Here is a 50,604-nt window from a genome sequence, read left to right on the forward strand (position 1 = left end):
CTGATTCCCACCACAATCCGCAGCGACTCACACCCGAAGACGATCACGCCCCGCGATCATCCAGCACCGGAATGCTCTAGGCGTGAATGCTTACCGATGATCCTGATGAGGGTTTCCGCTTACGGGCCCAGTACCTCCTGTGGTTGTTAGACCACCCTGAAGCGCCCAAGCCCAAAGTAAGCCAATGGAAGGCGTGGTTGAGAAGTCGGGAAGCCGATCCGATGTCCGAAAGAGCCGAACCTGTCGCCTGAGCACGGCAGCTACGAGGAGGACGGGGGAGAACCAGGCGACGGGCGGACTACTGCAACGCGTACTGCAACAGCCCCACACAACCGCTCACGATCACGACCGCCCTGCACCATCCCAGAGCAGGACACGAGCCTCTGATCACGTGTCGGGTGGTCCTGATAAGGAAGAGGTCCCAGGTTCAAGTCCTGGTAGCCCCACTCAAAGTCAAAGGCCAGATCCCTTCCCGGGACTGGCCTCTTTTTATGCCCGTACAGCAGTTGATGGCAACGAGCGGGGCACGTCATCCGCTCGCGGGGTCCTCGGCCTCCCAGCGCAGCAGGTCGCCCGGCTGGCACTTGAGTACGTCGCAGAGGGCGGCGAGCGTCGTGAAGCGCACTGCCTTGGCGCGGCCGTTCTTGAGTACCGCCAGGTTGGCGGGCGTGATCCCTATGCGGTCCGCGAGGTCGCCCACGGACATCTTCCGCCTGGCCAGCATCACGTCGATGTCGACGACGATCGGCATCAGATCATCTCGTCCAACTCGGCCTGCATCTGCGTCGCTTCGACGTCGCGCGCGACGGCCTGGGCGAGCAGCATCCGCAGCACGAGCACGATGAGCGCGACCCCCAGGATGGCCAGGCCGATCCCGCCCATGATGACGGTGACGCCCGGGTCGTCCCGCTGGCCCGGCGCGTTGAGGGCCGTGACCGCGAACCACAGGAGGGCAGCCGCCACGATCGCGCCGATCACGGCGTCCACGTACCGGAAGGCGGCGTGGGAGAACACGGTTCCGCGTCGCACCATCGTCACCAGCCGCCATACGCTGACCAGGGCGACCTGGACCGACACCATGCCCAGGACCGCGATCACGCGCAGCGGGGTCAGCGGGAGCGACCCGTCCTCCGGGTCGCTCCCGCTGATCAACACCCACACCATCAATGCCTGTACGAACACGGTGCCGGTGAGCACCACCACGAGCACGGCGCGAAGCGCACGCACTGTCAGCTTTCCCATGACCCATCCTTCCATCGAGTTGCGATGTGAATCTATTGAATTTCGATAGGTTAAGCAAGGGCTGGGGTGGAGGGCGGGCGGCGGTTTCGCACCGTGGCGGGACGCCGCCGCCCCTCCCATGGCATGGCGTTCGCGCGAACCGTCTTGATCTTGTCGAAGTCGACGGCAAAGGTCGGTTTGAACAGGGAGGGGGCCGACCACGCACACAAGGCGCGCATCCGGTGCGAGGCGCAGGTGTGATGCACCCCTCGGAGGGCCGCGGGCGGGGGCTTGGGGGGCGGACGGTCAAACGCAGGTCAGGCACGCATCGGACGTGATCCGAAACCCTGGTCATTTGGCTGATAAGGAAGAGGCGCTGCTCCGCAGCCGTCGCGTGCCGGTCCGGCTGTGACGTGTCGCCAGGTCAGGTGGATTCGCACAGCCTATTGAGCTCCGCGGCGTCTGTATTGATATCCGTGATCACCTGGTTGGGATCGCCGCCGGTCATGCCGGTCAAGCGGAAGTTCAGTTCCTGGAATTCGCCGGCCAGCCGACTGATCTTCGCCCCCACCACTCCTTCCGCGTCGAGGCCCGCGCCCATCAGGTCGCGGTACGTCTGCTGAGCCGCGGCCGCCTGGCTGCTGCGGACGGTCCCGGCGTTCCGGCGGTATGCGGCCAGCGCCGCCGCCGCCCCGTCGCAGCCGCCGGGGCGAATCGCCGGCAGCGGTTCGGAGGAAACCGGAACCGCTCGCGTGGGGCTTGGTCTTGGTGGCCGGGGCGTGCTGGACTCAGGCGATGGACTCGGGGTCGGAGGTTCGGGTCGGGTGGTGACCGGATCTGGTGACGATGACTGCGTGGCCGGGGTGGGGGCTACCGCGTCGGACTGGGGCTGCGGAGGTGGGGCCGGCGGCATCAGGTAGGCGATCAGCGCGACCACGGCGGCAACCGCACCTGCCAGAGCGCTCACAGCAGGCCAGTTCAGGCGCAAGCCTGCTCCTGCCCCCGCCGTCGGCGGCTGCGCTGATCCGTTGTGCGTCATGCCCTCATCGTGGCCGACCCGCCGATCTCGGTCCAGAATGCCTCCTGTTGATCTTCTTGAAGAGAACTCGCCTATAAAGGCGGGGGCGGTGAAGCGCCTTCGGTGGGAAAGACGGCGACGCCCTGGGAAACCGTCGTGGGTGGGCGTCCATGCGCACGAACGCCGGGGCTGTTCGACCCGTGGGCACCATGCCGACAGGCTGAATCAAACGAGTTTGATGGTTTCGAGGGTGGAGGTGGATGCGTTCCGCAGCCCCGAGGCCCGTCATGTCAGGCCTCGGGGCCGGCCGGTAAGTGGCTCGGCACGGCGCTGGCGCCGTGCATACCTACGGCCTCATTCCCACGTCAGCAGGCGTGCCAGTGTGATGAGGTGCGGGGCGTTCGTAGGGGTGAATGTCGTGTACTTGGTGGCGGTGAGGGTCCATACCTGTCTGTCGAACTCGGTGAGTTCCAGCCAGGAGTGCAGAAAGTAGTCGACGCCGTTGGGCGCTCCGGTGCCGTCGATGTAGAGGGAGAACACGGGAGCGGTGGCGGAGCCGTTCCACATCTTGGTTGTGAGGGTGTTCTTGAAGGCGCCCATATCCGCGGCCGTGAAGACCTGGCCGCGTCGGTAGAACTCCACGAAGGCGGACAGGTCTACGTTGCCGTGCGACAGGTCCTCTTTCTGAGTGGCGTAGGTGCTGTAGTTCCAGATGTAGGCGCCGGCGGAGTTGGTGAGCTTGCTTTTGGTCCATTGGGCGATTTTGGTGGCTCTGGCAAGGTAGGCGGGATTGCCGTTGACCTCGTGCAGGACCGTGAGCATGTTGGCGAATGCCAGGGACATGTTGAAGGGCAGGTCGTTGGAGACCCTGGTGTGACTGAAGGCGTCGACGTTGGGCGACTGCTGGTAGGAAGTGCCGTTCCAGGTGTTGCCGAGGTAGGCGCTCTGTTCCCAGCGGGGGATGATCTCGGTCTCCAGGAACGTCTGGTAGGCGGCAGCTTTAGCGCCATACCCTGATAAAGCAGGATTTTTCGCCACGAGTCTGATGAATTCTGCGATCGGTATGCCGATCATGCCGTCGTGCACGATGTAGGGGAAAATCCCGCTGAGCCGGATGTCGTCGAAGTAGGCGGAGCCGCTGACCGTGTACGAGGCATGCTCCAGCCAGACCTCCGGCGACCGCCCGGCCGGAATGTCGCAGGTGGTCTGCTTCAGCGTCCAGGTGCTGGTGGTGTACTCCAGCATGCACAGCGTCGTGGATGCGTCGCGCAGCACGACGCGCCCGACGACCGAGCCGGTGCGCTTGCCCCAGCCTCGCAGGACATATCTGGTGCCGCCCTCGTAACCTGCGCCGATCTTCTGCCGGAGCTTCTTCCACTTCGTCTGATCGGACACCACCCGCACGGACTGGGTGCCCGTGCTGCTTCCGGGAACATCCGTCGTCCGATAGATATGGCTCCCGGCGTCCTGGAACCTGCTCCAGTTGGCGGGCAGGGTGGCATCGCCGGAAGCCGCCGTCTCGAAGCCCGGATTGGCCAGTTCGGATGGCGAGTACTGGCTCGTGCTCCAGCCGCGGAAGCCGTCGCCGTCGACATCGTCGGCGTTCGCGATGATGGTGTCCGCATGTGTGACGATCTTGTCCAGCCAGGCGGTGTCCTGAGTCGCGGCGTAGACATCGAGGTAGCTACGCATGATGTAGCTCTCGCTCCATGCCAGGTTCGCGCTGTTCGGATCGGTGTAGGCGGTTTGGCCGATCTGCGCCTCGAGCGCCTTGTACTTGGTGAGCCACGCGCTCTCGGCGGAGACCGGAGCGGGCAGCACCAGCGCGGCGGCCACGATCAGGTTGCCGAACATCAGTGCCCCCTGCGGCGTGTCAGTTGAGGTACGCGACGCAGCTCAGGTAGGAGAAGCCCTGCTGCGGCTGCACGGCGCGTGCGTCGTACACCGAGCGGGAGTGGCTGAACACCGCGTCGTCCCACTGCGCCACTGCCATCCACCGGGGTGCCCGCAGGTATTGCCCGGCACTGGTGTGTGCTGCTGGAGCCGTTGACCCGCAGGTAGGCGGTTGGCTGCCCATCGGCGCCGACAGGCGCGATCAGGTTCCTGCTGTCGGTGTGTGCGAACCTGACCATGTCCTTGCCCCTGTAGAACAATCGACACCACGTCCTTAGTGACGGCCAAAGTGCCTATAAAGGCTGGCCATAATTTGGACGCAGCGTATATTTGGTGATCGATCCGGTCAAGTCCCTGCTTTTGACCGTGATCGCCGCAGGGCGTCATTGTTCCGAAAGCTTTGATAAGGACGGCCGTATTCTGCATAGAGGTTTCGCGGTGATGACCCGGAGTGTCTTATCGCAGACGCGCACGCGCCCGAGCCCCGCGTACCAGGATGAGGGACAGCACGGCGAGGCCGAAGACGGTCAGCATGATGACGGCCATGGAGACCGTGCCGTCGCCGAAGAGACCCGACAGGGGTGAGGCGGCCGCGCCGAGGCCGGTGACGGTGACGAACAGGCAGGCCCAGGTGGCGGCGAAGGAACCGCCGGTCGTGACCAGCGACGCGACCAGGGCCGCCGTACCTGCGCCGGCCGGTGCGCTTCTGACCGGTGGCCGGAGCCTGGTTTTGGGACATGGGTGAGCTGCTTTCCGGCCTGCGGCCGCTGGCTCCGCTCCGGTACGCCGATGATCAACGGCGGTGAAGATTATGCATGGTTCGTGCGAAGAATGACACCACTAGTCATGGATAATTCATTCGATTAGCATCGGCCCGACCGCTCACGGATACTTCTGTCACGTTCAGGTTGCGAGGGCCTGCCGTACGTATCGCCGGTCTGTGCTTGGCAACCCGACAGCTTTTCCAGCAGGCTCGTTTTTCCCTAGCAGTGGGTTATTCGTTCCACCACGCCCCGTGCCGCGGCATGCCCGGCGCATCAGCAAGGAGGACGGTTGCACACACCCGACGTTTACCTGCGCAGTATCGGGGTCCATCTGCCGCCGGTGGTCAGCATCGAGACGGCTGTCGCCGAGGGCCGCTATCCGGCCGACGAGGTGGAGTACTTCCGCCTCGGCGGCGCGGCGGTGGCGGGCGACGTCCCGGCTCCGGAGCTCGCGCTGCGGGCGGCTCGGCACGCGTTCGAGCGCTCGGGCGGGATGTCGCCGCGTGATCTGGATCTCATGCTGTACGCCGATGTCTGGCATCAGGGGCCGGAGGGCTGGCAGCCGCAGTACTACCTGCAGCAGCATCTGGTCGGCGGCGATGTCCTGGGCGTTGAGGTGCGGCAGGGGTGCTGCGGGCTGTTCAGCGCGCTGCAGCTCGCTTCCGGGTATCTGCGGCCGGGTGGCACGGCGCTGCTGGTCGGCGCCGACAATCACGGCACCCCGCTGGTCGATCGGTGGCGCATGATCGAGGGCAACGTGGTAGGTGACGCCGGGTGCGCGCTGCTGGTCACCACGGATACGGGGTTCGCGCAGTTGCGGTCGGTAAACGTTATCGTGCTGCCGGAGGCCGAGTCGGTGAACGACGGCGGCGTGCCGATGTTCCCGCCGGACGCGACCGTGGGCCGGCCGCTCGACTTCGCCGCCCGTCACGGTGAGTTCCGCAAGCGACTCTTCGCCGGCGACGGAGCCGGCGTCATGCTGGCGATCCAGTCGACGCTGATGGGGTTGGTCGAGCGCACGCTCAAGGAGGCGGGGATCACGCTCGACGAGGTGGCGCGCGTAGCGTTTCCGCACGGGCGCTGGGACAACTTGGAGGAGCGGGCGAGTTGGTTCGGGCTGACCTTGGCCGACACCACCTGGGAGTACGGCGCCGGTATCGGACATCTCGGGGTCAGTGACCAGTTCGTCGCCCTCGACCATCTGCTGGCCGGCGGGGCGCTCGCCCGCGGCGACTACGTGCTGCTCATCGGGGTGGGTGCCGGTAAGACCTTGGCCTGCGCCGTCCTGCGGATCCTCGACATCCCCGGGGAGTACGCCTCCGATCTGTCCGGATTTAGCGTCACCGGTTAGAGCGGTGATGACCATTGCACGCGTCATAGTCACCCGTCAAACTGGTGATGTGAGACATGTTTTCCTGTGTGGCAACCCCGCGCTCGACCTGGCCTGCACGCTCCGCGCCCGTCGCACGGCGCCCTTCGAGACGCTCGACGGGCCTGCTCGGCTCGACGCCTGGTACGTGGAGTCCGGCGTCGTCGACACCGTCACCGCCTGCCAGGAGGGCGACGTCGTCCAGGCGGTGGCGGTGCGGGAGGCGATCTACGCGCTGGTGACCGCCCGGCTCGCGGGCGACGGGTACGACGGCGGGGCGCTCGCGCTGGTGAACGAGGCGGCGCGTACTCCGTGCGCGATCCCGCAGCTCGCCGCCGAGGGGCGGTGGACCGAGGCGACCCCGGCGCAGGCGCTGTCCACCGTGGCGAGGCACGCCATCGAACTGCTCACCGGGCCGGACGTGCCGCTCATGAAGGAGTGCGCCAACCCCGAATGCACCAAGATCTTCATCGATCGGTCCCGTGGGGGACGCCGCGAGTGGTGCGGCATGGAGTCGTGTGGCAACAAGATCAAGGCGGCGGCCTACCGCGCCCGTAAGAAGCAGACGCGGACGGCCACCGCGCGATAGCCGAGCCCCCTGTCGCGCCGGGGTTAAATGCTGTGTGGACGCTGGGCGCCGTCTGCATGGTCGCCGGTCTTCTCGTTGTCGCGTTCTTCAAGGATCCGGGCATCGGGGCCGCCGAGAAGCAGCTCGCCGACCTCGCGAGTGAGGACCGGCCGAAGACGAGGGTCACCGTCGGCTCGGTCATCGGGCTGTTCCGCATCCCCAGCTACGCCGTGATGATGGTGAGCCGGCTTCTGTCAGGACATCTGCTGATCGCCATCTTCGGGGTCCAGTTCCTCGTCACGGAGCGGGGCATCGACAACTCCACCGCCATCGTGCTGCCCGAGCTGCGCGGTCAGGCGTACGCGATCTGGCTGACGGTGTTCGAGACGATCGCGTGGGCGGCGTTCTCGCTGCTGGCCGGCACGCTCGCGGCGACGCTCGGCATCCAGGGCGTGTTCCTCTGGCTGCTGGTCGTGCTGATGCTGGTCAACGGCCTGCTGCTGTCGATCCTGTACGTCGCCTATCCGCGAGACGCGGCCCGGGTCACCGAGACGCTCGACATCCGCCGACGGCAGGCGCTCGCGGACTGATCGGCTGAGCCTACCTCCGGCGTATATACTCTCAGGGTATAGTCGTCTGGCATGAGTGTCCCCCTCGCACTACTCGGCCTGCTGGAACGGGAGCCGAGCCACGGATACGACCTGAAACGCGACTACGACGCCTTCTTCAGCCGGGGCAAGCCTCTGCCCTTCGGCCAGGTCTATTCCACGCTCGGCCGCCTGGCCAGAGACGGCAAGGTCACCGCCGGGCAGAGCGAGCCGGGCGACGGGCCCGACCGCAAGCGCTACGCCATCACCCCCGTGGGCAAGGACGAGGTCGAGGCGTGGCTGGCCGAGCCGGTCGCGGCCGAGCCGTACCTGCACACGGTGCTGTTCACCAAGGTCGTGCTGGCGCTGATGCTGGGGCGCGACGCGGCGGGTTACCTCGATGCCCAGCGTGCGACGCATCTAGGACGCATGCGGGAGCTCACCGAGGTCAAGCGCGCGGGCAACCTGGTTGACACGCTCCTGGCCGATCACGGCCTGTTCCGCCTTGAGGCCGACCTGCGGTGGATCGATGTCACCCAGGCTCGGCTGGGGGCGCTGGCGGAGGCGGTGCGCGAGCGATGATCGTCAACGCGCTGCTGCGGGCCGAGGCGGTCAGCCGCTCCTATGGCAACACGCCCGCGCTGCGGGAGGCGAGCCTGTCGGTGACCGCGGGCGAGGTGCTGGCCGTCATGGGACCCAGCGGTTCGGGTAAGTCGACGCTGCTGCACTGCCTGGCCGGGATCTTCACCCCGGACAGCGGCGAGGTGTGGTTCGACGGGCGGCGGCTGGACACGCTGAACGACCGCCGCCGCAGCGAGCTGCGGCGCACCGCCTTCGGCTTCGTCTTCCAGTTCGGCCAGCTCGTGCCGGAGCTGACCGTGGCCGACAACGTGGCGTTGCCGCTGCTGCTCGGCCGTACCAGGCGCAAGCGTGCCTACGCGCGGGCCGCCTCCTGGCTGGAGCGGCTGGAGCTGGCCGACTTCGGCGGCCGGCGTACCGGGGAGCTGTCCGGCGGGCAGGCGCAGCGGGTGGCCATCGCCAGAGCGCTGGTGACCGGGCCGCGGGTCGTTTTCGCCGACGAGCCGACCGGCGCGCTCGACTCGCTCACCGGTGAGCTCGTGATGGAGCTGCTGGTGGGCCTGGCCCGCGAGGAAGGCACCACTGTGATCGTGGTGACCCACGATGCCCGGGTGGCCGCCTGCGCCGACCGGGAGGTCGTCGTGCGTGACGGCCGGGTCACCGACCCGTACGCGAGCGGGATCGTCCGATGATCCCGCTGGGCCTGCGGTTGTCGCTGCGCGGCGGCAGGGAGGTGGCGGCCAGGCTGGCGCTGATCGTCGCCGGGGTGGCCGTCGGCGTCGCGGTGCTGCTGGCCACGCTGTCGCTCTTCAACGCCTTCCAGGCCACCAATGACCGCCTGTGCTGGGAGTGCACGCGCGGTTCCGCACCCAATGGCTGGGCGCTGGATGCCACCAATGACGGCGCGCTGTGGAACCGCCACGAGGACTACTACGCGGGCCGGCTGATCAAAAGGCTGGACGCCGCCGCGCTCGGCACCCGGGCACCGATCATCCCCGGCCTGTCCCGCATGCCCGGCCCCGGCCAGTACTACGCCTCGCCCGCGCTGGCCAGGCTGCTGGACTCGGCGCCGCGCGAGCAGCTCGCCGACCGCTTCCCCGGCACTCGCGCCGGGTTGATCGGCCAGGCCGCGTTGTCCGGGCCCGACGAGCTGGCCATCGTGGTGGGGCTGACGCCGCCGCAGGTCGCTGCGATGCCCGGCGCCCAGCAGGTCGACACGGTGTCCACCGAGCTCGCGGTCAACGACAACGCCGACATCTACCAGTTCGGGTTCGTCGTCGCCGCCATCGGGCTGGTCGTCCCGCTGCTGGTGCTGGTGGGCACCGCCACCCGGCTGGCGGCCGCGCGGCGTGAGACGCGCCTGGCGGCGATCCGGCTGGTGGGGGCCACCTCCCGGCAGGTCAACGTGCTCGCCGCGGTGGACGCCGCCCTTGGCGCGCTGCTCGGCGCGCTGGCCGGCCTCGCGCTCTTCCAGGTGGTACGGCCCGCGCTGGCCGGGGCGCGGATCACCGGTGCCCGCTTCTTCCCTGACCTGATCGCCCCGCAGCCCTGGCAGTACGTGGCCGTGCTCGTCTGCGTGCCGGTCGTCGCGGCGTTCGCCGCGCTGTGGTCGCTGCGCCGGGTGCGGATCTCACCGCTCGGCGTGGCCAGGAAGGCCGTGCCGCCCCCGCCGCGGGCGTGGCGGGTGATCCCGCTGCTGGCCGGGCTGGGGCTGTTCGCGGGCCCGGTGTTCCGGAACGTCAAGGAGCCCGACGCCTTGCTGGCCGGTGCGGGCCTTGCTCTGATCATGGTCGGGCTGGTCCTGGCCGGGCCCTGGCTGACGATGCGGGTCGCGCGCCTGGCCGCCGGGCGGACCCGCTGCGCGGCGACGCTGCTGGCCGCGCAGCGGATGGCCGCGGACCCCAAGGCCGCCTTCCGCGCGGTGAGCGGGCTCGTACTGGCGGTGTTCATCGGCACGACGATGGCGGGTCTCGTGCCCGCGGTGCTGGCCGGCCAGCAGGCCGTGGCCGACGGCGCGCTGAACCACGTGCTGCGCGCCCAGTTCGCCCGGCCCGGCGTCACGGGCCTGTCCCAGCGGGTGCAGGCGGACCTGCTCGCCCGCCTGCACCGCTTCCCGGGCGTGGACGTGCTGCCCATCTACGCCAGGGCGGACCAGGAGAGCATCCCCATGCCCGCTGACGACTCACCGCCCGCGGTGACCGTCGTCGAATGCGCGAGCCTGGCCCGCTTCCCCGTGCTCGGGAGGTGCCCGTCGACCGCGCACGCCGTGGCCGGAACCTTCTACCGCGTGGTCAACGTCGACAACCCGCTCACCATCGACAAGATCCTTCCCCTCGCGGGGCCCGCCAGCGAATCCGTCTCCGTCACTACCGGCCTCGACCTGGAGTCGATTCTGATCAGCACGACCGACACGGCGACGGTGGAGCGGATCCGCACGCTGCTGGCGGCCCACACCGCCGAAGCCCCGATGACCTTCGCCGAGGTCGCCCAGGCCAGAGCGACCCTGTACACCCAGGGCGAGAACATCGCGCTGGCCATCGTCGCGCTGACCCTGATCGTCGGCGGCTGCAGCCTCGTGGTGGCGGTCGGCGGCGGGCTGGTGGAGCGCAGGCAGCCGTTCACCCTGCTGCGACTGGCCGGTACGCCCACCCGCACCCTTGCCGGGGTGGTGCTGCTGGAGTCCGCGCTGCCGCTCGTCCTGTCCGCCGTGCTCGCCGCCGGCGCCGGGTTCGGCGTGGCCGAGCCGCTCATCGACCAGCTCGCGATGAAGGGCGCCTCCCTGGCGATGCCCGGGCCTGTCTACTTCGCGACCGTCGGCGGCGGTCTCGCCGCGTCCCTGCTGGTGATTCTCATGGGCATGCCGCTGCTCAGGCAGTTGACCGCGCCGGACAACGCCCGTTTCGAATAGGAGCCCCATGAAGCTCAGACCGCGACTGGTCGTGCTGATCGCGCTGGTCCTGCTCGCCTCCGCCGTGGTGGTCGTACGCACGAGCGCGCCCGCCGCGGCCGGCGACGCGCGCTACTCCGCCACGATCCGGCGCACCGAGTACGGCATCCCGCACATCTCCGCCAAGGACTACGGCGGCCTCGGATTCGGGTACGGCTACGCCTTCGCGCAGGACAACCTGTGCGTACTGGCCTCGTGGGCGGTGACGCTGCGGGGTGAGCGATCCCGGTACTTCGGCGCCGCGGCCATGTCCGACGACCCGGTCAGCCCGGTCGGCAACCTCGCCAGCGACGTCTACTACAAGAGCGTCGCGGGCTCGGGCGTCGTACGGCGGTTGCTGGCCCGGCCCGCACCGGTGGGGCCGAGCGACGAGCTGCGCCGCCTGGTCGACGGCTATGTCGCGGGATACAACCGCTACCTCCAGGACACCGGCGTGGCGAACCTGCCCGATCCCACCTGCCGGGGCAAGGCCTGGGTCGGTCCCGTCACCGCCATGGACATCTGGAACAACCTGCTCGACCTCAACCGCATGGTCGGAAGCTCCGCGCTCAAGGAGGCCATCACCGGGATCGCCGAGCCCGAGCCCGAGGCCGACGGCCCGGCCAAGAGGCCCACCGCGGGCAGCAACGGCTGGGCGCTGGGCCGCCAGGCGACGCGCGACGGCCATGGCATGGTGCTGGCCGACCCGCACTTCCCGTGGAACGGGATCCGCCGCTTCTACCAGGTGCAGCTCACCATCCCCGGCGTGCTCGACGTCTCCGGCGGCAGCCTGTACGGCACGCCGGTCATCCAGATCGGCCACAACGCGAACGTGGCCTGGACCCACACCGTCTCCCACGCCCAGCGCTTCACCGTCTACCAGCTGAAGCTCGCGGGCGACCGGACCAGCTACCTGGTGGACGGCCACGCGGAGCCGGTGGGCCGCCAGGAGGTGGAGGTCGCCCTGCCGGACGGCACCACGAGCAGCCACACGCTCTACACCTCGCGCTACGGCCCGGTGCTCGCCGCCGGGCACACCGACAAGCTCGCCTACGCGCTGGCCGACGCCAACGCCGCCAACCTGCGCGCGGCCGACGAGTGGCTGGCGATGGGCAGAGCGGGGAACCTCACCCAGCTACGCGCGGCCCAGAGCACCTATCAGGGCCTGGCATTCGTCCACACGCTCGCCACCGACATCGGCGGCACCGCCTACTTCGCCGACGCCTCGGTCGTCCCCCACGTCACCGACGCGAAGGCGCGCCGCTGCGAAAAACCCTCGCCCATTCCGGGGCTGGACGCGTACGTCCTGGACGGCTCGACCTCCGCGTGCCTGTGGGGCAAGGACCCCGACGCCGTCGTGCCCGGCATCTTCGGTCCGGGCAGCCAGCCCAGGCTGACCCGGGCCGACTACGTGGCCAACTCCAACAACACCTTCTGGATGACGAACCCGTCGCAGCCGCTGACCGGCTACCAGCACGCGTGGGGCGAGGCGCGCACCGACGTGGAGCCGCGCCCCCGGGTCAGCCTGGACATGATCGCCCAGCGGCTGTCCGGCGCCGACGGGCTCGGCGCGCCCGGCTTCACCCTGAAAACGCTGCAGGCCACCGCGCACACCAAGCGCAACTACAGCTTCGAGCTCATGCGTTCGGACCTGCTGACGCTGTGCCGTACCCACCCCGAGTTGACCTCGTCCGACGGTAAGCGGGTGAACGTGCGCGAGGCCTGCGCGACGCTGCGGAAGTGGGACGGGCGCGCCACCCTGGACGGCCAGGGGGCGATCTTGTGGCGGGAGTTCTTCACCCGGCTGATGGGTCCCCACAAGGCGGGAGAGCCCGTTTTCAGTCCGTGGCGGGTGCCGTTCGATTCCGCACATCCGCTGACCACCCCTCGGGGACTCAAGCACGACGCCCCGGAGGTGTGGCAGTCCCTGGCCGATGCCGTGCTCTACTTCCAGACCAACCGCATCGCCCTGACGCTCACCCCGGGCCAGGCGCAGCGCTACTCCTCGATCCCGCTTCCCGGCTGCACCGAGGGGGAGGGCTGCTTCGACAGGGTGCGCATGCGCGGCGAGCTCGGCACGGACGGGCGCTACCCGGAGGTGGACACCGGGTCCAGCTTCATGATGGCCGTCGAGCTCACTCCGGACGGCCCCCGTACCCGCACCATCCTGACCTACTCCCTCTCCGCCAACCCCGCCTCGCCCCACCACACCGACCAGACGGTCCTGTTCTCGCGCGGCCAGTGGGTCACCGAGCGCTTCACCGAAGCCGAGATCGCCGCCGACCCGCAACTGAGGACCACCGCGGTTCATCTGGGGTAGAGACCGGAAGGGCGGTGATCATGAGGAGATCCGGCGATGACCCACTCCCGGACACGCAGCCCGCTCAGCGCCGAGGAGCAGGAAGATAGGGCGCCACGACGTCGCGGGTGTCCGCGCTGAAGAGCATGGTGGTGATCTACCCCCTGCGATCAGGGCCGGGGCCTCCTGGGGTGACCAGTCCGGACTCGTAGGCGTGGACGACCAACTGCGCGCGGTCGCGAGCGCCCAGTTTGGTCATCGTCCTGCTCACGTGGGTCTTGGCCGTGGCGTGGCTGATCGTCAGGTGGCCGGCGATCTCCTCATTGGACATCCCGGTCGCGACCAGGGACAGGACCTCGCGCTCCCGGTCGGTCAGCCGGTCCAGGCCAGGTCCCGGCACCGGTCTGGGCGGGGTGGAGACGTACTCTTCGATCAGCCGTCTGGTGATCGCGGGGGAGAGCAGCGCATCGCCCTGGGCCACCACGCGTACCGACTGCAGGAGGTCGGCCGGTTCGATGTCCTTGACCAGGAAGCCGCTGGCCCCCGCGCGCAACGCGGCGAAGACGTACTCGTCGAGGGCGTAGTTGGTCAGGATCACCACGCGCACCGCATCGAGTTCGGTGTCGGCGCCGATCCTTCTGGTGGCCTGGATGCCGTCGAGCAGCGGCATCCTGACGTCCAGCAGCACCACGTCCGGCAGCAGAGCGCGGCACAGCTCGACGGCCTCGCCGCCGTTGCCGGCCTCGCCGACGACGGAGATGTCGTCGGTCATCTCCAGCAGCGCCTTGAAACCGGCGCGGATCAGCGGCTGGTCGTCGGCCAGGAGCACGCGGATCACGGCAGGATCCCCGTCGGTAGCTCGGCTCGTACGGTGAAGCCGCCCCGCGCGCCCGGCCCGGCGGTGAGGGAGCCGCCGAGGGCGACCGCGCGCTCGCGCATGCCGATCAACCCCATGCCGTGCTCGGCCGTGCTCGCATCCGTCTCCCCGTTGTCCTCGACGCTGAGCACGATCTTCTCAGCCCCGTATTCGATCGTCAGCATGATGGAAGCGGCCCCGGCGTGCCGAAGGACGTTGGTGAAGGCCTCCTGCGCGATGCGGTAGGCGGCCCTGTCGACCTCAGGGGCCAGCTCCCCGCGCGGGCCGATGACGACGGTCTTCACCGGCAGCCCGGCCGCTTCGGCCCTGTCCACCAGCCGGGGCAGCCTGGCCAGCCCCACCTCTGGGCCATCGAGGTCGGCCTGGCGCAACACGCCCAGCGTGGCGCGCAACTCCCGCATCGCTTCGTGCCCTGACTCTTTGACCGCGACCAGTGCGCGGCGGGTCAGCGCCGGGTCGCGTTCCAGCGCCTGTAAGGCGACCGAGGTCTGGACATTGATGACGGAGATGGTGTGGGTGAGCGTGTCATGGAGTTCTTGGGCGATCCACAACCGTTCCTCGCCGGCCCTGCGCAGGGCCGCCTCCTCCTTGGTGCGTTCGGCCTCGATCGCCCGTCGCTCGACCTCGCTCAGGTAGGCGCGGCGGTTCTTCATCACCTCGCCCACCACCACCATCGCCACCAGCCAGCCACTGAGCAGGCTGAGGCCACCGGGCTCGGGATCCTTGTCGGCCAGCGCGACGAAGATGCCCACACCCACCGCCAACGCTGTTGCCAGCACGATGGCCAGATGCCGCCGTCCGAGCGCGGCGGCCGTGTAGATCGTGATCAGAGAGGGGGCGGCGGCGAAGACTCCCGGATAGAGCGCACCGTAATAGGCGATGCCACACCCGACCGCGAGCATCCCGACCGGGACGGGAGCGCTGCGCCGCCAGGCGAGTGCCAGCGACGACACCGTGATCAGCGTGAGGCCGAACGGGTCCAGGTCTCGCTCCGTCAGACCCGAGCTGGACAGTCTCGCGTAGGTGCCGACGACGCCCAGACACAGGATGGCCATGGCGAGCAGCGCGTCGGTCCTCCTGGGGGTCACGCCTGAAACGTTAGGCCACGGGATCGGCCGTGCCGACCTGCCAGGGTATGAGTTCTCGCGTGCGTCCCCGGTCTGACTCGCGCCCTGTTTTCGCCGTGTCGTACGTCCTGGGATGTACGGCGAAGCGTAGACCCTGGTCTGACGATTCTCCGGTCCTGGCGCGTCAGCATGGCGGCCATGAACGTCTCACCTGGTCCGGCGGAAGCCGGCCGTAGTCGTGCGCCCGCCTGGATCGTCTGGTCGCTGCGGTCGGCCGCCGTGCTGCACCTGCTCGGTGTGCTCGGGCAGGCGACCCTGGCCGGGCTGTTCGTCACCGGCGATGTGGACATGCTCGGCCTGCACCGCGACAACGCCGGGTTCACCCACGTCGTGCTCTACCTTCAGTTGGTGGCCTCGATCCTCCTGTGGCGGCCGGGTCGTGGACCGGCCTGGCCCTCCTGGGCCGCCGTCGTGCTCGTGGCCGCCGAGACACTCCAGGTCGCGATGGGGCAGGACCGCGTTCTTGCGGTGCACTTTCCGCTCGGCATGGCCGTCTTCGGCGCGACGACCGTACTGACCGTCCTGGTGTGGCGGGTGACGCGGTGACCTCCCGCCGTGGCTTCCTCGGGCTGCTGGGTGGCGCCGGGCTCGTGGTCGCCGGGTGCGGCACGCGGATGGCGGAGGTCGCCGGTGAGGGCCTGACGAGCGCGAGGCCGCTGCCCGCGCGGTTCGCCGTGCCGCTGCCGATCCCGAAGACGGCCGTTCCGGTACGACCGGGGCACTACGAGGTCGTCCAGCGGGCGGCCAAGGTGGAGATCATCCCCGGCACGACGACGGAGGTGTGGGGATATGACGGGATATTTCCCGGGCCGACCTTCGAGCTGCGGCGCGGTGACCGTACCGTCATCCGGGTCCGCAACGAGCTGCCCGTGCCCACCTCGACGCACCTGCACGGAGGGGTCAACCCGCCGGACTCCGACGGCTACCCCACCGACCTGGTGGTGGCGGCAGAGCGGGCATTTCGCCCGGCGCACAGTGCGCATCATGACCTGTCGCGGTGGACCCTTCACCGAGGGGCCAAGGACTACGTATATCCGCTGGAGCAGCGGGCGGCCACGCTCTGGTACCACGACCACCGGATGGACTTCACCGCACCGCAGGTATGGCGTGGCCTGGCCGGCTTCCTGCTGGTCCGTGACGACGAGGACGACGCGCTGCCGCTGCCGAAGGGGGGACGGGATGTCCCGGTGATGATCTGCGATCGAGCCTTCGAGGAGGACGGCTCATTCCGTTATCCGTCACTGGATCCGAGCCTGCTGGCGCGTCCTGGGGTGGAGGACGACTTCATGGAAGGAGTCGAGGGCGATGTCATCCTGGTCAACGGCGCCCCCTGGCCTTTCCTCGACGTCGACGCGGCCAGATACCGGCTGCGACTGCTCAACGCCTCCAACGCCCGCCGCTACCGGTTGCGGTTGACGCCCGGTGGCCGGTTCGTCCAGGTCGGCAGCGATCAGGGGCTGCTGGCCGCTCCCATCGCCCACGACGCGATCACGATCGCTCCGGGGGAACGCTTCGACGTGATCGTGGACTTCTCCGCCTACCCCATCGGCACCGAGGTGACCATGGTCAACACCCTGGGCGTGGGCGCCGCGGGCGACGTGATGCGGTTCCGCGTGCGGCGTAGGGCGGCTGACGACAGTGCGATCCCGAAACGACTGTCCCGCGTGGAACCGGTCGCGGCGGCCGTCGCCACGCGCGCCTTCGACTTCCGCCGCACGGGTCAGGGCGGAGCGGGCTCCTGGACGATCAACGGGCAGCCGTTCCGGCCCGGCCGCCCGCTGGCCAGGCCGCGCCTGGGCACCACCGAGGTCTGGCGGCTCACCAGCGACTTCCATCATCCGGTGCATCTCCACCTGGCCGCCTTCCAGGTGCTCTCGCGCAACGGCAGGCCACCCGCGCTGACCGACGCGGGTTTGAAGGACACCGTGGACGTGCGCCCGTACGAGGTGGTGGACGTCCTGGTCCGTTTCGAGGGCTACCGAGGGCGCTACCTGATGCACTGCCACAACCTCGAGCACGAGGACATGGCGATGATGACCGAGTTCGAGATGATTTAAGTGCACCCTGACTCTGCCGGTAATGGGGTAAATTACGCGATCACTGATCGGCCGTTCGCACGGGTGCCGCCGCACCGGCTGGTGCCCGCGAGCCGCTGGGCTGGAGGTCGAAAAGGCGTGACCGCGGACCGAACCGCGTGGGAGCAGCGCAGCGTGGCACGGGTGGTTCCCCCCGTTCGCCCGCGCAAGCTGGCGAAGGTCCCCTTCGTCGAGATGGCCGACGGGCGGCTGCAGGGAGTCGTGTCGAGCGGCTCGGACATCGAGCGGGTGTACGTCTCGTCGATCACCGCCGGGACCCATACGTACAACTGCAGCACGAACAACAACCGGCCGTGCGGCGGGCTGTCCAGCTACATGTGCAACCACTTGCGGGCCCTTGTCGATCAGGCCGTGCTGCAGTACGGCGTCGACCAGGTCGCCGGCTACCTGCGGGTGGAGCTCGCCGAGGGCGACGACCTGGCGAACAGCCTGCGGGGTGGTGTCGAGCGCACGCAGGGAGCCGCGGTGTTCAGCCGGTTCCTGCGCCACCTGGCCTACCTGGAGTTGCCTGTGACCACCGAGCCCATCGCCGAGCTGCACTGGTTCCCCGCCACAGGGGCGGTGGGCTGATGCTGAGCGTTCGACTTGCCGCGCTTCTCGACGAGCCCCTGCCGGGCGTCGGCGAGGCGCTCGACCTGGTGACGGGCTTCGACGAGGCGCTGACGAACGGCTTCGCCCGGCTCGGCGAGGATCGCGCCTCGGCGCTGACCGCCCTGGCCGGCGCGGTGGCGGCCACGCCGCTCGGTGACCGGGTGGGGGAGGCGGCGGGGAAGGTCGCCGCGGGCTCGGTCTCGGAAGAGCACGTCATCGCGCTGGCCGGCGGGCGCACCGCGCTGCTCGGCGCGGTACACGACGCCCTGATGGAACGGCTCGACTCGGCGCTGGGCCGGGAGCGGGCCTCCTGGGCGGAGCCGTCGGCGGCGGCCAGGACCGACAATCTGCTCAGCGGGTGCCGTTCCTGGCTCAACGAACTGGCGATCACCGGCTGGCGGGGCGTCGACCACGACCTCGTCTCCGCCGTCGACCAGACGATGGAGGCGCTGCTGGCGGAGCCGCGGCTGCGCCGGCTGGCCGTGCTGCTCGACGGCTTGGCGGCGGAGCTGCGCGCGTCGTGCCCGGTCGCGACGATGGAGACCGTGCCCGCACGGCGCTGGGCCGACCTGTGGGCGCGGGCACTGGTGCTCACACAGGCGGGTGGCCTGCCCGCGGGCTCCGGCGAGCCGGTCTCCGGGCGGCTGCTGGTGCTCGGCGTGGACGTGCACGAGCACGCCACCGCCGTGCAGGCGCAGGTCCACGCGATCCTGGAGCCCGCCGACGGCGGTCAGTGCCGCCTGGTGCGTACGAGCGTCGCCGCCACGAAGGTGGACACGATCGTCGGCACGGCCGTGTGGCGGCTGCTGACGGGGGTCCCGGTGTTGCTCAACGCACTGGCGGAGCGCCGCAGCCTGGACATCAAGGACATGCCGCTGCTCGGCAGCGGCGACCTGGTGTGGCACGACGACCGGGCCACGGCGGGCGAGCCCGCGGACCCGTTCACCACGGCGAGGGTCCAGTTGGGGAGCGCGCTGGCCCCCGCGGTGCCGCCGCTGGACCGCCACCCGGTGCGCGTCGCCGAGCCGGTGCTGGTCGAGGGCTACGCCGTGCCCAAGGGCGATGAGATGGTGTTCGACCTCGACGGCACGACGATCACGGTGGACACCGGCCGGCTGCCGTCGTGCGGCCCGCTCACCCCCGAGATCGTGCGCGGCTCCGAGTCGTGCATCGGGCTGGTGCGCTGGGACGCCGGCCGGTGGCTGCTCCAGCCGCTCGCGGTCCAGGGGACGGTCAAGAAGAAGCCGGTCACCACGCACACCGGCGACTGGGCGCAGGGTCCCACGGATCCCAAGATCGCCAAGGCCGAGGCCAGGAACGGCGACGCGGTGGCCGTACTGCGCGAGCGGGCGGGACGGTTGCTCCGGAAATGACCGATCACGAGAACAGACGCCAGGTGCTGTACTGGCGCCTGCTGGCCCGGGTGTTCAACACCGAGGAGCAGCCCGCCCTGGAGTCGGCCAGCGTGGCCATCGTCGACGACCTCGGCCTGCCGACCGCCCTGCTGGACCCGTCGGTGTCGGTGGACAACCTCGTCCAGCGCTTCCCCGATCTGGGCGCCGAGTTCGACGGCCTGCTCGACCCTGACAACGAGGACTCCGGCGAGCAGGTGCGCAGGGCCGCCCTGATCTCCAAGCTCCTGCTCAGCGTCTTCGCCACCGGGACGGGCGACGTCTCGGCCGCTCAGCTCGCCGCCTGGCAGAAGGACGCCGGGTGGTTCAAGAAGGCGTGCGCGGGTGGCGGCAACGGGCAGGGCGAGGGAGAGCAGGGCGAGGGATCCGGCGGCGGCCGCGGGCTCGGCACCGGCGGTGGCGGTCGCGGAATCGACGACGCCGAGCTGAACAAGGTCTTGGCCGAGTTGGAAGGCGACCTGGTCCGCCGCATGCGGCTGCGTGAGGTGCTGTCCAACTCCTCCCTGGCCGCCCAGCTCACCCCCAGCATGTCGCTCATCGAGCAGCTCCTGCGCGACAAGGACAACCTGTCCGGGGTCGCGCTGGCCAACGCCAAGGCGCTGATCCGCCGGTTCGTCGACGAGGTCGCCGAGGTGCTGCGTACGCAGGTCGAGAAGACCAGCGTCGGCAAGATCGACCGGTCGGTGCCGCCGAAGCGGGTGTTCCGCAACCTCGACATCGAACGGACGATCTGGAAGAACCTCACCAACTGGAGCCCGGAGGACGAGCGGCTGTACGTGGACCGCCTGTTCTACAAGCACACGGCCAGGCGGACCACTCCGGCTCGGCTGATCGTGGTGGTGGACCAGTCCGGCTCGATGGTCGACGCGATGGTGAACTGCACCATCCTGGCCTCGATCTTCGCCGGGCTGCCCAAGGTGGACGTGCACCTGGTCGCCTACGACACCCGCGCGCTCGACCTGACACCGTGGGTGAAGGACCCGTTCGAGGTGCTGCTGCGGACGACGCTCGGCGGCGGCACGGACGGTACCGTCGCGATGGCCCTGGCCCGGCCGAAGATCGTCGACCCGCGCAACACCGTGATGGTGTGGATCTCCGACTTCTACGACAACCGGTCGCTGATCGACGACTTCACGTCGCTGCACCGCTCAGGGGTGAAGTTCATCCCGGTCGGCTCCGTGAACAGCTCGGGGTACGCCAGCGTGGACCAGTGGTTCCGCGAAAAGCTGAAGGACCTGGGCACCCCCGTGATCTCTGGCCACATCCGCAAACTCGTGCTCGAGCTCAAGAACTTCCTCACCTAGGAGACCCGCGAATGACCGAGATACTGCGTGCCCCCGCCGAGGTCAAGTACGCCGAAGAGCTCGACTGGCTGGAGTCCGTGGACGACGGCCCCAAGCCGTTCTCGTGGCGGCTCAGCCCCCGGATGGTCCGCCTGTTCGTGCTCGGCTCCGAGCGCTCGGACGGGCTCGACCGCGAGATCCCGCAGAAGTGGTTCGGTGACCGCAGCTTCGTCGAGCGCAGCATCGTGACGCTGGCCTCCGACCGCGGCCTGCTGCTGATCGGCGACCCGGGCACCGGCAAGAGCTGGCTCGCCGAGCTGCTCTCGGCCGCGATCAGCCGCAACTCCACCCTGGTCGTCCAGGGGACGGCCGGCACCACGGAAGACCACATCAAGTACTCGTGGAACGTCTCCATGGTGATCGCCAAGGGGCAGTCGCGGCAGTCGATGATCCCGTCGCCCATCATGACGGCGATGGAGCGGGGCGTGATCGGCCGCTTCGAGGAGCTGACCAGGTCGACCAGTGACGTCCAGGACGCCCTGATCTCCATCCTGTCCGAGAAGTACGTCTCCATCCCCGAGCTCGAAGACGACAACATCGTGTTCGCCCAGCCCGGGTTCTCGATCATCGCCACGGCCAACAGCCGGGACCGGGGCGTCAACGACCTGTCGTCGGCGCTGAAGCGGCGCTTCAACTTCGTCCGCATCCCGGTGGTGACGAGCAAGACCAGCGAGGCGGAGATCGTCCGGTTCCGTACCACGGAGCTGCTGCGCCGGCACCGCATAGAGCTGGAGCTGCCGCCCACGCTGCTCGACATCCTGCTGCAGAGCTTCGCCGACCTGCGGACCGCGGCGGCGTCGGCCAAGAGCGACGACGACAAGCTCGAATCGGCGCTGTCCACGGCCGAGCAGATCGGCGTGCTCGAAGACGCCATCCTGCACAGCCAGTTCTTCGGCGACCGCACGCTGCGGGCGGAGACGCTCGGCGGCTCGCTGGTGGGCTCGCTGGCCCGCCGTCAACCGGAGGACCTGGCCATCCTGAACAAGTACTGGCACGGCATCGTCGAACCCCGCAGCAAGAAGGACGGCGGGCCGTGGACGGACTTCCTCGAAGGTGGCCGCCAGGCCATCAAGACGCTCTCATGAGCCCGTTCGGCGCACTCCGCGAGCAGTTGCTGGACGCCGCCACCGCGTTCGCCGGCGAGCCGGACACCCTGGCCGGGATCCTGTCGGGCCTGGTCGACGACGTCGACCGGGCGCTGAGCGAGGAACTCGAGATCTTCCCGGTGTGCCACCACTCGCCGGCCTCGGCGCTGGCCATGGTGCGGCGCCTGCGCGAGAAGCAGCCCAAGGTCGTCTATCTGGAGCTGTGCGAGGACCTGCGGCCGCTGCTCGACGAGCTGCGCAACTGCCGCCTGCCGGTGGCGTTGCAGGCGTTCGCCACGGACGTCGACGGCTTCCCGCCGAACTGGGAGCCGCTCAGCGTGGTGGCGCCCATCACGGAGGCGTCGGCTGAATACCAGGCCATCTCGTACGCGCTGGAGACGCCGGGCGTCGAGCTGGTGCTGGTGGACCGCTCGTCGGACCACGTCTTCCAGTGGCTGCCCCGCGAACCGGCCGAGGCCAAGCAGGGCGGAGAAGAGGACGCGGGCCTGCACGGCGACGCCGTGGGCGTCGAGATCGGCGACCTGCGGCCCCGCTTCGCCGAGCTGGAAGAGCACCTGCTGCACCACGGCAAGGTCCGCCACTGGTCGGAGTGGTGGGACCAGTACGTCGAGCAGCCGCTGTCCGGCGCGGACTACGAGTCGTACCGGCAGGTCATGGTCCTGATCGGCAGCCTGTTCCGGCGCCTGCGCCCCGAGGGGGACCAGCGGACGGACCGTGACGAGGACCGCGAGCGCCACATGTGGACGCGGATGCGCGAACACCTCGCCGCGACGGGCGCCGACCCGGCCGAGTGCCTGTACGTCTGCGGCGCGTTCCACGCGGCCAGCCGGGTGGAGCAGTTCGGGCTGGCGTCGGACGCGCCCTTCGAGATCAGCCCCCGCACGGCCACGCACTGGCTGTACGGGCTCATCCCGTCGAGCCACTCCGCCATCGAGGCCCAGTTCGGCCTGGCCTCCGGCTCGGTCTCGATCGCCGCGGCCACCTGGGACAAGGCGTTGCAGCGCGGCGGCGTCAAGCCGTACCAGCTCGCGGGCCAGAAGGCCGGCAAGAAGACGAGCAGGAAGCCGCCGAAGCCGGTGGTGCCCGCCGCGCCGGAACCGGTCACCGACCGGCTGTCCGGGTTCCTGGGCAAGCCGCCGGTCCTGGACGGCCTCGACGAAGCCGAGCTGCTCGGCTGGTCCGTCGACATCGTCCGGCTGGCCCGGCGCAACGGCTACCAGTCCAGCACGGCCGACGCCATCGCCGTGTTCGAGACGGCCATCCTGCTCGCGAACCTGCGCAACCGGGGCCGTCCCACGCCGTACGACTTCCAGGACGCCGCGGTCACGTGCATCGAGAAGGACACCGTGCCGGGCCGCCGGGACGTGCGCCGCCTGTGCGAGATCCTGCTCGGCGGCGACCGGATCGGCCAGGTGGGCTACCACGCCATGCCGCCGCTGGCCAAGGACGTGTTCGACCGGCTGGAGCCGCTGGGACTCGACCTGAGCAAGCGCACGGTGCAGCGGGCGCTCATGGACCTCAAGGCCGACCCGGACCTGGTGCCCTGCTCCGACCTGCTGTGGATCCTGCGCCACCTGCTGCCCGACGACGCCGTCCGGCCCATCATGGGCGCGCGGCGGCTGGGCGAGCGGGCGATCCAGGAGAGCTGGGACCTGACGATCGGCAAGCACCAGCGCTCGATCATCGAGCTGGGCTATGAGGGCGTCACGGTCGAGCAGGTGCTCGAACAGCGGCTGCGGCGCAGCGTGTACGAGCCCACGGCGACCGCGGCCGTCGCGCTCGCCGCCGTCGAGGACTCGATCCTCTACCTGCGCAGCCGCCGGTTCACCGACGAGCTCGGCGCCCGGGCCGTGGAGCTGCTGGCCGCCGAGCGGTCCGTGGACGACGCGCCGGAGGTGCTGCGCCGGATCAGGCGGCTGCTGGCCCACTACCGCGCGACCGAGCCGGAGCTGCCGGCCTGGTGCGGGGCGTTCGTCACGGCGGGGTTCGCGCATTACTGCACGCTGCTGCCGACCGCCTTCGTGGACGAGGCCACCGGGGTCCGTCAGGTGTCGGCCATGCTCGGGTTCCTGTTCTCCATGGAGAGCCTGGCGCTGGCGCTGGGCTGCGAGCGGGCTCAGCTGGAGATCGCGGTACGACAGTCGCACCCGGAGCAGCCCGCCAAGGTGGCCCTGCTGTGGGCCGCCCAGTACCTGCTCGGCACGCTGCCGCTGGCCGAGCTGCGGGAGCGCTGCGACGAGCTGCTGGCCAACCCGCTGGTCGTTCCGGCGTTTCCGCAGTACATGAGCGGGTTCGCGCAGGCGATGGAGCCGGCGCCCGCGCTGGCGTCGTTCGTGGTCGAGCTGATGTCGAAGGCTTTCGGCCGGTTGCCCGACTCCGTCCTGCTGCCGTGGCTGCCCGGTCTGATCACGACTCTGCGCGAGCAGGCCGGCGAGCTGGTGCCCGTACTGGTGCGGGAGGCAGGCCGTACGTTCCCCGGCGCTCTGTCCGCGCTGGACCAGTGGACGCCGCCCTGGTCGGCGAAGGCGGCGACGTCAGGCGCGGTGGTGCCGGCGCCGGCGGGGCCGGTGACCGACCTGCTGGCCGGACATCCGGCCGCGACCGACGCCGTGGCCGCGCTGCTCGGCTGCGACGGCGGCTGGCAGCAGGCCCCCGACAGCCCATCCACTGGCGAAGCGGGCGCCCTCCTGGCCCGCCACCCCGAGACGGCCGACGCTGTATCGGAGCTACTCGTCCACGCATGAGCCCGACCGGCCGCGCCGACCGGCCGGGTCGGCCGCGGCCGGTTATCGCGGTGGCAGTGGGACCGGGCCGAGTTCGGGGCGTTTGGCGACGCGGCCGTCGCCTGAGGAGCGGCCGCGCAGGCGCCGGTAGATCCACGGCCCGGCGAAGGTGGCGACCCAGCGCACCTCCGCCCCCGCCACCCGCCAGCCCGCACGTGGAGGCACCGGCGTGAGCGGGACCGACCAGGTGTCGTCGCTGCCGGGCAGCCCGATCGCGTGGGCGATGGCGGCGGCGATCCTGGCGTGGCCCAGCGGGCTGGCGTGCAGCCGGTCGCTGGTCCACATCCTGGAGTCGGTGGTGAAGGAGTGCGGAAAGGTGTCGACGACGAGGACACCGTGGCGGGCGCCGGCGGCCCGGATCCGGGCGTTGAGGTCGATCACGCGGGGGAGCAGCCGCCGGGCCAGCGGAGCGATCTTGCCGATGTCGGGGAAGGTCACGGTCACCACGCACGCGCCTGACGCGGTGAGCTGCTCGAACATCTCCTCCAGCGCCGAGGCGACCGAGGCGGCGTCGAAGCCGGGCCTGATGATGTCGTTCATCCCGGCCATCACCGTGGCCAGGTCGGGCCGCAGCCGCAGCGCCGGGCCGAGCTGCTCGTCGCGGATCTGCCCGGCCAGGCGCCCGCGTACGCCCAGATTGGCGTACTGGGCGTCGGGGTTCGCCGCGGCCAGGTGCTCGGCGAGCCGGTCGGCCCAGCCGCGGTGGCCCCGGACGTCGTCGCCATCACCGAGGCCCTCGGTCTGGCTGTCACCGAGGGCGACATATCGGGCATAGGTCATCCAGAGAGTAGAGCCCATAGGACCGCCGGGGTCAACGGCGTCTGGGTGATACGGCCGGCGATCTCCGGCAGGGCGGCGGCGATGGCGTTGCCGATGGCCGCCGGCGGGCCGATCGTCCCCGACTCCCCGGCGCCCTTCATGCCGCCCGGCGTACGCGGTGAGGGCACCTCCAGCATCGCGACCTGGATATCGGGGACCTCACGCGTGGTCGGCAGCAGGTACTCGGAGACCGGCTGTCCCTCCTCGGTGTAGACGATCTCCTCCGTCAGCGCCATGCCGATGCCCTGCGCGATCCCGCCGCGGACCTGGTCCTCCACGATCGCCGGGTTGACCAGCACCCCCGAGTCGTTGACGGCCCAGTAGCCCTCCACCTCGACCGCTCCGGTCTCCGGGTCGACCGCGACCGCCGCCGCGTGCGCCCCATAGGCGTACGTCATGTCGGCCGGATCGTAGGAGACCCGCTCCTCCAGCCCGGGTGTGGCCCCCTCGGGCAGGTCCCAGCCGCGCCATGCCGACGTGGCGATCTCCCGCAGCGTCAGTGACGCCTGCGGATCCCCCTTGACGCGTACGGCGGAGTCCACGATCTCCAGGTCGGCCGGCGCCGCTTCGAGCCGGTGGGCGGCGAGGGCCACGATCTTCTCCCGCAGCCGGTCCCCGGCCAGGGCCAGCGCGCCGCCGCCCACGGTGAGCGAACGGCTGGCGATCGACCCGATCGAGGAGTACGGCGTGGCCGAGGTGTCGCCCAGCACCACGCGTACCCGGTCGATCGGCACCCCCACCCGGTCCGCCGCGATCTGGGACAGCGCCGTCTCGATGCCCTGCCCGACCCCCGACACGCCCGCCGAGACGACGACCGAGCCGTCCTGCTCCATGCGCACGATCGAGGTCTCGAAGCCCCCGGCCAGCATGCCCATGGCCTTCATGCTCATCGACGGGCCGAGCCCGGTGCCCTCCACGTGGCAGGAGTAGCCCACGCCGCGCCGGCGCCCGTCGTCGCGGGCCGGGGGAGTGACCAGGTCGCGCAGGGTACGCAGGGCGAGGGGGTAGTCGCCGGAGTCGTACGACTGCCCGAGCCGCGACGTACAGGGGAGCTCGCCGGGTCCGAGCATGTTGCGCAGCCGCAGCTCCACCGGGTCGGCGCCGAGCCGCCGGGCCGCCTCGTCGATCAGCCGCTCCCTGGTCCAGGCGGCCTCGGGCTGGCCGAAGCCGCGGTAGGAGCCGGTCGGGGTGGTCGTCGTGACGACGGCGCGCAGCCGTACCCCGGCCCGGTCGAAGCGGTAGGGGCCGGGCAGCATGGTGGCGGTCACCGCGAACGGTGAGATGCCGACGTTCGACGGGTGGCCGCCGAGGTCGCCGACGACGTCGGCGTGCAGCGCGACGAAGCGTCCGTCCGCGTCGAGCGCCAGGCGGGCGCGGTGCACGGCGGCCCGCGACGGCAGGGTCGAGGCGAGTCGGTCGGTGGGCGACTCCGTCCAGCTCACCGGGCGGCCCAGGCGCATGGCGGCGAGGCAGATGAGCGCCTCGTCCGGATACAGGTGCTCCTTCCCGCCGAAACCGCCGCCCGCGTCGCCGGTCACGACGCGTACCCGGTCGTGCGTGAGCCCGAGCGCGTCGGCGGCCTGCTCGCGTACGTGGTGCGGGGCCTGCGTCGAGGTACGCACGGTCAGCTCGCCGTCGGCGTAGTCGGCGACGATCCCGCGCGGCTCCAGCGGGTACGGCGTGGCCCGGCCGAACGCGAACGTCATCTCGACCACGTGCGCGGCCCCCGCGATGGCCGCCTCGCAGTCCTGGTCGCCGAGGGTGAAGTCGGTCAGCACGTTGCCGCCCCAGTCGGGGTACAGCAGCGGGGCGTCTTCGGCCAGCGCCCGGTCGATCCCGATCACCGGGGGCAGTGGTTCGTAGTCGAGGTCGATCAGGTCGGCCGCGTCCCTGGCGGCCTCCGGCGTCCGCGCGACCACCACGGCGAGCGGCTGGCCCACGTAGCGGATCGTCTCGTCGAGCGCCGGGTAGGAGGTGATGGGCTGGCCCGGGCTCATGGTCACGCAGGGCAGCCGGATCGCGGCCGCGTCGTCCGGCGTGATGACGTCGAGCACCCCGTCGACCGTCCACGCCTCCTTGGCGCCGCAGCTCACCAGCCGTCCGTGGGCGATGGGGCTGCGGACGACGACCGCGTACGCCATCCCGGGCAGCCGGACGTTCGCGACGTATCGGGCGCGCCCGGTCAGCAGCCGGGCATCCTCGCGGCGGGGAGTCCTGGCACCCACGTAACCATCAGCCATAGCCCGATTGTGAGCGAGGCCATGCGCCCGGTCCATCAGCATCGGGGCGCGTCACAGGGCGGCCTCCCAGATGGTCCGGATATGGCGCTGCTTTGGCAAACGATGCGTACGGGCTCTGCTCTCGCCTTTCCGATCTGACAGGGTCGACGCGGCTTTCAGGGCAGTCGCGACCTACCTTCCGTCTAGGAGACACATGCTTGAGGTCCAGTCTCCGGCCGTCGTCTCTTCCGTGCCCGCTCGCCGATGGCGGCTGCTCCGATCTGGCCGGCTACCGGTCGCGTTCGTCGTCCTGCTGGCGGTCGTGACCCTCAACGCCTGTGCGGTGCCTCTGCCCGAGATCGGGGTGTTCAGCGCCTACATCCTCCTCGGCGTGACGCTGCCCGGGATGCTGTGGTGGCGGGCCCTCTCCGGCACGCCTCGGTCGCCGGTCGCCGACGTGGCCGCGGGAACGGCCCTGGGCTACGCGCTGGAAGTGCTGACCTACATCCCCGCGCGCTGGCTGGACGTGCCGCAGGCGTTCCTCGCATGGGCCGGGGTGACCTATCTGCTGTTCGCCGCGATGCCTTCGTTGCGACGGCACTGGCCGGCTCGCGGCGATTCGGGCAAGGTGCCGGTGGGGTGGTCGTGGGCGATGGCGGGCCTGGTCGGGTTCGCGATCCTGTACGGCGCCGCCACGTTCTTCCGGACCCATGGGCTGAGCTGGCCGGGCAACGGTGCTCCGTATATCGACCTCCCCTACCACCTGGCCATGGCGGGCGACGTCAAGCATCACGTCCCGGCGATGTTCGCGAACGTGGTCGGCGAGGCGCTTCACGACCACTGGTTCGCCTACGCCGACCTGGCGGCCACCAGCTGGGCGACCGGGCTGGAGCTCCAAACGCTGCTGTTCCGGCTGTCGCCCCTGCCGATGACCGCGGTCTTCACCGTTCTCATCGTCGTGCTGGCCCACCGGCTGAGCGGCCGGTGGTGGACGGGCATCGCGGCAGCGGTGATCACGTTCTTCGCGACCGCGCCCGACCCTTACGCCTGGACGGGCGTGATGGTGCCGAGCGTCGGCGGCGCGGGCCTGCCATGGGTGAGCCCCACGCAGACTTTCGGCGCACTCCTGTTCGTCCCTCTGGCGCTCCTGCTGGTCGACCTGGTGCGTCGCCCCGGTGGGTTGAACGGGCGATGGGTGCTGGTGGCCGTTCTGATGCTCGCGGAGGTCGGGGGGAAGGCGACATTCCTTCCGCTGGCCCTGGCGGGCGTGACGCTCGTCCTCGCCGTCCACCTGATCGTCCATCGCAAGGTGCACAGGGCCGCGGCGGTGCTGATGGGTCTCTGCCTGGCGTACGTGGCCTTCGCCCAGATTGTGGTGTTCCAGGGGGAAACCAAAGGGCTGCGCTTCGCGCCCTTTCACCTCATGCGGTGGCATGAGGACAGGCTCGGCCGGGATGCCGGGCTACTTCTCCACAGACAGGATGAATCGCCGGTTCTGCTGCTGATCGTGGTGGCGATCTACCTGGTGAGCTGGGCGGCGGTATGGGGCGGCGCCGTGGGGGTGCTGCACCGGCGGCGATGGCGGACAGATCCAGCCGTGGTGTTGCTCGCGGGCGTCGGCATGGCGGGGGTAGGCGCCGTGTGCGTGTTCGGGCATCCGGGGCTCAGCCAGGGGTACTTTCTCGGGTCGGCCGCGCCGTACTTGACGATCCTCGCCACCACGGGTCTCGCCGCCACGCTGCCCGAGAAGCGGCCATGGCCGGTGGTTCTGTCCGCATTGACGGCAGGGGCCGTCGCGATCTGGGCCATCGAGTCGTGGGTCGCCGTCGCGCGGCCGCATGGCGGGAACGTCGTGATCGAGCGGGTGATCCCGTACGCGCTGCTGGCGGGGGCGGCGGCTGCCGTCGCGCTGGTGCTCGTCCTGACCGGACGGCGTGGCCTGACCTGGTGCGCGGTGCCGGTCTTCGCGCTGGGCTGCTGTCTGTACTCGGGATACGAGCCGCGGTTGACTCCCCTGTGGAGCATGGCGGAGGCGGCGCCGGTGAGAGATCCCGAGCGGCTGCATGTCGCGGAGGGCGGGGTGACCGCGGCGCGCTGGCTGAGAGATCACTCCTCTCCTGACGATCTCGTCGCGGTCAACACGCACTGCCGCAGGCCGGTGGGCAGGTGTGACAACCGGCACTTCTGGATCTCCGCGTACGCGGAACGCAGGATCCTCGTCGAGGGCTGGGGATACATCAATGGCGCGAACAGCCGGGCAGCCCTGATAGGCCGGCCCACCATGGGCACCATCGAGTTTCGAGACCCGAAACGGCTGGCGGACAACGACGCCGCCTTCCTCCACCCCACCACGGAGACGGTCGGTGGGCTGCGAGACACGTATGGGGTCCGCTGGCTGTTCGTCGACGACAGATTTCCTGCTCTGACCTCCGAACTAGGCCGGTTCGCCGCCTTGAGGTTCCGAGCGGGGCACTGCTGGGTCTACGAGGTCACGTGAGCTCACAGCGGGTCCGCCGCATCCCAGACGGCCTCGAAGGCGGCTCCGGGGATCTCGGTCAGGTCCCAGATCTCCACCGCCTGCTCGGTGAGGAAGCCGTGCTCGTCGTTCAGGTGGCGCCACCAGTAGCGATGGGCGGTGCGGTCCGGGCCGATCTCGACCTGCCGGACCGCCCAGTGCTCGCCGTCGCCCTCCACGGTCTCGAACAGCCAGATGCCACCGCGCTCGTCGTCGCCGCGCCAGTGGTGGCGCGGCAGGTCCGACTCGGTGAGCTGCTTGATCAGGTCGGGAAGCACGGCTCCACTCTAGGTTGATCGCGAGCCGCCCTGGGTAGCCGGTGGTCATGAGGCGCTGTGCAGACGTTCCTGCCTTATCCGGACTTCGCGCGCACCGCGGCGGTCCTCGACCCGCTGCGGCTGGGTAAGCAGCGGGTCGAGACCCTGCAGATCCTGCGTGCCCTCACGATCCCCGGCTACGGCTGGCGGCACCACCCGGCGGTGCGCATGTGGGCGGGCTACGAGGAGGCCCTGGTGCGTTACGGGCTCGACGTGTGCGGCCGGTGGTGCGCCACCGGCCGCGCCGACACCTGTGCCGCCACCCTGGCGAGGGAGTTCGCCGAACACTGCGGCGGCACCGCCGTCCGCCGCCAGGCACGCCTGGAGGCGGACGGTGAGCTGCCGCCGTGGCTGGGCGACGCCGGCTTCCATCTCAGCCACCGGTCCGCCCTGCTGCGCAAGGCGCCCGGCTTCTACCGGCCGCTGTTCGGCGACGAGCCCGACGACCTGGCCTACGTCTGGCCCGTCTCCGGGCGCCCGCCCGCGTGCCTGCCCGGCCGGGAGTTCAGCTGAGCAGGCCGTCCCCGATCCAGCCCTCGGGTGTACAGCCCGGCGGGATGGCGAAGACGGCCGAGCCGATCGGCGTGATCCACTCGTTCAGCAGGTCACCCTTGGCCAGGTTCCGCTGGATGGGCACGAACTGGCGGTCGATGTCCGCCTGGTAGGCGGCGAACAGCAGCCCGGAGTCCGACTTGCCGTCCGGAGTGAGACCCTCGTCGTAGTTGTAGGGACGGCGCAGGATACGCAGCCCCGGATCCGTGACGTGGGCCCGCCTGATGTGGGCGTACTCGGAGATGATCGGGAAGCCGAGCCGGTTCACCTGGCTGTAGTCCGGCTCGTCGCGTTCCGCCCGGCCGGTCAGCGGGGCGCCTGTGTCGAGGCGGCGGCCGATCGTGAACTCCCTGGCCACCCGGTCGGCGGCGTCCCATGTCTCCAGCTTCATGCGGATGCGGCGCAGCACCAGGGTGGTGCCGCCGCGCGCGGGTCCCTGGCCGATCCATACGGCCCGGTCCAGGTCGGCGGGCTGAACCGTGCCGTCGACCTGGCCCATCAGATTGCGCCGGGTGGCGCTCTGGAAGCCGCGCTGGACCCAGCGGACCTTGGTGAACGAGCGGGCGTCCTTGACGATCACCCGGAGCGCGTGGGCGACGGTGACGCTGTCATCCGCGCAGATCTGCACCAGCAGGTCGCCGCCGCTCCACCGCTTCTCCAGCTTGTCGACCGTGAACGACGGCAGCGCAGCCACCGGCGACGCAGCCTTCGCCGCCGCGAACAGCCCCGGGCCGAAGCCGAACGTGATCGTCAGCCGGGCGGCCGTCACCGCCAGTTCCGGCTCGGTGTCGGCGAGCGCGGGCCGTCCCTGGGTGAGGCGGCGCGCGTCGTCGGTCAGCAACTGGAGGAGCCGGACGATGGCTTCCTTGCCGGTGTCCGGTAACAGGTCGAAGCCGACGAAGACGGCGTACGCCTGCGGCGGCGTCGCGATCCCGGCCTGGTGGATCCCGTGGAAGGGTTCGACGGCGGTGGCGTGCGCGGGGGCCGCGGTCAGGGCGCCGACCGCCGTCAGAGCGCCTCCGGCGATGAGACCCCGGCGGCTGATCACTTGTGCCCCATGCCGGGCTGGTAGTCCTCCTTGCCGCCGGCGAAGTCCTTGCCGATCGCGGTGAACTCCAGCGGCTCGCCGCCCTTGACGGTGAGCGTGAACGGGATCCGGGCGCCCGGCAGCACTTCCTGGGCGACGCCCATCAGCATGATGTGGTCGCCGCCGGGCCGCAGCTCGTGCGTGCCGTGCGCGGGGATGACGAAGCCGCCCTCCTTGGGCTGCATGATCATCTTGCCGCCGGACTCCACGACCTCGTGCAGCTCGATCTTCGGGGACAGCGGCGAGGTGCCGGAGACGATCGTCACCTCGGCATCGGTGTTGTTGACCAGCGTGCCGAAGGCGGCGCTCATCCCCTTCTTGGCGGTCTTCACCCAGGGATCGGTGATGGTCAGCGCCGGAGCGGTGACGGCGGGGGACTGCGTGGCCGAGACGGCGGGGGCCTGCTCGGCCGGGGCGGCGGCGACCTGCTGGGAGCCGCAGCCCGCGAGCGCGACGACGGTGGCGGCGAGCAGCAGGGCATGACGAGAGAACATGGGGGAAGGCCTTTCTCCACCCGGTACGGCACGCGAAAGCGCGCCCCGCCGGGCGTGGTCGTCGAAACGGAGGTCAGGTGGTTTCGACGACCATCGGCGGACCCCGCCCGGAGACCACGTGCCGCAGCACGGCCGAGCGGAAGACCGGCGGCTCCGTCGTACACGGAGCGGCGAACGGGACCCGGACCACGGACGGCAGCATGATCAGCAGCCGTACGGCCAGGCGGCGCAGCAGACCCCAGAGCACGGCCTCGCCGCGCGCCAGCCACAGGGCGGTCAGCCCGGTGGCCCAGCCGTGCGCCACCAGCATGCCGAGGCCCGGCACCAGGCCCGAGTGGAGGTGGCCCATCGCCGCGATCGGCGAGGCGGTGTGGGCCAGCGAGAACAGCAGGTGCAGGACCACCTGGAGGCCGCCGAGCAGCGGCAGGATCGTGCCCATCGTCCGCTCGCGCCCCGACAGCGGGAACGCCGCCGCCAACGACAGGCCCAGCGCGGCGCCCATGGCCGGAGCTCCGACCGTGCCGCCGCCGAACGCGTGCGCCGCCACACCCAGCCCGAGGCACACCACGGCGAACACCGAGGTGCGGGCGAGACGGAAGGGCAGGCCGGGGGTCACAGTGCCGTCATCATGCCACGGCCATCGGCCGCTCCGCGATCAAGCATCGGAGTGAATACTCACTCCCGCGACCCCCGGCAACGGGCCCGCTCTGCCCGCGCGGGCTGTTCTTCACCGACGCGGGCGGCAACCTGTACGAGATCATGTCGCCCGAATGAGCTCGCAGCGTGGCCACGGCCGGGCCTCCTCCAGCCGGGCGGCGACCCTGAAGAGCAGGTCCTCGCGGCCGTAGGGGGCGACCACCTGCACGCCGATCGGCAGGCGGCTCTCGGTCCGGCCCAGGGGCAGGCTGATCGCGGGCTGGCCGGTCGCGTTGAACGGCGGCGTGAACGGCCCGTACGCGAAGATCGTGTCCAGCCAGTCCCTGAAGCTCTCCCGGGGCGCGTCGTAGTCGTAGGTGCCGTGCGGCGCGGGCAACTGGGCGAGGGTGGGCGTGACCAGCAGGTCGTAGTCGGTGAAGAAGGCGGCGACCGAGCGGGTCAGCCGGTTCTGGGCGTGGAAGCCGGTGATCAGGTCCAGCGCGCCGGCCCGCCGGGTGGCCTCCAGGATCAGCCTGCTGCCGGTTTCGAGCAGCGCGGGATCGGGCTCGCCGGGCGCGAGCAGCAGGGTCGAGGCGATGGCCATGACCTCCGTGAGGAGGCTGTGCAGGACGGCGTCCCAGTCGACCACCGGACTCGCCTCGTCGACGTGATGGCCCATCTCCGCCAGCAGTTCGCCGACCTTGACGGTGGCCTCGGCCACCTCCGGGTCGACGGGGACGCCCGACCAGGCCCGCGTGGTCACCGCGACGCGTAACCTGCCCGGGTGGGCGGTCAGCTCGTCCGCGTACGGCCGCCAGGGTGGCGGGGCGGTGTACTTGTCGCCCACACCCGGCCCATGGAGCGCGTCGAGCAGGTGGGCGGAGTCGCGCACGGTACGGGTCAGCGCGAACTCACCGGCCATCCCGAACATCAGCTCGCCCATGTCCGGCCCCGGCGCCGTGCGTGACCTGGTCGGCTTGAGCCCGACCAGGCCGCAGCAGGAGGCGGGCACCCTGATGGAGCCGGCCCCGTCGCTGCCGTGCGCGAGGGGCACCGCGCCCGCGGCGACCAGCGCGGCCGCCCCGCCGCTCGATCCGCCGGCGCCGCGCTCCAGGTCCCACGGGTTGCGGGTGATCCCGTAGCGGACCGATTCGGTGCTGAAGCTGAGCGCCAGTTCGGGCGCGGTCGTCTGGCCCAGCGTGACCAGACCGGCGGCCCTGAACCTGCGCATCAGCTCGGTGTCGTGGTCGGCCACCACGTGCGGCAGCGCCCTGCTGCCCAGGGAGAACGGCACGCCCTTCGCGACGGGCCCGTGATCCTTGATCAGGAAGGGCACCCCGGCGAACGGCCCGTCGGCCGCGTAATCCAGAGCCGGGGAGAACAGCGGCAGCGTGAGGCCGTTCACCTGCGCGTTCGCGATCTCCAGAGCCTGCCGGGCGACGGCCTCGACCTCGGCGGCGGGTACCTTGCCGGTCCTGATCAGATCACGCAGGCCGACGGCGTCGTAGCTCACGTACTCGTGAAGGTCCACCGCCCCAGCATCGGCCGCGCCATTGATGAACACCACGCTTTTTTCACCGGCATAATGACGCCCAATGCCGAAATTTCATGACCTGTCGGAGTATGCGGCGACCATCGGTCCCGTCGTCGACGCGGTCCACGTGAACGTGCACGCCTCGGCCCGCAAGGAGGCGGCGGGACTGCTGCCCGGCTTCCTGGCCGACCTGCGCTTCACGCTCCCTGCTCGCCCGCTGACCCGCCGCTCGCTCGCCACCATCTACCGGTACGGAGACGCGGCCTCGCTCGATGCCGAGATCCGGGACCACCTGGACCAGGGGACGCTGGAGGAGGACGGAGACGGCGCGCTGCGGCCTACGGCCAAGGCGCTGACGTTCATCGACGGGCTCTACGCCGTGCACGCCGCCACCACTGAGCGGATCTGGGCGGGCCACGACCTCCAGACGCTCGCCGACCTGGCTGGACGGGTGGTGGACGCGGCCGGTGGCGATTTCGGCGCCGATTCCGGTGGCGAGCCTGGTGGCGCTTTCGCCGCCATGGCGCCGCCGTACGAGCCGGCGGGCACACCTGCGGGCGTGCTGCTGTTCAACCGGCTCGCCGCACTGCGCTACCACCGCGCCGACGCGCACGCCGCCGCCTGGCGGGCCGCCGGCCTCACCGCCGCCGAGATCGTCGCGCTCCGGCCGGGGCCCGTGCGCGACCGGATCGAGCGGGAGACCAACCGGCGGGCCGCCGCGCCGTACGGCGCGATCACCGAGCACGAGCGCGCGCTCTTCCACGACGGCCTGCTGGCACTGGTCTAGAGGGACGCCAGCAACCGCCCCACCTCCGCCCGGTCGTTGACGCCGAGCTTCTCGTAGACGGCCTGTAGGTGGTTCGCGGCCGTCCGGGTGGAGACCGTGAGCCGGTCGGCGATCTGCCGGTTGGTCAGGCCGGCCGCCGCGAGCTGGACGATCTCCCGCTGCCGCGGCGTCAGCTCGGGCGTGGCCAGCTCGACCAGCGCGGGCGTCGACACCCCCGGGCAACGCCTGGCCAGGGCCCACGCCCTGGTCTGCGCCCCCTTGGCCAGGGCGCCCCGGCCCAGAGCGCGGTAGGCGGCGGACTCCTGGGCGGTGGCCTCGGCGGCGTACAGGATCATCCCGAGCCGCTCGAACTCGGCCGCCACCGCCCGCAGCCCCTCGGGGTCACGGGTGGCCCGCGCGTGCCTGGCCAGCAGCCCGACGAGAGTCCCGTCCACCCGTTCGGCCAGCGCGGACAGCCGGTCGGCGGCCAGCCCGGGAACACCCAGCCGCACCAGATCGTGCAGCGCGAACATCAGGTGCCCGAACTGCTCGTGCTTCTCCGCGATATCGGCCGCCGACAGGCACAGGCGTACCGCCCCGTCCAGGTCTCCGCAGCCCGCCGCCACCCACACCGCGGCCTGCAGCGTCGGATGGCGGGTGAACGCCCATCGGGAGGCGAGCTCCTCGGCCTCGGGCAGCAGTTCGCGCGCCTCCGCCGTCCTGCCCAGCAGCGCCAGAGCGTGCGCCTGCTCGGCCAGGCACCGCCCCCGGTACGGTGAGCGGTCGTGCAGCCCGGCGGCGTCGTCGCGGCTCCAGCGTACGGCGCCTTCGGCATCGCCCCGCAGCCTGCTGACCAGCGCCCGAAAGGCCCCGAACCCGGAGACGGAGAGCTCGGCCACGGCCAGCTCCATGCCGTAGTCGGCGGTGCGTTCCGCCGCGTCCAGCCGCCCGGCGAACGTCTCGGCGGCGCAGCGCGCGTCGAGCATCGTCGGCAGCGCGTGCGGCGTCTCGTCCCCCCAGACGTCCACCCCGGCCAGGGCCTGCTCGACGACCACGAGGGTGTGCTCGGTCCGCCCCGAGTAGGCGCTGGACCAGGCGTCCAGCGCGGCCAAGTGTGCCGCGCCGCGTACCGTGATCGGCGTGCACGCGCGGGCCCGGTCGAGCGACTCGACGGCTCTGGTGGTGCGGCCCGCCCAGAACTCGGCCACGCCGAGGTAGATGTACGCCTCCTGCCGCCAGGCCGGGTCGGTGAGCGTGCGCGCCGCCTCGCCGAGCACCTGACACGCCTCGGCGAGTGCGCCCGCCCAGGCGTGGTTGAGGCCCAGGCTGATGGCGTGTTGCGCGCGTTCGCTCTCGGTGACGGCCGCCGGTGCCGTCTGCCGCAGCGCCGTCAGCGCGGCGTCGGCGTCACCCAGCACCATGAGCGCCTGGCCGAGCAGCGCGACCGCGGCCACGCTCGCCCCCGCCTCCATCGCGGCCCTGGCCAGCCGGGCGGCCAGGCGCGGATCCTGCCTCGCCCAGGCCAGGCCGGCGGCGACGAGCAGCATGTCCGGCTCGGCCGTCGAGCCGCTGTCGAGCCGCCACACGGCCGCGCGCAGCACGTCCTCGCGCCGCCGCAGCCCGCTCGCCTCCAGCGCCTCGGCCAGCATCCGCAGCCGCCGCCGCGTCCGCAGCGTGCCGCAGCCGCCGCGTACCACCTCCCCATAGAGGGGGTGGCCGAGCCGCAGGTGCTCCCGCTGCCCGTCGCGCACGGCCACGATCAGCCCGCGGTTCTCCACCCGCTCCGTCGCGCTCGGCGAGGTGAGCGAGACGAGCAGCTCGGTGCCGAGCGGCTCGCCGAACGCCACCAGTTCCAGCACCTCGCGCTCGTCCTGGTCGAGGTGCCCGATCCTGGCGTCGACCAGCTCGCGCAGCCGGGTGGTCATCGACAGCTCGCCCTGCCAGCGCCACTGACCGTCGGTCTCGGTCAGGCATCCGGCGCTACGGCCGGCGTGCACGAGTTCGCGCAGGTAGAGCACGTTCCCCTCGCTGACCCTGGCCAGGTGCCTGACGGTCGGCCCGGCCACCTCCCCGCCGAGCGCCCCGGCCAGCACCTGCCCGACCTCGGCCACGGTCAGGGGCGGCAGCTCGATCCGGCAGAGCAGCTCGTCCTTCCACAGCGCGGCGACCGGCGCGGGCAGCGGCTCACCGCTGCGTACCGTGACCAGCAGCCTGGCGGTGCCGCTCTCCGCCAGGTGGTGCACCAGCGCCGCCGACGCGGGGTCGAGCCGGTGCGCGTCGTCCACGCTCACCAGCAGCTCGTCCCGCCCCGCGCTGATCCGCAGGTGCCGCGCGGCCCACCGCAGCAGGTTCTCCCCGCTGCCGGGCGGCCCGGTCAGCGCGTGCGCGAACGCGCCGAACGGGATCACCGCCGCCGTCTCCGTGCCCAGCGCACGGACCACCCCGTACCCCCTCAGGCCGGACAGCGCCTGCGCCGCCAGCCTGCTCTTGCCTACCCCCGCGTCCCCGGCGATCATCACGCCCGCTCTCGACCGCAGGTTCTCCCGTACGGTCGCCAGCTGGCCCCCTCGCCCGACGAACGGCCATGCGCTCCCCAGCTGCTCGCTCATCGTGCCTCCTCTCACCCTTGATGGTGGTGAGGAAGGTTCGCGGGAGGTTCAGGGCTGATCCGGTTTCAGCCCGGCGGCGGAGAGTAGCAGGTCGACCACCGCCTCGCTCCCGCTGAACGGCACCGGATCGCCCCCGACTTCTTCGAGCAGCCCGCGAAGCTGGCCGCCGGACTGCTCCGGCTCGACCAGCCGTACGATGACCGTCCTCATTTCGGCACCATCTCGCCGAACGGTTCAGGTCAGGTTCAGGTGGGGTAGGGCGCGGGCTCCACTTCCAGCTCACGCATCCGTTCGGCGTACAGGGCGTAGCGCCGGCGCGCGTCGCCGCGTCGCCCCGCCGAGTCGAGCACCCGGACCAGGCCGAGGTGGGCGCGCTCGTCGTAGCGGTCGCGTTCGAGCAGCCGCAGCCAGTAGCGGGCCGCCTCGTCGTGCCGTCCCTCGGCCGCCCGCGCCGTCGCGAGCCTGGCGGCCGCCTGCACGTACGCCAGCCTGGCCTCCTCACGCAGCCCCACGGCCCAGTCGGCGTACGGATCCTCCTCGCAGAAGTCACCCCCGTAGGACGACTCGGCCTCCGCCCACCGCGCCAGCGCCTCCACCGGCCGCCCCGCCTGATCCAGTTGTACGGCCGAGCCCACCAGGTCGAGGAACCCCTCCACGTCGACGTCCACGTTGGCCAGGTCGAGCCGCAGCGCGCCTTCGTCGGAGACGACGAACTCGTCCGCAGGACGTACATGAGCCGGGTCGAGCACGGCCCGCAGCGTGGACACCATCACGTTCAGCCGCTTCAGCCCGACCGTGTCGCCCTCCTGCTCCGGCCAGAGGATCTCCACCAGCCGCTCCCTGCTGATCGCCGCGCCCCGGCGGCTGACCAGGATCTTCAGCAGATCGCGGGCCTTGCGCGACTGCCAGGCGGTACGCGCGACAGGCACCGCGCCACGCAGCACCCGGAACGTTCCCATGGTCTCGACCAGCACCCGAGCCTCCGCCACAGGCGTGAACCGGCCGACCAGCGCGTCGATCCTGGCATCGAGCGCCCGGCAGCCGATCGCGTGCATGCGACCCCTGACCCGGTGCGCGACCTCCCTGCCGGTCACCGCGTCGCCCAGCGCGGCCCTGATCAGCTCGGCCCTGGCCCGGCCGACCGGATCGCCCAGCGCCGACCACCGGCGCACGGCCTCGTCGGCCAGCAGCGAGTCGCCGTCGAGCTCGGCGCGCAGCTCCACCATCGCGGCCTGGGCCGCGTGGTCCCTGCGCCGCACGGCGACGGGCTCGACCTCGGCCAGCAGCGTCCTGGCCTCGTCATCGCGCCTGGCGGCCAGCGCGACACGGGCCGCGACCAGCCTGGCGTTCACCCCGGCGATGCCCTCGGCGTGCTTCAGCGCCCGCGCGGCCACGCGGGCCGCCTCGTCGGGATCGTCGTCCGCGAGCAGCACGGCCAGCTTGTTCAGCGCGTTGGACAGCTCCTGGACCTCGCCGGACGCGCCGGCGTCCGCGATGATCCGCCGGTAGATGGCCATCGCCGACCTGCGGTCACCGCGCAACACCTGCACGTCGGCCAGCCGGATCAGCCCATAGCCGACGAACCGCGACCCCATCGCCTCCCACCTGGCCGCCGCGTCCGCGGCGTCGATCGCCGCCTCCTCCAGCCGGCCGAGGCCGATGAGCGCCTTGGCCCGGTTGGCGATGTTCAGCGCGGCGTACGGGGCGAATGACACCAGATCGGACAGCCTGGCCGCGATCTCGACCTCCGCCAGCGCCCTGGCGTAGGCGCCCTCGTCGAGGTGGCAGGAGGCGCGGTTGGCCCGGATGCGGATGAGCTGGACGACGTCCCCGGCCCGCTCGGCGTACTCCAGCGCCCTCAGGTAATAGGCGTCGTTGGCCCGCCGGTCGCCGTCGAGCGAGGCGAGCATGGCCTGCACGGTGCAGGCCGCGGCCAGGGCACCCGGATCGCCCAGCGCACTGGCCAGCTCCAGCGCCCGGTCCGCCAGCTCGGCGCAGCCCGCCCGGTCGCCCTTCAGCCAGAGCACCGACGCGGTGGAGGCCGCGCACATCGCCGCGTCGGCGGGCGGCAGGCCGTACTCGAAACCCCTGGTGTAGATGGCGATGGCCGAGTCGAGGTCGCCGCGCAGGTGGTCGATGAGGCCGAGCCGCCTGGCCAGGAACGCATCGAACACCGAGGTCGCCGCCGCGCGGGCGAGCAGGTCCCGGGCCCGGTTCCAGTCACCGCGGTTCTGCTCCGCGATGCCCGCCAGGCGCAGCATCGCGGGCGCCTGCCTGGTCGGCTCCGGCAGCAGGCCGAGCGCCGCCGCCACGTCGTCGCCGCGCTCGGCCAGGTGCGGGCCGTGCGTGCCGAGCAGCGAGGTGACGAGCGTGGTGTGCCGGGTGGCCACCGCGGCGCGCAGGGCCAGCTCGGGCTGGTCGTGTTCGACGTACCAGCGGGCGGCGACGGCGGCCGTGTCGTGCGCCTCGTGCCGGTCGAGCGGCGCGTGCGCGGCCAGTACGTGCGCGCTGGTGGCTGTTAACCGGTAGCCGCTGGTCAGGGCCGGTCGGTGCGCGTTCGTAAGCCCGTGCGCGATGGTCGGCCCGGGTCCGCTGATCGCGGCCGGTCGGTGCCCGTCGTGGCTTGCCTCCAGGAACAGCCCCCGGCTGGTCAGCGAGGCCAGCGTGTCGGGCGGGGCGCCCAGCGCGGTGGCGAGGTCGTCGGTGAGCACAGGCAGTACGGTCGCCGCCCGCAGCAACTCGCGCATGGTTGTGGGCAGGTCGTCGAACGCGGACAGCGTGAGCCGCTCCAGCGTGGCGGAGGTGGCGGCCAGGCCCGCGGCGGTGCCCGGCCAGGTGGCGGGATCGGTGCGGGCGAGCGCGTCGAGCGCGGCCCGTACGGCGGCGGGCCAGCCGCCGCAGGCGTCGTGCAGCGTGGCGGCGATCGCGGCCCCCGGTTCGCCCAGCCGGTCGCGCGCCCAGGCCGTGGTCTCGTCGATCGTGAGCGCGAGGTCGGTCGCGTCGAGGTCGAGCACCTCGTGGTCCTGCCGCAGCCGGGCAGTGGGAAACGGCAACGGCGCCCGCGAGGCCGTGACCACGTGCAGCTGGCGAGGGGCCGCCCGGATCAGCGTTTCGACATAACGTACGGAGCCGGCCGCGCCGATGATCGTCTCGATGCCGTCGAAGACCAGGGCGAGTCCCCGTCGCAGCCGCCCGGCCAGCGCCTCGGCCAGCGCGCCCGCCAGCGCCGCCGCTCTGGACAGCTCGTCGGCGTCGGGCCCGAGCGGGGACTCGGCGGCGGCCGCGAGCTCGGCGGGCAGGTCGGGAACCGCCTCCGACAGGGCCGCGACCAGGGCCCCGGCCAGCGTGGTCAGGTCGCGATCGGCGGGCCCGAGCCGGTGGAGCACCGCCCCGACATCCTCGCTCCAACTCGTCAGGGCGATCGACTTGCCGTAGCCCGTGGTGGCCACCAAAGTGGTGAGCCTGTGCGTCAGCGCCCCGTCGAGCCGCCGGTCGAGGGCGGGACGGGGTTGCACCCACCCACGTTCCACCCACGCATGCTACGCCGGGGATCGCGAACGACTCCAGAGTTCGCAAAGTGCCACCTCCCGGTAACCAGGGGAGAGGCGCACTATGGTCGAGTACTTCTTCGAGGAGGGTCGCGGTGGATCAGGACCTGCCCGGCGGAGCGAGGCTGATCGTTGGAGTGGACGAATCTCCGGCCTCGCGTTGGGCGCTGGCATGGGCCATCGGGGCGGCACGGCTGCACCGGATGGCGCTGATCGCCGTGCACGTGAGCCGGGCGCCCATGCACCCCTTCCCCGAGGCGCTGCCCGTGCAGCACGCCATCAGGGCAGGGGAGGAGGCGCGGTGCAACGAAGTGATCGCGGGGGTGTTCGACGACGTGGCCGGTGGGCTGCCCGCCGACCTCACCACGGCGGTGGTCGGCCGGGTCGGCGATCCCGGCTACCACCTCGTCGATCTGGCGCGTGAGGGCGATCTGCTGGTGCTCGGGCGAGGCAAGCGGGGGGTGCTGAGCCGGTTGTTCCTGCCTTCGACGAGCATGTACTGCGCTCGGCACGCCAAGACGACGGTGGTGATCGTCCGCCAGCCGACGCCGCCGGACGAGCCGCAACTGCCGGGGGAGCGGACGCGGCGGTTCTGGAGCCGGAGCCGCAAGCACTTCTAGTTTTTGAGCAAGCGGAGGCCCTCTGGGATCATGGACTGCTGGATCGCGCCGTAGCCCAGGACCAGGCCGTTCTGGGCAGGCGTCTCGCCGCAGTAGGCGTCGAGCCGTTCCACGGCGAGCCGGGGCGACGGCTCGACGGACACTCCTGGGGCGAAGCGGGCGCAGAGGTGCAGGCCCGCGACCGAGGGGACCAGGCGCAGCCGCTCGTCGCCGGCGAGGGCGTCGATGATGAGGGCGTGCCTGGCGGCGTACTCGCGGGTGGCCTTCCTGATGTGCCTGGCCAGCAGGCCCTCGTCGATGAAGCGGGCCAGCGCGGCCTGCGTGGGCAGCTCGCTGTGCCAGTCGGTCAGCCGCCTGGCGGCGCGCAGGGCGGGCATGAGCGAGGCGGGGGCGACCAGGAAGCCGAGCCGCAACATGGGCAGCAGCGTCTTGGAGAACGAGCCGACATAGATGACCCGGCCCGCCCGGTCCAGGCTCTGGAGCGGCTCCAGCGGCCGGTCGCCGAAGCGGAACTCGCTGTCGTAGTCGTCCTCGACGATCACCGCGCGCCGCCGTTCGGCCCAGGCCAGCAGGGCGGCGCGGCGGGCCAGCGACATCGGGGTGCCGAGCGGGAACTGGTGGGACGGGGTGACGTAGACCATCCGGGCGGTGTTCGGGATGGCGGCCACGTCGATGCCCTCGCCGTCCACCGGGACTCCGGCCACCCGGGCGCCCTGCGAGCGGAACAGCAGGCGCGCGGGCGGGTAGCCCGGCTCCTCGACCGCCACACAGGCGCCGGGGTCGATGAGCACCCGGCCGATGAGGTCGAGCGCCTGCTGGGCGCCGTTGGTGATCAGGACGTCGTCGGCACTCGCTCGTACGGAGCGACTGATGCCTATATGTCGCGAAATAGCGTCCCTCAGACCTTCGTGGCCGGAGGGGTCGGCATATCCGGCGAGGCTGGTGCGGAGCTCGCGGGCCACCAGCCTGCGCCACGTCTCCATCGGGAACAGCCGCGCGTCGGGCGCCCCGACGCGGAAGTCGTACTCGGGGATGGGGATTGGCGAGCCGGTGGGTATGGAGCGCCAGATGGCGCGGGGGCGTACGACGCCCTGGGGTGCCGACCTGGCGCGTACGCGCTCCGCGGAGACGAACGTGCCCGCGCCCGCCCGGCCGACGAGGAAGCCGTCGGCCACCAGCCGGTCGTACGCGACCGCGACCGTGTTCCGGGAGATCTCCAGCCGCTTGGCCAGCTCGCGGGTCGGCGGCAGGCGTTCGCCCGATCGGAGGCGGCCGTCGAGGATCGCGTCCAGCAGTTGCCGGTAGACCTGTGCGGCCAGGTCACCCCGGCCGTGGAGACTTATATGGACATCCATCTTGGCCCAATCATTTAACCGTAAATTGGAGCTTATGTCGGGACAAAGTGGGTTCTAAATTTGGGGCTATGACAGAGCGCATGAATCTCGGCGAACTCGCCGGAGAAGCCTACAAAGCCATGGCCGGCCTGGAGCGGTACGTCAAGCACAGCACGCTGCCCGCGCCCCTGCTGGAGCTGGTACGACTACGCGCTTCGCAGATCAACGGCTGCGTCTACTGCGTGGACATGCACAGCAGCGACGCCAAGCAGGCGGGCGAGTCCGACGCCAGGCTGCACGCCGTGGCCGTATGGCAGGAGGCCCCCTTCTTCACCGACAAGGAGCGGGCCGCCCTGGCCTTCACCGAGGCCGCCACCAGACTCTCGACCGACGACGTCACTGACGAGATCTGGCAGCAGGCCGCCGAACACTTCGACGACCAGGAACTCGCCGCCCTCGTGGTGGCCGTCGCCACGATCAACGCCTGGAACCGCATGGGCGTGGCCACCCGCATGACCCCCGAGTCGTACAAGGGCTGATGACACTCCCCGCCCAGCCCCGGTCTTTCGTCCAGGCGGAACCCAGGCGGCTCCTCGCCCAGGCGCAGCTGGCGAACTCGATCGGCGACGGCGCCTACCTGGTCACCTCGGCGCTCTATTTCGCCAGGATCGTCGGTCTGTCGGCGACGGAGATCGGCTTCGGGCTCACGCTGGGCTGGGCTGTCGGCACTGTCGCGGGCGTCCCGCTCGGACACCTGGCCGACCGGCGCGGTCCGCGCGGAGTGGCCATCCTCCTCGCCCTGATGACCGCCGTCGCGGTCGCGTCGTTCCTGTTCGTGCGGTCGTTCGCGCTGTTCACGCTGGTCGCCTGCCTGTACGGCACCGCGCAGACCGGCCTGTCCGCGGCCCGGCAGGCGCTGCTCGCCGGACTGATCGAGCCGGACAAGCGCACCGAGGTCCGGGCCGTGCTCCAGTCCACGCTCAACGGCGGTCTCGCGGTGGGCGCCGCTCTGGGCGGGCTGGCGCTGCACTTCGGCACTCGGGAGGCGTACCTGGCGGTGTTCGCGGTGGACGCGGTCAGCTTCCTGGCCGCCGCCGTACTGCTGCTGAGGCTGCCCGCCGTCGCCCCCGTCCCGGCCGCCGCCGGTCCGAAGCTGGCCGTGCTCAGGGACCGGCCGTACGCGGTGGTCACGCTGATCAACGCGGTCATGCTCTTCTACATGCCGCTGCTCAGCCTGGTCGTCCCTCTGTGGATCGTCCAGCGCACCACGGCACCGACCTGGCTGGTCTCGGCCCTGCTCCTGGTGAACACGGTGAGCGTGCTGCTGTTCCAGGTGCGCCTCGCGCGGCGGGTCAGGGGCCTCGCCGACGCCTCCCGATCGGTACGGCACGCGGGCCTGGTCATGCTGGCGGCCTGCGCGGTGTTCGCGATGTCGTCCATCGGCTCGTCGGCCTGGCTCGCCGGGCTGATCCTGCTGGCCGCGGCCGGGCTCCAGGTGTACGGCGAGATGCTGCTGGGGGCGGGTGCCTGGGAGATCGGGTTCGCGCTGGCTCCGGCTGACAAGCAGGGGCAGTACCAGGGGTTCTTCGGGACCGGCGTCGCGGTGGCCAGGATGCTCGGGCCCGTCATCCTCACCACGCTCGTCATCGGCGGGGGAACGCTGGGCTGGCTGCTGGTCGGCGGGGTGTTCGTGGCGGCCGGCGCCGCGATGGGCCCGGCCGTCAGCTGGGCTTCGCGAACCCCCGGTGTACGTCCCGCTGACCGGGTTTGACATGATCCACACGGTGTCCAAGATGGGACGGGTATAACCGGTCCCACCTGGGTCTGTTCACTCGTTCTTTGCACATCCGGTACATCTGGTTCGTGCACAACACAAGGACCGCAGCCATCCCTTGCTAGGCTGCATGTCAACCGTTGGGTCTCACCCCGGCAGGTGAGGCCGTCGAAGAAGTGGGGTCACACCGTGAAGAAGCTTGTCGTTCTGGCGCTGATCGCCCTTGGGGGGCTGCTGGTCTGGCGCAAAGTACAGGCTGACCGCGCCGAGCTCGATCTCTGGACCGAGGCCACCGGCAGCGAGAACTGATCGACCTGGCGAGGCGATGAGTGACGTCGTCCCCATCAAGCTGGCGTGCCTGGACCTGGCCGGCACAACAGTCGGTGACATCGCCATGGTCGAGCGTGCTTTCGCCGAAGCGATAGCCACTCAAGGCATCGTCCCCGGGACCGGAGCGTATGCGCGTGCCATGGTGCACGTGCACCGGTCCCGGGGCTGCCCCAAGATCGATGTCTTCCGAGGGATCTTCCCCGACAACGAGGCCCAGGCCCAGGCGGCGAACCTGACGTTCGAGCGCTCCTACGAGGGTGCGCTCGACCGAGCGGGTCTCGTCCCCATGCCCGGCGTCATCGAGGTCCTCGACAAACTCCGCGGCTCCGGCCTGCGCCTGGCCCTGATCACCGGCTTCAGCCGCGTCACCCTGAGCCGCGTCCTCAGCGTGCTCGGCTGGCACGACAAGATCGACCTCGCCATCTGCCCCGAAGACGCCGGCGGCCGCGGCCGCCCCTGGCCCGACATGGTCCTGCACGCCGTACTCCGCCTCGGCATCGAGGACGTACGACAGGTGGCGGTCATCGGCGACTCGGAAAGCGACATGCTCTGCGGCCGTCGAGCGGGTGCTTCTGTTGTGGCCGGGGTGATGACGGGGGTCCACAGCCGGGAGCGGCTGCTCAAGGGAGGCGCCACACACATCCTGGACTCGATCGCGGACTTCCCTGGCTTGATCTTGAGCGAAGACCCGAGCAGGCAGCAGATGGGTGTCGCGGACCGGTAAGCTATCTTCGTCGAGGGGCCTTAGCTCAGTTGGCAGAGCGCCTGCTTTGCAAGCAGGAAGTCAGGAGTTCGAATCTCCTAGGCTCCACCAGCCAAAACACCCCGCCACTGATCATGTGACGGGGTGTTCGTGCCATTAACGTGCCATTAGCCTGCGGGGACCAGCACTCCCGCCGTGCCGTCGTCATCTCCTCTCTCGCGCGTCTTCTTGGCTTTCTTCTGTTCTTTCCTCACGCGTGCACTGAGCGCATCGGCGATCTTCTCGTCTGCGTCGCGTGTGGCGTGCTGGTAGATGAGCGCGGCCCGGTCGCTGTCGTGTCCCATCCGAGCCTTCAGGTCGGCGAGGCTTGCGCCTGACTGTGCGGCCAGCGTGTTGCCCGTGCGCCGGAGATCATGGAAGTGAAGCCCCTGCACGCCCATCTCCTTGAGCGCGTCCGCCCACTTGGCCTCTCGCCGGAAGTTGCCGCCCCGCAGGAAGGCCCCGCGCTTGCCGAGAAAGACGAAGGCGTCATCGGCTTCGTCGACGAACTGGGCGAAGTGTTCGGCCAGGGCCGGGATGATGACCGACGGAATGCTGACTGTCCGCCGACCGGCCCGCGACTTGAGCGGCCCCAGGCGCATCTCGCCGCCGTCGAGTTCGACGAGCTGTTCACGTACGCGCACCGTCCGCTCCTGGAGATCAATGCTGCTACGGCGAAGCGCGATCACCTCGCCCCAGCGCAGGCTCGCGAAGGTGGCCAGCAGCACCAGCGCCTTGAAGCGTTTGTCGGCCATCCGGTCGGCCAGCTCGAAGACCTGGGCCAGCGTGAGCACAGGACGCTCGGGAGTGTGCTCGTTGTCAGCTCCCTTGATCCGGCACGGGTTGCGGGCGATCATCTTGTCCTCGTCGGACGCCGTCATCAGTACGGCCCGCAGCAGCCGGTACGCCTTGGCCGCTGTGGAGACTGAGACGCCGTTGTCGAGGAGTCGTGCGCGCCATGCGCGGATCATCGGTGTCGTGAGCTTCCCAACCGTAACCCCGCCCAACGTCGGCATGATGTGGCGGTCAAGCAGCCATGTGTACAGCTCGACCGTCTTGGGCCGCAGACCCGGACGCTCCTTGATCCACGTACGGGCGTACTCGCCGAGTTCGACCTTGCCGCGATCAGGGTCCGTCCAGTCTCCCGAGATCATCTGAGCTTCGATGAGCGTAAGCGCGCGGTCGGCATCCGTCCTGGTGGCGTAGGTCGTCGAGCCCGTGTGCATCCGGCCGTCCGGTCCGGGATAGCGGATCTGGAACCGGCCAGAAGGAAGCTTGCGGATGCTGCCGAAACGTCGGTGTCCGTCCTTGTTCGCCATTAGGCGGCCCTCCCGGCTTCCATCGGGGCAACGGTCCCCGCGATGACGTAGGCGATCAGTGCCGACTCGCGGATGCGCACAGGTCGGCCGAGCTTGACGAACTCGATGCGACGCTCCGCGATGAGCCGCCGTACGAAGCGAGGCGAGGTGTTGAGGAGGTCGGCCGCCTCCTCCACGTTCAGGAGCTTGTCCATTACGCCGCCTCCTCTCCTATTGCCGAAAGATCTTGGCCGGTAGCTCTGGCTTCGAGCTCTCGGAGGTGCGCCCGCCAGTGCTGTTTCTTGGTGATCTCGCGTAGGAGCCGGACGCCGCTCGGGTCGAGATCCGGGTCACCCGGTTTGATCTGCCTCCAGACGTAGCGGTGTAGGTCGGTCGGCTCGTCGGTTTGGCCGAGGGCTTCCAAGACCCAGGTACGGCGGTCTTGCTTGTGTTCGGCCAGGGTCTTGTTCGACCACTTGCGGGAGACCAGCACGCGACGACCGGCGTACCCGAGGTGTTCGGCCTTGTGGGCCTTGCCACGGCACCGGCCGGGAAGCATGCCTGCCTTGGCGTCCTTGGGCTGGATGCCGTAGCGCAGCCAGTTGGAACAGGTGGGCGCGCAGGGCTCGACGCGCAGGGCCTCGACCATCCGGGCCGCATGCTCTCGGCGGGCCTGGTCGTCCGTCGCGGAGTCGAGCGGTTCAGCGAGACTCTTGGTCAGGTACTTCGTGAGATAGCCCAGCCACTTGCCTGCCGCAGGCGTGCCCGCGAGAACGCTCTGAACGTTGTGCTGTTGACCGAAGCGAGCCACGTGCAGAGGCTCAGCCGTCTCGTCTAGCGCCTCGTCCCAGGTGGGCAGCACTTGTCCGGTGTCGGGGTCGAGGTAGCCGACGCCGTCCTCCCATACCGGCAGGCGGTCACCGTCGAAGACCACGCGGTCGGTCGGTGGCCACCAGACCTGATGGTAGGTGGCGGCGATGATCTGCTTGAGCTCCGCTCGTGGCAGGGTGCCCCTGATGGCCATGTGCAGGTGAGGAGCGAGCCGCTTCTGAGGTTCGACGGTGGCGAAGTACTGCACGTCGTAGCCGGCGACGCGACGGAGGTTTTGGATGAACCGATCGACCAGCCTGGAGAAGTGCAGGGCGTCGCGAGCGGCCTGTGCGTAGTCGTAGCGATCCGGGTTCAGGGGTACGCCGTTTTTGACCTTGCCGTAGGACGGCAGGGTAAGTGTGACGAACAGGGACGGCCGGTAGACCTTGCCATCCGAGCTGGCGAAGGACCTGCCCAAGGTCGTGTTGCTCGTCTTGCGTCTGGGCAGGTCTGGCGCGTCCTGCCGCCGCCTGGTCGAGCGAGAACGCTTGCCAGCCGTACGGCCAAGCACGTTGCCGCGCATGCCCGCCTCATTGATCTCGACGTCGACTCCCTGAATTGCCTCATCCCAGTCGTCGGTGTCCTGATCGGCGGACGCGGCCTGGTCGCGCTGAACCTGTAGATCGGCACGGAACTCCACCAGCCAGCGCTGATCGCTGGTGGGCTCGTCGGGCGTGATGGTGGGCTCCTGGTCGAGGTGCCAGCCCTCACGACACTGAGCCATGCGGAGCTGCCGATTCCTCTTCGCGCAGGGAGGGCACTTGGCTTCCTGCGTAGCGCCACAGGGCACCTCGACGATCTCGGTCTTGCCGGTGTGGGGGTCCAGCCGCCTGAACGGAATGGAGCGGATGCACACGCCGTTCTGCCTGGCGATCTCTTCGAGCACCTCGCGAGCGAGAGGCTGTGCCATCCGTACGGCGCGCGGAGTCGAGCGATCGGTCACGTCGACTCTCCTGTCTCGGAGAAGGCCATCGAGGACTGTCCACACTCGCGGCACTCGACCACAGCACGGTCGGGGTCAAGCGGCGGCGCGGCGCGCCGCCGTACCCCCGGCCCTCCGCCCGCCCGCCGTCCGGGCGTGCGGCCTGGGGGCCGGTCCCGGACGGCGGCGGGAACCGGGCCGGGCACCGCACGCCGGCCCCGCCGTACCGACCGAACCCACCGACCGGGGTTGCCGCACCGCCGCACAGACGCAGCCCTACGATCGCCACTGCATGGCTGGACGCCGTACGTGCTTGGGGGCGATCGACGATCCAGGGTTCGTTCCTCACCCTGGCTCACCGAGCAAGGTGGCTGATCGCGGTTCGGTGGCGGACGGCACGCGGATGCGCGAAGATCATTGAGCTGGCCCATAGCGGATACTGTCAGCTGGAGGAACGTCCGTGATCGACTCAACCTACCGCGAGTGGTTTCACCTGCGAACCCGGCTGGTCGTCGACTTGACGTGGTGTTCCGCCACCAAGATTGACGACGTCCTGGCGGCGTACGACATCTCACCCGAGAGCACTCAGCCGGCACGCTTCAACGCAGACGACGTCGACATGCTCATCGGGCGCCTCGGCAACGGCACCGTCATCATGGACTACCGCGTCGACTCTGTCACCGATGGAGCTCTTCCCATTCTGGCGCAGTACGGCCCCTGCCTGAGCGCTGTATGGATCGATGAAGCCCCAGCGTTGATCTCTTATCGGACGGAAAGCGGCCTGGTGGTCAAATTCGACATGAGTGATTGGGACTGGTACCCAGTTCCTGATCTCGCCAGCGTCGAGCAATGGATCGCCGCCAGCCCAGCAGGTCGGGAGACCTGGGAGAGCAGCTGCGATCTCGCCACGCTCATCACCGCCGAAGCGCTATGCCAGGCTGTGGTCGACGACGAATGGATGCGATTGTGGAACGCCACGTAATTCCCCTGGGGTTCGTTGCAGGTTATTCCCCCAGGTCCTAGCCTTGATCCTTTTCTAGTGGGTGTCGGGTTTGTCTG

General features: G+C 70.4%; 44 protein-coding genes and 1 tRNA gene. 25 read left to right on the forward strand and 20 right to left on the reverse strand.

Annotated features, from left to right (window positions below):
* Positions 1 to 529: 529 nt before the first annotated feature.
* The 4 genes from AB0F17_RS63005 to AB0F17_RS63020 form a co-directional block, all read right to left on the reverse strand.
* The gene (locus AB0F17_RS63005) at positions 530 to 751 is read right to left on the reverse strand and encodes a helix-turn-helix transcriptional regulator (RefSeq protein ID WP_358046121.1); all 222 of its coding nucleotides are present in this window, start codon (positions 749 to 751) and stop codon (positions 530 to 532) included.
* Positions 751 to 1,242 carry a DUF2975 domain-containing protein gene (locus AB0F17_RS63010; protein ID WP_358046124.1) on the reverse strand — a complete coding sequence of 164 codons (492 nt, stop codon included), beginning with the start codon at positions 1,240 to 1,242 and terminating at the stop codon, positions 751 to 753. The genes AB0F17_RS63005 and AB0F17_RS63010 overlap by 1 nt, the downstream gene beginning before the upstream one ends.
* A gap of 403 nt (positions 1,243 to 1,645) precedes the next feature.
* Entirely contained in the window at positions 1,646 to 2,209 is a 564-nt protein-coding gene (locus AB0F17_RS63015; protein ID WP_358046126.1) for a hypothetical protein, read from the reverse strand.
* Between the two features lie 384 nt (positions 2,210 to 2,593).
* Complete coding sequence (locus AB0F17_RS63020) at positions 2,594 to 4,093, reverse strand: hypothetical protein (RefSeq protein ID WP_358046129.1); 1,500 nt, start codon at positions 4,091 to 4,093, stop codon at positions 2,594 to 2,596.
* 372 nt (positions 4,094 to 4,465) lie between these two features.
* On the opposite strand from AB0F17_RS63020, the gene AB0F17_RS63025 reads away from it, so the two are divergent.
* From AB0F17_RS63025 to AB0F17_RS63060, 8 genes are all read left to right on the forward strand, one after another.
* Positions 4,466 to 4,717 (forward strand): hypothetical protein, encoded by a 252-nt coding sequence (locus AB0F17_RS63025; RefSeq protein WP_358046132.1) that lies wholly within the window; start codon positions 4,466 to 4,468, stop codon positions 4,715 to 4,717.
* 468 nt (positions 4,718 to 5,185) lie between these two features.
* Complete coding sequence (locus tag AB0F17_RS63030) at positions 5,186 to 6,247, forward strand: ketoacyl-ACP synthase III family protein (RefSeq protein ID WP_358046135.1); 1,062 nt, start codon at positions 5,186 to 5,188, stop codon at positions 6,245 to 6,247.
* Between the two features lie 49 nt (positions 6,248 to 6,296).
* Positions 6,297 to 6,854, forward strand: coding sequence for a CGNR zinc finger domain-containing protein (locus tag AB0F17_RS63035; RefSeq protein ID WP_358046138.1), 558 nt, complete (start codon positions 6,297 to 6,299; stop codon positions 6,852 to 6,854).
* 32 nt (positions 6,855 to 6,886) lie between these two features.
* Positions 6,887 to 7,423 carry a hypothetical protein gene (locus AB0F17_RS63040; RefSeq protein WP_358046141.1) on the forward strand — a complete coding sequence of 179 codons (537 nt, stop codon included), beginning with the start codon at positions 6,887 to 6,889 and terminating at the stop codon, positions 7,421 to 7,423.
* A 51-nt stretch (positions 7,424 to 7,474) separates the two neighbouring features.
* A complete protein-coding gene (locus AB0F17_RS63045; RefSeq protein ID WP_358046144.1) occupies positions 7,475 to 8,002 on the forward strand; it encodes a PadR family transcriptional regulator in 528 nt (175 codons plus the stop codon).
* Positions 7,999 to 8,691 (forward strand): ABC transporter ATP-binding protein, encoded by a 693-nt coding sequence (locus AB0F17_RS63050; protein WP_358046147.1) that lies wholly within the window; start codon positions 7,999 to 8,001, stop codon positions 8,689 to 8,691. Before AB0F17_RS63045 ends, AB0F17_RS63050 begins: the two co-directional genes overlap by 4 nt.
* A complete protein-coding gene (locus AB0F17_RS63055; RefSeq protein WP_358046150.1) occupies positions 8,688 to 10,907 on the forward strand; it encodes an FtsX-like permease family protein in 2,220 nt (739 codons plus the stop codon). The genes AB0F17_RS63050 and AB0F17_RS63055 overlap by 4 nt, the downstream gene beginning before the upstream one ends.
* A gap of 7 nt (positions 10,908 to 10,914) precedes the next feature.
* On the forward strand, positions 10,915 to 13,245 hold the full coding sequence (locus AB0F17_RS63060) for a penicillin acylase family protein (protein WP_358046153.1): 2,331 nt from the start codon (positions 10,915 to 10,917) through the stop codon (positions 13,243 to 13,245).
* Between the two features lie 136 nt (positions 13,246 to 13,381).
* On the opposite strand, the gene AB0F17_RS63065 is transcribed toward AB0F17_RS63060, so the two are convergent.
* Positions 13,382 to 14,062, reverse strand: a complete 681-nt coding sequence (locus AB0F17_RS63065; RefSeq protein ID WP_358046155.1) for a response regulator transcription factor — start codon at positions 14,060 to 14,062, stop codon at positions 13,382 to 13,384.
* A complete protein-coding gene (locus AB0F17_RS63070; protein WP_358046158.1) occupies positions 14,059 to 15,189 on the reverse strand; it encodes a sensor histidine kinase in 1,131 nt (376 codons plus the stop codon). The genes AB0F17_RS63065 and AB0F17_RS63070 overlap by 4 nt, the downstream gene beginning before the upstream one ends.
* A 177-nt stretch (positions 15,190 to 15,366) precedes the next feature.
* On the opposite strand from AB0F17_RS63070, the gene AB0F17_RS63075 reads away from it, so the two are divergent.
* From AB0F17_RS63075 to AB0F17_RS63105, 7 genes are all read left to right on the forward strand, one after another.
* The gene (locus AB0F17_RS63075; protein WP_358046161.1) at positions 15,367 to 15,774 is read left to right on the forward strand and encodes a hypothetical protein; all 408 of its coding nucleotides are present in this window, start codon (positions 15,367 to 15,369) and stop codon (positions 15,772 to 15,774) included.
* The gene (locus AB0F17_RS63080) at positions 15,771 to 17,285 is read left to right on the forward strand and encodes a multicopper oxidase domain-containing protein (protein ID WP_358046164.1); all 1,515 of its coding nucleotides are present in this window, start codon (positions 15,771 to 15,773) and stop codon (positions 17,283 to 17,285) included. Before AB0F17_RS63075 ends, AB0F17_RS63080 begins: the two co-directional genes overlap by 4 nt.
* A gap of 117 nt (positions 17,286 to 17,402) precedes the next feature.
* Positions 17,403 to 17,894 (forward strand): hypothetical protein, encoded by a 492-nt coding sequence (locus AB0F17_RS63085; protein ID WP_358046167.1) that lies wholly within the window; start codon positions 17,403 to 17,405, stop codon positions 17,892 to 17,894.
* Positions 17,894 to 19,288 carry a hypothetical protein gene (locus AB0F17_RS63090; RefSeq protein WP_358046170.1) on the forward strand — a complete coding sequence of 465 codons (1,395 nt, stop codon included), beginning with the start codon at positions 17,894 to 17,896 and terminating at the stop codon, positions 19,286 to 19,288. The genes AB0F17_RS63085 and AB0F17_RS63090 overlap by 1 nt, the downstream gene beginning before the upstream one ends.
* Positions 19,285 to 20,631, forward strand: a complete 1,347-nt coding sequence (locus AB0F17_RS63095; RefSeq protein ID WP_358046173.1) for a VWA domain-containing protein — start codon at positions 19,285 to 19,287, stop codon at positions 20,629 to 20,631. The genes AB0F17_RS63090 and AB0F17_RS63095 overlap by 4 nt, the downstream gene beginning before the upstream one ends.
* Positions 20,632 to 20,642: 11 nt before the next feature.
* Positions 20,643 to 21,755, forward strand: a complete 1,113-nt coding sequence (locus AB0F17_RS63100) for an AAA family ATPase (RefSeq protein WP_358046176.1) — start codon at positions 20,643 to 20,645, stop codon at positions 21,753 to 21,755.
* A complete protein-coding gene (locus tag AB0F17_RS63105; protein WP_358046179.1) occupies positions 21,752 to 24,520 on the forward strand; it encodes a DUF5682 family protein in 2,769 nt (922 codons plus the stop codon). The genes AB0F17_RS63100 and AB0F17_RS63105 overlap by 4 nt, the downstream gene beginning before the upstream one ends.
* Positions 24,521 to 24,562: 42 nt before the next feature.
* Here AB0F17_RS63105 and AB0F17_RS63110 read toward each other — a convergent pair whose 3' ends face one another.
* A complete protein-coding gene (locus tag AB0F17_RS63110; protein WP_358046182.1) occupies positions 24,563 to 25,339 on the reverse strand; it encodes an SGNH/GDSL hydrolase family protein in 777 nt (258 codons plus the stop codon).
* Complete coding sequence (locus tag AB0F17_RS63115; protein WP_358046185.1) at positions 25,336 to 27,618, reverse strand: xanthine dehydrogenase family protein molybdopterin-binding subunit; 2,283 nt, start codon at positions 27,616 to 27,618, stop codon at positions 25,336 to 25,338. The genes AB0F17_RS63110 and AB0F17_RS63115 overlap by 4 nt, the downstream gene beginning before the upstream one ends.
* Before the next feature lie 193 nt (positions 27,619 to 27,811).
* On the opposite strand from AB0F17_RS63115, the gene AB0F17_RS63120 reads away from it, so the two are divergent.
* Positions 27,812 to 30,094, forward strand: coding sequence for a hypothetical protein (locus AB0F17_RS63120; protein WP_358046188.1), 2,283 nt, complete (start codon positions 27,812 to 27,814; stop codon positions 30,092 to 30,094).
* 2 nt (positions 30,095 to 30,096) lie between these two features.
* On the opposite strand, the gene AB0F17_RS63125 is transcribed toward AB0F17_RS63120, so the two are convergent.
* Entirely contained in the window at positions 30,097 to 30,390 is a 294-nt protein-coding gene (locus AB0F17_RS63125; protein ID WP_358046191.1) for a hypothetical protein, read from the reverse strand.
* 57 nt (positions 30,391 to 30,447) lie between these two features.
* Here AB0F17_RS63125 and AB0F17_RS63130 point away from each other — a divergent pair, with 57 nt between their 5' ends.
* A complete protein-coding gene (locus AB0F17_RS63130; protein ID WP_358046193.1) occupies positions 30,448 to 30,942 on the forward strand; it encodes an MSMEG_6728 family protein in 495 nt (164 codons plus the stop codon).
* Here AB0F17_RS63130 and AB0F17_RS63135 read toward each other — a convergent pair.
* The 4 genes from AB0F17_RS63135 to AB0F17_RS63150 form a co-directional block, all read right to left on the reverse strand.
* Positions 30,935 to 32,029, reverse strand: a complete 1,095-nt coding sequence (locus tag AB0F17_RS63135; RefSeq protein ID WP_358046196.1) for a Dyp-type peroxidase — start codon at positions 32,027 to 32,029, stop codon at positions 30,935 to 30,937. The two genes, AB0F17_RS63130 and AB0F17_RS63135, sit on opposite strands and share 8 nt — an antisense overlap.
* Positions 32,026 to 32,562, reverse strand: coding sequence for a copper chaperone PCu(A)C (locus AB0F17_RS63140; RefSeq protein ID WP_358046199.1), 537 nt, complete (start codon positions 32,560 to 32,562; stop codon positions 32,026 to 32,028). Before AB0F17_RS63140 ends, AB0F17_RS63135 begins: the two co-directional genes overlap by 4 nt.
* Positions 32,563 to 32,635: 73 nt before the next feature.
* Entirely contained in the window at positions 32,636 to 33,178 is a 543-nt protein-coding gene (locus tag AB0F17_RS63145; protein ID WP_358046202.1) for an MFS transporter, read from the reverse strand.
* A 141-nt stretch (positions 33,179 to 33,319) separates the two neighbouring features.
* Complete coding sequence (locus AB0F17_RS63150; protein ID WP_358046205.1) at positions 33,320 to 34,729, reverse strand: amidase family protein; 1,410 nt, start codon at positions 34,727 to 34,729, stop codon at positions 33,320 to 33,322.
* Positions 34,730 to 34,793: 64 nt separating this feature from the next.
* On the opposite strand from AB0F17_RS63150, the gene AB0F17_RS63155 reads away from it, so the two are divergent.
* Positions 34,794 to 35,519: a hypothetical protein gene (locus tag AB0F17_RS63155; protein ID WP_358046208.1), complete on the forward strand. Its 726-nt coding sequence runs from the start codon at positions 34,794 to 34,796 to the stop codon at positions 35,517 to 35,519.
* Here AB0F17_RS63155 and AB0F17_RS63160 read toward each other — a convergent pair.
* Genes AB0F17_RS63160 through AB0F17_RS63170 form a run of 3 tightly spaced genes read right to left on the reverse strand, consistent with a single transcriptional unit; the run spans position 35,516 to position 41,637 of the window.
* Positions 35,516 to 38,107: a LuxR C-terminal-related transcriptional regulator gene (locus tag AB0F17_RS63160; protein WP_358046211.1), complete on the reverse strand. Its 2,592-nt coding sequence runs from the start codon at positions 38,105 to 38,107 to the stop codon at positions 35,516 to 35,518. The genes AB0F17_RS63155 and AB0F17_RS63160 overlap by 4 nt on opposite strands.
* Positions 38,108 to 38,155: 48 nt before the next feature.
* Complete coding sequence (locus AB0F17_RS63165; protein WP_219536689.1) at positions 38,156 to 38,317, reverse strand: hypothetical protein; 162 nt, start codon at positions 38,315 to 38,317, stop codon at positions 38,156 to 38,158.
* 35 nt (positions 38,318 to 38,352) lie between these two features.
* The gene (locus AB0F17_RS63170; RefSeq protein ID WP_358046214.1) at positions 38,353 to 41,637 is read right to left on the reverse strand and encodes a BTAD domain-containing putative transcriptional regulator; all 3,285 of its coding nucleotides are present in this window, start codon (positions 41,635 to 41,637) and stop codon (positions 38,353 to 38,355) included.
* Between the two features lie 113 nt (positions 41,638 to 41,750).
* Between AB0F17_RS63170 and AB0F17_RS63175 the strand changes: the two genes are divergently transcribed.
* Positions 41,751 to 42,275 (forward strand): universal stress protein, encoded by a 525-nt coding sequence (locus AB0F17_RS63175; RefSeq protein ID WP_214635290.1) that lies wholly within the window; start codon positions 41,751 to 41,753, stop codon positions 42,273 to 42,275.
* Here AB0F17_RS63175 and AB0F17_RS63180 read toward each other — a convergent pair.
* The gene (locus AB0F17_RS63180) at positions 42,272 to 43,630 is read right to left on the reverse strand and encodes a PLP-dependent aminotransferase family protein (RefSeq protein ID WP_358046218.1); all 1,359 of its coding nucleotides are present in this window, start codon (positions 43,628 to 43,630) and stop codon (positions 42,272 to 42,274) included. The genes AB0F17_RS63175 and AB0F17_RS63180 overlap by 4 nt on opposite strands.
* 68 nt (positions 43,631 to 43,698) lie before the next feature.
* Between AB0F17_RS63180 and AB0F17_RS63185 the strand changes: the two genes are divergently transcribed.
* The 5 genes from AB0F17_RS63185 (at position 43,699) to AB0F17_RS63205 (ending at position 46,527) form a co-directional block, all read left to right on the forward strand.
* A complete protein-coding gene (locus AB0F17_RS63185) occupies positions 43,699 to 44,148 on the forward strand; it encodes a carboxymuconolactone decarboxylase family protein (RefSeq protein WP_358046221.1) in 450 nt (149 codons plus the stop codon).
* On the forward strand, positions 44,148 to 45,380 hold the full coding sequence (locus AB0F17_RS63190) for an MFS transporter (RefSeq protein WP_358046224.1): 1,233 nt from the start codon (positions 44,148 to 44,150) through the stop codon (positions 45,378 to 45,380). The genes AB0F17_RS63185 and AB0F17_RS63190 overlap by 1 nt, the downstream gene beginning before the upstream one ends.
* Positions 45,381 to 45,572: 192 nt before the next feature.
* The gene (locus AB0F17_RS63195; protein ID WP_214635294.1) at positions 45,573 to 45,692 is read left to right on the forward strand and encodes a DLW-39 family protein; all 120 of its coding nucleotides are present in this window, start codon (positions 45,573 to 45,575) and stop codon (positions 45,690 to 45,692) included.
* Positions 45,693 to 45,708: 16 nt separating this feature from the next.
* Positions 45,709 to 46,437, forward strand: a complete 729-nt coding sequence (locus tag AB0F17_RS63200) for an HAD-IA family hydrolase (RefSeq protein ID WP_358046227.1) — start codon at positions 45,709 to 45,711, stop codon at positions 46,435 to 46,437.
* A gap of 14 nt (positions 46,438 to 46,451) precedes the next feature.
* Positions 46,452 to 46,527: transfer RNA gene (locus AB0F17_RS63205), tRNA-Ala, on the forward strand.
* A gap of 56 nt (positions 46,528 to 46,583) precedes the next feature.
* Here AB0F17_RS63205 and AB0F17_RS63210 read toward each other — a convergent pair.
* From AB0F17_RS63210 to AB0F17_RS63220, 3 genes are read right to left on the reverse strand one after another with little or no spacing between them, the layout of a single operon-like run.
* Positions 46,584 to 47,774 (reverse strand): tyrosine-type recombinase/integrase, encoded by a 1,191-nt coding sequence (locus AB0F17_RS63210; RefSeq protein ID WP_358046230.1) that lies wholly within the window; start codon positions 47,772 to 47,774, stop codon positions 46,584 to 46,586.
* A complete protein-coding gene (locus AB0F17_RS63215; RefSeq protein WP_358046233.1) occupies positions 47,774 to 47,968 on the reverse strand; it encodes a helix-turn-helix domain-containing protein in 195 nt (64 codons plus the stop codon). The genes AB0F17_RS63210 and AB0F17_RS63215 overlap by 1 nt, the downstream gene beginning before the upstream one ends.
* Complete coding sequence (locus AB0F17_RS63220) at positions 47,968 to 49,566, reverse strand: replication initiator (RefSeq protein WP_358046236.1); 1,599 nt, start codon at positions 49,564 to 49,566, stop codon at positions 47,968 to 47,970. Before AB0F17_RS63220 ends, AB0F17_RS63215 begins: the two co-directional genes overlap by 1 nt.
* Before the next feature lie 439 nt (positions 49,567 to 50,005).
* Here AB0F17_RS63220 and AB0F17_RS63225 point away from each other — a divergent pair, with 439 nt between their 5' ends.
* Complete coding sequence (locus AB0F17_RS63225; protein ID WP_358046239.1) at positions 50,006 to 50,527, forward strand: hypothetical protein; 522 nt, start codon at positions 50,006 to 50,008, stop codon at positions 50,525 to 50,527.
* Positions 50,528 to 50,604 lie beyond the last annotated feature (77 nt).

This window comes from Nonomuraea sp. NPDC026600, assembly GCF_040638335.1.
GTDB lineage: Bacteria > Actinomycetota > Actinomycetes > Streptosporangiales > Streptosporangiaceae > Nonomuraea.

Bases quoted from the DNA above. Each gene is read 5' to 3' on its own strand.
- AB0F17_RS63075 (WP_358046161.1), top strand. From the start codon at position 15,367: ATGAACGTCTCACCTGGTCCGGCGGAAGCCGGCCGTAGTCGTGCGCCC.
- AB0F17_RS63140 (WP_358046199.1), bottom strand. From the start codon at position 32,562: ATGTTCTCTCGTCATGCCCTGCTGCTCGCCGCCACCGTCGTCGCGCTC.
- AB0F17_RS63045 (WP_358046144.1), top strand. From the start codon at position 7,475: ATGAGTGTCCCCCTCGCACTACTCGGCCTGCTGGAACGGGAGCCGAGC.
- AB0F17_RS63055 (WP_358046150.1), top strand. From the start codon at position 8,688: ATGATCCCGCTGGGCCTGCGGTTGTCGCTGCGCGGCGGCAGGGAGGTG.
- AB0F17_RS63095 (WP_358046173.1), top strand. From the start codon at position 19,285: ATGACCGATCACGAGAACAGACGCCAGGTGCTGTACTGGCGCCTGCTG.
- AB0F17_RS63005 (WP_358046121.1), bottom strand. From the start codon at position 751: ATGCCGATCGTCGTCGACATCGACGTGATGCTGGCCAGGCGGAAGATG.
- AB0F17_RS63100 (WP_358046176.1), top strand. From the start codon at position 20,643: ATGACCGAGATACTGCGTGCCCCCGCCGAGGTCAAGTACGCCGAAGAG.
- AB0F17_RS63020 (WP_358046129.1), bottom strand. From the start codon at position 4,093: ATGTTCGGCAACCTGATCGTGGCCGCCGCGCTGGTGCTGCCCGCTCCG.
- AB0F17_RS63110 (WP_358046182.1), bottom strand. From the start codon at position 25,339: ATGACCTATGCCCGATATGTCGCCCTCGGTGACAGCCAGACCGAGGGC.
- AB0F17_RS63180 (WP_358046218.1), bottom strand. From the start codon at position 43,630: ATGGATGTCCATATAAGTCTCCACGGCCGGGGTGACCTGGCCGCACAG.
- AB0F17_RS63165 (WP_219536689.1), bottom strand. From the start codon at position 38,317: ATGAGGACGGTCATCGTACGGCTGGTCGAGCCGGAGCAGTCCGGCGGC.
- AB0F17_RS63190 (WP_358046224.1), top strand. From the start codon at position 44,148: ATGACACTCCCCGCCCAGCCCCGGTCTTTCGTCCAGGCGGAACCCAGG.
- AB0F17_RS63060 (WP_358046153.1), top strand. From the start codon at position 10,915: ATGAAGCTCAGACCGCGACTGGTCGTGCTGATCGCGCTGGTCCTGCTC.
- AB0F17_RS63010 (WP_358046124.1), bottom strand. From the start codon at position 1,242: ATGGGAAAGCTGACAGTGCGTGCGCTTCGCGCCGTGCTCGTGGTGGTG.
- AB0F17_RS63160 (WP_358046211.1), bottom strand. From the start codon at position 38,107: ATGAGCGAGCAGCTGGGGAGCGCATGGCCGTTCGTCGGGCGAGGGGGC.
- AB0F17_RS63105 (WP_358046179.1), top strand. From the start codon at position 21,752: ATGAGCCCGTTCGGCGCACTCCGCGAGCAGTTGCTGGACGCCGCCACC.
- AB0F17_RS63050 (WP_358046147.1), top strand. From the start codon at position 7,999: ATGATCGTCAACGCGCTGCTGCGGGCCGAGGCGGTCAGCCGCTCCTAT.
- AB0F17_RS63215 (WP_358046233.1), bottom strand. From the start codon at position 47,968: ATGGACAAGCTCCTGAACGTGGAGGAGGCGGCCGACCTCCTCAACACC.
- AB0F17_RS63115 (WP_358046185.1), bottom strand. From the start codon at position 27,618: ATGGCTGATGGTTACGTGGGTGCCAGGACTCCCCGCCGCGAGGATGCC.
- AB0F17_RS63200 (WP_358046227.1), top strand. From the start codon at position 45,709: ATGAGTGACGTCGTCCCCATCAAGCTGGCGTGCCTGGACCTGGCCGGC.
- AB0F17_RS63155 (WP_358046208.1), top strand. From the start codon at position 34,794: ATGCCGAAATTTCATGACCTGTCGGAGTATGCGGCGACCATCGGTCCC.
- AB0F17_RS63185 (WP_358046221.1), top strand. From the start codon at position 43,699: ATGACAGAGCGCATGAATCTCGGCGAACTCGCCGGAGAAGCCTACAAA.
- AB0F17_RS63210 (WP_358046230.1), bottom strand. From the start codon at position 47,774: ATGGCGAACAAGGACGGACACCGACGTTTCGGCAGCATCCGCAAGCTT.
- AB0F17_RS63120 (WP_358046188.1), top strand. From the start codon at position 27,812: ATGCTTGAGGTCCAGTCTCCGGCCGTCGTCTCTTCCGTGCCCGCTCGC.
- AB0F17_RS63090 (WP_358046170.1), top strand. From the start codon at position 17,894: ATGCTGAGCGTTCGACTTGCCGCGCTTCTCGACGAGCCCCTGCCGGGC.